Origin of the sequence: Pseudomonas fluvialis, from assembly GCF_002234375.1 — a bacterium.
Classification (GTDB): domain Bacteria; phylum Pseudomonadota; class Gammaproteobacteria; order Pseudomonadales; family Pseudomonadaceae; genus Aquipseudomonas; species Aquipseudomonas fluvialis.
The window spans coordinates 171,173-228,008 of record NZ_NMQV01000014.1 but is presented as its reverse complement, the minus strand read 5'-3'; the positions used below and the strand labels follow the sequence as shown (position 1 = coordinate 228,008).

At 62.8% G+C, this 56,836-nt stretch carries 48 protein-coding genes, 1 tRNA gene, 3 pseudogenes and 1 riboswitch (1 of these 53 only partly in view); of the genes and pseudogenes, 27 read left to right on the top strand and 25 right to left on the bottom strand.

From position 1 onward, the window contains the following. Positions 1 to 128: 128 nt before the first annotated feature. The 5 genes and pseudogenes from CFY91_RS09185 to CFY91_RS16210 form a co-directional block, all read left to right on the top strand. A complete protein-coding gene (locus CFY91_RS09185) occupies positions 129 to 1,013 on the top strand; it encodes a sigma 54-interacting transcriptional regulator (RefSeq protein ID WP_229727125.1) in 885 nt (294 codons plus the stop codon). 187 nt (positions 1,014 to 1,200) lie between these two features. Then, entirely contained in the window at positions 1,201 to 1,497 is a 297-nt protein-coding gene (locus CFY91_RS09180) for a hypothetical protein (protein ID WP_188390248.1), read from the top strand. Between the two features lie 431 nt (positions 1,498 to 1,928). Continuing rightward, on the top strand, positions 1,929 to 3,278 hold the full coding sequence (locus CFY91_RS09175) for an OprD family porin (protein ID WP_093986046.1): 1,350 nt from the start codon (positions 1,929 to 1,931) through the stop codon (positions 3,276 to 3,278). Between the two features lie 51 nt (positions 3,279 to 3,329). Beyond that, a complete protein-coding gene (locus tag CFY91_RS09170; protein WP_093986045.1) occupies positions 3,330 to 3,968 on the top strand; it encodes a peroxiredoxin in 639 nt (212 codons plus the stop codon). Positions 3,969 to 3,971: 3 nt separating this feature from the next. After that, a pseudogene (locus tag CFY91_RS16210) lies at positions 3,972 to 4,118 on the top strand (NAD(P)H-dependent oxidoreductase); the annotation flags it as partial. A gap of 28 nt (positions 4,119 to 4,146) precedes the next feature. Here CFY91_RS16210 and CFY91_RS09160 read toward each other — a convergent pair. From CFY91_RS09160 to CFY91_RS09140, 5 genes are all read right to left on the bottom strand, one after another. After that, the gene (locus tag CFY91_RS09160; protein WP_093986044.1) at positions 4,147 to 4,956 is read right to left on the bottom strand and encodes a TlpA family protein disulfide reductase; all 810 of its coding nucleotides are present in this window, start codon (positions 4,954 to 4,956) and stop codon (positions 4,147 to 4,149) included. A gap of 245 nt (positions 4,957 to 5,201) precedes the next feature. Further along, positions 5,202 to 6,893: a group II intron reverse transcriptase/maturase gene (gene ltrA, locus CFY91_RS09155; RefSeq protein ID WP_093986043.1), complete on the bottom strand. Its 1,692-nt coding sequence runs from the start codon at positions 6,891 to 6,893 to the stop codon at positions 5,202 to 5,204. A 1,033-nt stretch (positions 6,894 to 7,926) separates the two neighbouring features. Next, positions 7,927 to 9,567, bottom strand: coding sequence for a chaperonin GroEL (gene groL / locus CFY91_RS09150; RefSeq protein WP_093986042.1), 1,641 nt, complete (start codon positions 9,565 to 9,567; stop codon positions 7,927 to 7,929). A gap of 53 nt (positions 9,568 to 9,620) precedes the next feature. Further along, a complete protein-coding gene (locus CFY91_RS09145) occupies positions 9,621 to 9,914 on the bottom strand; it encodes a co-chaperone GroES (RefSeq protein ID WP_093986041.1) in 294 nt (97 codons plus the stop codon). Positions 9,915 to 10,102: 188 nt separating this feature from the next. Further along, positions 10,103 to 10,561, bottom strand: coding sequence for an FxsA family protein (locus CFY91_RS09140; RefSeq protein WP_093986040.1), 459 nt, complete (start codon positions 10,559 to 10,561; stop codon positions 10,103 to 10,105). Positions 10,562 to 10,802: 241 nt separating this feature from the next. Here CFY91_RS09140 and CFY91_RS09135 point away from each other — a divergent pair, with 241 nt between their 5' ends. Continuing rightward, the gene (locus tag CFY91_RS09135; RefSeq protein ID WP_093986055.1) at positions 10,803 to 11,561 is read left to right on the top strand and encodes an SDR family oxidoreductase; all 759 of its coding nucleotides are present in this window, start codon (positions 10,803 to 10,805) and stop codon (positions 11,559 to 11,561) included. A 63-nt stretch (positions 11,562 to 11,624) separates the two neighbouring features. Here the strand turns inward: CFY91_RS09135 and CFY91_RS09130 are convergent, their stop codons facing one another. Then, on the bottom strand, positions 11,625 to 12,245 hold the full coding sequence (locus CFY91_RS09130; RefSeq protein ID WP_093986039.1) for a LysE family transporter: 621 nt from the start codon (positions 12,243 to 12,245) through the stop codon (positions 11,625 to 11,627). Positions 12,246 to 12,320: 75 nt separating this feature from the next. On the opposite strand from CFY91_RS09130, the gene CFY91_RS09125 reads away from it, so the two are divergent. The 4 genes from CFY91_RS09125 (at position 12,321) to CFY91_RS09110 (ending at position 15,669) form a co-directional block, all read left to right on the top strand. Next, positions 12,321 to 13,286, top strand: coding sequence for a 2-hydroxyacid dehydrogenase (locus tag CFY91_RS09125; RefSeq protein ID WP_093986038.1), 966 nt, complete (start codon positions 12,321 to 12,323; stop codon positions 13,284 to 13,286). A 28-nt stretch (positions 13,287 to 13,314) separates the two neighbouring features. Further along, positions 13,315 to 14,316 (top strand): class I SAM-dependent methyltransferase, encoded by a 1,002-nt coding sequence (locus CFY91_RS09120; RefSeq protein WP_093986037.1) that lies wholly within the window; start codon positions 13,315 to 13,317, stop codon positions 14,314 to 14,316. 32 nt (positions 14,317 to 14,348) lie between these two features. Further along, a riboswitch (yybP-ykoY riboswitch) is annotated at positions 14,349 to 14,475 on the top strand. Positions 14,476 to 14,561: 86 nt separating this feature from the next. Continuing rightward, positions 14,562 to 15,137, top strand: a complete 576-nt coding sequence (locus tag CFY91_RS09115; RefSeq protein WP_093986036.1) for a TMEM165/GDT1 family protein — start codon at positions 14,562 to 14,564, stop codon at positions 15,135 to 15,137. 88 nt (positions 15,138 to 15,225) lie between these two features. After that, positions 15,226 to 15,669, top strand: coding sequence for an ester cyclase (locus CFY91_RS09110; RefSeq protein ID WP_093986035.1), 444 nt, complete (start codon positions 15,226 to 15,228; stop codon positions 15,667 to 15,669). A 35-nt stretch (positions 15,670 to 15,704) separates the two neighbouring features. Here CFY91_RS09110 and CFY91_RS09105 read toward each other — a convergent pair whose 3' ends face one another. Further along, positions 15,705 to 16,523, bottom strand: coding sequence for a M48 family metallopeptidase (locus CFY91_RS09105; RefSeq protein ID WP_093986034.1), 819 nt, complete (start codon positions 16,521 to 16,523; stop codon positions 15,705 to 15,707). Between the two features lie 166 nt (positions 16,524 to 16,689). On the opposite strand from CFY91_RS09105, the pseudogene CFY91_RS16430 reads away from it, so the two are divergent. Beyond that, a pseudogene (locus CFY91_RS16430) lies at positions 16,690 to 17,982 on the top strand (methyl-accepting chemotaxis protein); the annotation flags it as partial. Between the two features lie 15 nt (positions 17,983 to 17,997). After that, the gene (locus CFY91_RS16425) at positions 17,998 to 18,840 is read left to right on the top strand and encodes a methyl-accepting chemotaxis protein (RefSeq protein ID WP_371870499.1); all 843 of its coding nucleotides are present in this window, start codon (positions 17,998 to 18,000) and stop codon (positions 18,838 to 18,840) included. Here CFY91_RS16425 and CFY91_RS09095 read toward each other — a convergent pair whose 3' ends face one another. After that, positions 18,841 to 19,455 carry an SOS response-associated peptidase gene (locus tag CFY91_RS09095; protein ID WP_093986032.1) on the bottom strand — a complete coding sequence of 205 codons (615 nt, stop codon included), beginning with the start codon at positions 19,453 to 19,455 and terminating at the stop codon, positions 18,841 to 18,843. Between the two features lie 105 nt (positions 19,456 to 19,560). On the opposite strand from CFY91_RS09095, the gene CFY91_RS09090 reads away from it, so the two are divergent. Continuing rightward, a complete protein-coding gene (locus tag CFY91_RS09090; RefSeq protein ID WP_093986031.1) occupies positions 19,561 to 20,724 on the top strand; it encodes a 1-acyl-sn-glycerol-3-phosphate acyltransferase in 1,164 nt (387 codons plus the stop codon). A gap of 68 nt (positions 20,725 to 20,792) precedes the next feature. On the opposite strand, the gene CFY91_RS09085 is transcribed toward CFY91_RS09090, so the two are convergent. From CFY91_RS09085 to CFY91_RS09065, 4 genes are all read right to left on the bottom strand, one after another. Then, positions 20,793 to 21,380 (bottom strand): YajG family lipoprotein, encoded by a 588-nt coding sequence (locus CFY91_RS09085; RefSeq protein WP_093986030.1) that lies wholly within the window; start codon positions 21,378 to 21,380, stop codon positions 20,793 to 20,795. A gap of 366 nt (positions 21,381 to 21,746) precedes the next feature. Beyond that, positions 21,747 to 23,231, bottom strand: a complete 1,485-nt coding sequence (gene mqo, locus CFY91_RS09075) for a malate dehydrogenase (quinone) (RefSeq protein WP_093986028.1) — start codon at positions 23,229 to 23,231, stop codon at positions 21,747 to 21,749. 237 nt (positions 23,232 to 23,468) lie between these two features. Continuing rightward, a complete protein-coding gene (locus tag CFY91_RS09070) occupies positions 23,469 to 23,756 on the bottom strand; it encodes a PA4642 family protein (RefSeq protein WP_093986027.1) in 288 nt (95 codons plus the stop codon). Between the two features lie 64 nt (positions 23,757 to 23,820). After that, entirely contained in the window at positions 23,821 to 24,300 is a 480-nt protein-coding gene (locus CFY91_RS09065) for a hypothetical protein (protein WP_093986026.1), read from the bottom strand. 127 nt (positions 24,301 to 24,427) lie between these two features. Here CFY91_RS09065 and dauA point away from each other — a divergent pair, with 127 nt between their 5' ends. Then, on the top strand, positions 24,428 to 26,161 hold the full coding sequence (gene dauA / locus CFY91_RS09060; RefSeq protein ID WP_093986025.1) for a C4-dicarboxylic acid transporter DauA: 1,734 nt from the start codon (positions 24,428 to 24,430) through the stop codon (positions 26,159 to 26,161). Here dauA and CFY91_RS09055 read toward each other — a convergent pair. Beyond that, a complete protein-coding gene (locus tag CFY91_RS09055) occupies positions 26,148 to 26,705 on the bottom strand; it encodes a hypoxanthine-guanine phosphoribosyltransferase (protein WP_093986024.1) in 558 nt (185 codons plus the stop codon). The genes dauA and CFY91_RS09055 overlap by 14 nt on opposite strands. Positions 26,706 to 26,968: 263 nt before the next feature. On the opposite strand from CFY91_RS09055, the gene upp reads away from it, so the two are divergent. Further along, entirely contained in the window at positions 26,969 to 27,607 is a 639-nt protein-coding gene (gene upp / locus CFY91_RS09050) for a uracil phosphoribosyltransferase (protein WP_093986023.1), read from the top strand. A 3-nt stretch (positions 27,608 to 27,610) separates the two neighbouring features. Next, positions 27,611 to 28,870, top strand: a complete 1,260-nt coding sequence (locus CFY91_RS09045) for a uracil-xanthine permease family protein (RefSeq protein ID WP_093986022.1) — start codon at positions 27,611 to 27,613, stop codon at positions 28,868 to 28,870. A 41-nt stretch (positions 28,871 to 28,911) separates the two neighbouring features. Here the strand turns inward: CFY91_RS09045 and CFY91_RS09040 are convergent, their stop codons facing one another. Both CFY91_RS09040 and CFY91_RS09035 read right to left on the bottom strand, forming a co-directional pair. Beyond that, complete coding sequence (locus tag CFY91_RS09040; protein ID WP_093986021.1) at positions 28,912 to 29,472, bottom strand: response regulator transcription factor; 561 nt, start codon at positions 29,470 to 29,472, stop codon at positions 28,912 to 28,914. Between the two features lie 18 nt (positions 29,473 to 29,490). Then, positions 29,491 to 30,759, bottom strand: coding sequence for an ATP-binding protein (locus CFY91_RS09035; RefSeq protein ID WP_093986020.1), 1,269 nt, complete (start codon positions 30,757 to 30,759; stop codon positions 29,491 to 29,493). 137 nt (positions 30,760 to 30,896) lie between these two features. Here CFY91_RS09035 and CFY91_RS09030 point away from each other — a divergent pair, with 137 nt between their 5' ends. The 6 genes from CFY91_RS09030 to CFY91_RS09005 all read left to right on the top strand — a co-directional run bounded on the left by CFY91_RS09030 (position 30,897) and on the right by CFY91_RS09005 (position 37,644). Continuing rightward, positions 30,897 to 31,601 carry an SIMPL domain-containing protein gene (locus CFY91_RS09030; RefSeq protein ID WP_093986019.1) on the top strand — a complete coding sequence of 235 codons (705 nt, stop codon included), beginning with the start codon at positions 30,897 to 30,899 and terminating at the stop codon, positions 31,599 to 31,601. A gap of 135 nt (positions 31,602 to 31,736) precedes the next feature. Continuing rightward, positions 31,737 to 33,878 carry a TonB-dependent receptor domain-containing protein gene (locus CFY91_RS09025; RefSeq protein WP_093986018.1) on the top strand — a complete coding sequence of 714 codons (2,142 nt, stop codon included), beginning with the start codon at positions 31,737 to 31,739 and terminating at the stop codon, positions 33,876 to 33,878. 132 nt (positions 33,879 to 34,010) lie between these two features. Next, positions 34,011 to 34,610, top strand: a complete 600-nt coding sequence (locus CFY91_RS09020; RefSeq protein ID WP_165765316.1) for a PepSY-associated TM helix domain-containing protein — start codon at positions 34,011 to 34,013, stop codon at positions 34,608 to 34,610. A gap of 12 nt (positions 34,611 to 34,622) precedes the next feature. Beyond that, a complete protein-coding gene (locus CFY91_RS09015; protein ID WP_093986017.1) occupies positions 34,623 to 35,132 on the top strand; it encodes a DUF2271 domain-containing protein in 510 nt (169 codons plus the stop codon). 11 nt (positions 35,133 to 35,143) lie between these two features. Further along, complete coding sequence (locus CFY91_RS09010) at positions 35,144 to 36,052, top strand: DUF4198 domain-containing protein (protein ID WP_093986016.1); 909 nt, start codon at positions 35,144 to 35,146, stop codon at positions 36,050 to 36,052. 44 nt (positions 36,053 to 36,096) lie between these two features. Next, positions 36,097 to 37,644, top strand: coding sequence for a flavodoxin domain-containing protein (locus CFY91_RS09005; protein WP_093986015.1), 1,548 nt, complete (start codon positions 36,097 to 36,099; stop codon positions 37,642 to 37,644). 121 nt (positions 37,645 to 37,765) lie between these two features. Here CFY91_RS09005 and CFY91_RS09000 read toward each other — a convergent pair whose 3' ends face one another. Then, entirely contained in the window at positions 37,766 to 40,015 is a 2,250-nt protein-coding gene (locus CFY91_RS09000; protein ID WP_093986014.1) for a TonB-dependent receptor family protein, read from the bottom strand. 229 nt (positions 40,016 to 40,244) lie between these two features. Next, positions 40,245 to 41,408, bottom strand: coding sequence for a type III PLP-dependent enzyme (locus tag CFY91_RS08995; protein ID WP_093986013.1), 1,164 nt, complete (start codon positions 41,406 to 41,408; stop codon positions 40,245 to 40,247). A 434-nt stretch (positions 41,409 to 41,842) separates the two neighbouring features. On the opposite strand from CFY91_RS08995, the gene CFY91_RS08990 reads away from it, so the two are divergent. The 3 genes and pseudogenes from CFY91_RS08990 (at position 41,843) to CFY91_RS08985 (ending at position 45,266) form a co-directional block, all read left to right on the top strand. Then, positions 41,843 to 43,426, top strand: coding sequence for a peptide chain release factor 3 (locus CFY91_RS08990; RefSeq protein WP_093986012.1), 1,584 nt, complete (start codon positions 41,843 to 41,845; stop codon positions 43,424 to 43,426). 214 nt (positions 43,427 to 43,640) lie between these two features. Beyond that, a pseudogene (locus CFY91_RS16420) lies at positions 43,641 to 44,183 on the top strand (MCP four helix bundle domain-containing protein); the annotation flags it as partial. A gap of 6 nt (positions 44,184 to 44,189) precedes the next feature. Then, on the top strand, positions 44,190 to 45,266 hold the full coding sequence (locus tag CFY91_RS08985) for a methyl-accepting chemotaxis protein (RefSeq protein WP_371870500.1): 1,077 nt from the start codon (positions 44,190 to 44,192) through the stop codon (positions 45,264 to 45,266). Positions 45,267 to 45,317: 51 nt separating this feature from the next. On the opposite strand, the gene CFY91_RS08980 is transcribed toward CFY91_RS08985, so the two are convergent. Together CFY91_RS08980 and CFY91_RS08975 are read right to left on the bottom strand one after the other, a co-directional pair. Continuing rightward, a tRNA-Thr gene (locus tag CFY91_RS08980) sits at positions 45,318 to 45,393 on the bottom strand. A gap of 48 nt (positions 45,394 to 45,441) precedes the next feature. Next, positions 45,442 to 46,362, bottom strand: a complete 921-nt coding sequence (locus CFY91_RS08975; RefSeq protein ID WP_093986010.1) for a LysR family transcriptional regulator — start codon at positions 46,360 to 46,362, stop codon at positions 45,442 to 45,444. 103 nt (positions 46,363 to 46,465) lie between these two features. On the opposite strand from CFY91_RS08975, the gene aptA reads away from it, so the two are divergent. Continuing rightward, positions 46,466 to 47,812 (top strand): omega-aminotransferase AptA, encoded by a 1,347-nt coding sequence (gene aptA / locus CFY91_RS08970; protein ID WP_093986009.1) that lies wholly within the window; start codon positions 46,466 to 46,468, stop codon positions 47,810 to 47,812. A 65-nt stretch (positions 47,813 to 47,877) separates the two neighbouring features. Then, positions 47,878 to 49,374, top strand: a complete 1,497-nt coding sequence (locus CFY91_RS08965) for a CoA-acylating methylmalonate-semialdehyde dehydrogenase (RefSeq protein ID WP_093986008.1) — start codon at positions 47,878 to 47,880, stop codon at positions 49,372 to 49,374. Positions 49,375 to 49,482: 108 nt separating this feature from the next. Here the strand turns inward: CFY91_RS08965 and CFY91_RS08960 are convergent, their stop codons facing one another. The 6 genes from CFY91_RS08960 to CFY91_RS08935 form a co-directional block, all read right to left on the bottom strand. Continuing rightward, positions 49,483 to 50,598 carry an HD domain-containing phosphohydrolase gene (locus CFY91_RS08960; protein ID WP_207759386.1) on the bottom strand — a complete coding sequence of 372 codons (1,116 nt, stop codon included), beginning with the start codon at positions 50,596 to 50,598 and terminating at the stop codon, positions 49,483 to 49,485. A gap of 123 nt (positions 50,599 to 50,721) precedes the next feature. Further along, a complete protein-coding gene (locus CFY91_RS08955; RefSeq protein WP_093986006.1) occupies positions 50,722 to 50,967 on the bottom strand; it encodes a DUF2790 domain-containing protein in 246 nt (81 codons plus the stop codon). A gap of 137 nt (positions 50,968 to 51,104) precedes the next feature. Continuing rightward, positions 51,105 to 51,476, bottom strand: coding sequence for a hypothetical protein (locus CFY91_RS08950; protein ID WP_093986005.1), 372 nt, complete (start codon positions 51,474 to 51,476; stop codon positions 51,105 to 51,107). A 111-nt stretch (positions 51,477 to 51,587) separates the two neighbouring features. Further along, the gene (locus CFY91_RS08945; protein WP_093986004.1) at positions 51,588 to 54,308 is read right to left on the bottom strand and encodes a winged helix-turn-helix domain-containing protein; all 2,721 of its coding nucleotides are present in this window, start codon (positions 54,306 to 54,308) and stop codon (positions 51,588 to 51,590) included. Between the two features lie 125 nt (positions 54,309 to 54,433). Continuing rightward, entirely contained in the window at positions 54,434 to 55,801 is a 1,368-nt protein-coding gene (locus tag CFY91_RS08940) for a DUF1329 domain-containing protein (protein WP_093986003.1), read from the bottom strand. 36 nt (positions 55,802 to 55,837) lie between these two features. Next, positions 55,838 to 56,836, bottom strand: partial view of a DUF1302 domain-containing protein gene (locus tag CFY91_RS08935; protein WP_093986002.1) — the 3' portion only. The gene runs 900 nt beyond the window's last position; only the last 999 of its 1,899 coding nucleotides appear in the window; the start codon falls outside the window, past its right edge; the stop codon is at positions 55,838 to 55,840.

Below are 56,836 nucleotides of genomic sequence, written 5' to 3'. Positions count from 1 at the left end.
CCCCTGCCCCTGCCCCTGCCCTGCTGAGTTTTCCCGAGGCGGAAAAAAATGATCAGGAATCATTTTTAACGTCGCACAGCGACGGCCCGCAGGGGGGGCGCCATGGATGGCAGCCCCTAAAAAGCCCATTGAGCATTCGTGCCAAGGCACTGGTGTTCATTGATCCGCGCTCACGGCAACTGCGCGAGCAGGTCGAACAACTGGCCGGCGACTGCGGGCCGATCCTCATCGAAGGGGAAACCGGCACCGGCAAGGAGCTGCTGGCCCGGCATATCCACCGGCTCAGCGAGCGCAACGGGCTGTTTGTTACCCTCAACTGCAGCGGCCTGAGCTCGCAACATGCCCGCGCCGAACTGTTCGGCTATGCCGCCGGAGCCTATCCTGGCAGCCTCGGTAGCCGTGCCGGCTGGTTTGGTTCGGCCAACGGCGGCACGCTCTATCTGGATGAAATCGGCGATTTGCCTCTGCCCTTGCAGGCCGATCTGCTGGCCGCCCTGCAGAGCGGGGAAATCACCCGGGTGGGCGCCCATCAGCCAACCCGCGTGCAGCTGCGTTTACTGGCCGCCACCAGCATTGATCTGACTCAGGCGGTAGCCGCCGGCAAGTTCAACGAGTCCCTCTACCACTACCTGAGCAAGGCGCGCCTGCCCCTGCCGCCACTGCGCGAGCGGGTTGGCGATATCCTGCCAATGGCCGAGTACTTCCTCGGCCTCTACGCGCAGCGCCTCAAACTGCCGCTGCCACTGATCAGCGAAAGTGCCCAGCAGCACCTGGAGGCCTACTACTGGCCCGGCAATACCCGCGAGCTGGAAAATATCATTCACTTTGCCCTGCTGGTCAGCCAGGGCGAGTACATCCTGCCGGCGCACCTCAAGCTGAGCGCGCCCATCAGCCATCTGCCCAGCCTGCTCTACCACCTGGAGCAGTCCAGTCAGGCGCACCTGCTGGCGCTGCAGGACTGGCTGCAGCAGCGCCTCCAGCCACCGCACACGGCATCCTGCCCTGCGGGCTAGCGCCGCTGCGCCGACCACAGCGCGGCACGGCCGTGCTGCAACAGCTTGCAAACTCTCCGCCATTGAGTCGGCATGCACCCGCGCCTAGATTGGCGCCTGCAGCGCAGGGCTGAACCGAACAGCGCAGCGGCAAGCATTCAGGCGGCATCCCACACAGGGGCCGCTCACTTCGACAGTGGAGAACCTTATGCGCAAGTCTGTGCACATGGCGCTACTCGGCCTGCTCCTGGCCGGTCTGGCGGGTTGCGATGTCGCCGAGCAATCGGCGCAAAAACTGGCTGAACAGGCCGAGCAAGCCGTGCGCGAGGTAGCCCGCGAAACCGTCGATGAAACCCTCAAGGAACTCAACAAGCAGGTCGACGAGGTTCAACAATCGACCCAGGAGTGGCTGGGCAAGCCCGCTGAGCAGCAGGATGCGCAACCAGCCGAAGCTCCGCGGATAGATTCTGCCGAGCATCCCGGCGAACTGCCCATCGAGAGCTGAAGCCCCTGCGGCGCGCAGCCCGCGCTCACAAGCACCCTCGCCGCTCAGCCGGGCTTGCCGGGACAGCCCGCGCGACGACTGTCGCGCAGGCCGTTCACGCACCGCGCCCGGCACCTCCCGTCACGGATAGTCGCCAGCCACGGCCCGCTCAGGCAGCCTGCCAGACACCCCGCCAAAACCGCCATCAGCAAACGCCGCTGAGGCGCTGGGCTGCTCACTCATATGCTAAATAGTTATTTAAAAGTGAAAATAAATTCTTTTTATGCTCTATGAAAACTACTTAGAGTGTCCCTCAAGCCGACAGCGGACCACCGCATCGGGCCCATAACAGGGGCTCCTTGTTACCGCTGAAGCTGGCGCCCCCCGCGCCACCGGCTCGAGCCCCTTTGCAGTGCATATCACCGCACAGACCTGCATTTGGAGCATCGAGCATGAACAAGTCCACCCTGGCTCTGGCCATCAGCCTCACCACCCTGTCCTACCAGGCCAGCGCTGCCGGCTTTATCGAAGACAGCACCGCCACCCTGAGCCTGCGCAACTTCTACTTCAGCAACGACAACCGCGAGAGCCAGGACGAGGTCGGCCGCAATGCCGCGCGTAACGGCCAGCAGGAAGAATGGGGCCAGGCTTTCCAGCTCAACTACAGCTCCGGCTTCACCCAGGGCACCGTGGGCTTTGGCCTGGATGCCATCGCGCTGGTCGGCGTCCAGCTGGACTCCGGCGGCAACGGCAAGGCCGGCAGCGACCGTACACCGGGCGCCCTGTTCCCCCGTGACAGCGATGGCAGCGCGGTAGACAACTACGCCAAGGGCGGGGTGACCGGCAAGGTCCGCCTGTCCAAGACCGAGGCCCGCCTAGGGACCCTGCAGCCCAAACTGCCTGTGGTCACCTTCAACGACGGTCGCCTGTTGCCGCAGACCTTCCAGGGTGGGCAGATCACCTCCAACGAAATTGACGGCCTGACCCTGATCGCCGGCCAGCTGGAAAGCACCAAGACGCGGAGTTCCAGCGACGACATCGGCCTGCGCATCGCCGGCGCGACGCTGGTCAACGGCCAACAGGCGGACAGCAACGCCTTCTACTTTGCCGGCGGCGACTACAAGCTGACCAAGGACCTCACCGCGCAGTATTACTACGGCAATCTGGATGACTTCTACAAACAGCACTTCCTCGGCCTGACCCACAACTGGGCCCTGCCGGTAGGCGCACTGAAAAGCGACCTGCGCTATTTCAGCAGCGCCGCCGACGGCAAGAACGCCAGTGCCGCCGGTCGCGCCGAAGGCTACCGCAGCAGCGGTTTCTGGAAAGCCGGCGACAGCCATACCGGTGAAGTGGATAACCGCACCTGGAGTGCGCTGTTCACCTACAGCCTGAGCGGCCATGCCCTCAGCGCCGGTTATCAGCAAGTATCCGGCGACAGCGCCTTCCCCTTCCTCAACCAGGGTGATGGGGCCACCGCCTACCTGATCACCGACCGGCAGATCAGCAACTTCGCCCGCGCCGGCCAACGTACCTGGCTGGCCGAATACGGCTATGACTTCGCCAGCGCCGGCCTGCCCGGTCTGAAAGCCACAGTCACCTACCTGAACAGCGACAACATCCAGAATGCCGGCGCGGATCAACAGGAATGGGAGCGCGACTTCCGGCTGGACTACACCCTGCAGCAAGGTGCCCTCAAGGGCCTTGGTTTCTCCTGGCGCAACGCCAGCCTGCGCAGCGAAGCCACCAGCGATACCGACCAGAACCGCCTGATCGTCAGCTACAGCCTGCCGCTGCTCTGACAGAACCGCGTTATCCGTCAGCAGAGCACAACTCACTCAAGGAGCACACGCATGACCATCCGCCTCGGCGACATCGCCCCCGACTTTGAACAGGACTCCACTGCCGGTCGCATTCGCTTCCACGAATGGCTGGGCCATAGCTGGGGAGTGCTGTTCTCCCACCCGGCCCACTTCACCCTGGTATGCACCACCGAACTGGGCTTTACCGCCAAGCTGCACGAGCAATTCGCCGAGCGCGGCGTCAAGGCCATTGCCCTGTCGGTTGATCCGGTGGATTCACACCTGCGCTGGATCGACGACATCAACGAAACCCAGCAGACCCAGGTCAACTTCCCGATCCTCGCCGATGCCGACCGCAAGGTTTCCGGCCTGTACGACCTGATCCACCCGAACGCCAGTGACACCCTCACAGTGCGCTCGCTGTTCATCATCGACCCACACAAGAAAGTACGCCTGATCATTACCTACCCGGCCAGCACCGGACGCAATTTCCACGAGATCCTGCGGGTGATCGATTCGCTGCAGCTGACCGACAGCCACAAGGTCGCCACCCCGGCCAACTGGCAGGACGGTGATGAGGTGGTGATCGTGCCGTCGCTCAACGATGAAGAGGAGATCAAGCAGCGCTTCCCCAAAGGCTATCGCGCCGTCAAACCCTACCTGCGCCTGACCCCGCAACCCAACCACTGAGGACTGAAGAGGCTGGTCGTATCCCTGGGCGGCAGCCCGAGCCTGAAGTCACGCAGCCATATCCTGCTGCAGCGCGCCACACACTGGCTGCAGCAGCGCGGCGTCGAAGTTAGCAGTTTCCAGGTGCGTGACTTCAATGCCGAAGACCTGTCTGAGCACAGCCAAGTGTTTCCTGATATCAAGGTGACGCCTCGATCTGCTCCAGCCAGTGCGACAAGCTAGCCGCAGACAGCTCGCCCAGGTGGCTGGCGCGTAGTTGGCCGTGCCTATCGTAGAACAGGGTGGTCGGCAGCATCCGCGAACCGACCTGCCCACCCAGCTGTCCAGCCGGATCCAACAGCACGGGCAGTGACTGCAAGCCGGCCTCCTCGATAAAACGTCTGACCACCTCAGGCAACTCACCCTGGTTGACCAGCACAAAACGCACCTGCGACGCCGTGATATGCGCCTGTTGCAGCACCGGCATCTCGCGCCGGCAGGGCGGGCACCAACTGGCCCACAGGTTGACCACCAGGGGCTGCCCCCGGTAGTCGGCAAGTCTCTGCGGCTTACCATGCAGGTCCTGCAGGGTCAGCGCAGGCAAGGACTGAGCAGCAGCCTGCCTATCCAATAGCCAGTGCCCAGCAGCCCAACTCAGCAGCCCCACGCCCAGTCCGGCCAGCAAGGCCACACGCAGGCGTGGGGTGCGCCAAGCCAGTAGCCCTGCCACAGGCAGGGCCAGGCCGATACCTGCCCAGGCAGTAAACCCACCATCACGCAGGTCGATGATTTTCCAGGGCTGCGCCGCGTACAGGCTCGCGTACTCCAGGACAAAGGCCAGACGGGCGCCCAGCAGCGCCAAGAGAAATAGCAGGAAAAGCTGCGCCTCGGGATTGCCACCCCGTTTGCGCCCCAGCCACGCACCGACCAGACTCGCCAGCAGCAGGCTGGCCAACAGACACAGATGAGCCAGGCCCAACACCAACGGCCCGAGATTGAGGGTCAACATGCGCTCCTCCACGACAGCCCTGAGGTACCTTAACGCCTGCTGCTAGCTGACGCACAGCCATGCGTTGTTGCAACACATGAGCCGCAATGAAAACACCCCGCGCAGGCAACCTGCGCGGGGTGTCGGGTATTGCGTTACCGGGCCTGTACGGCCCGGTACGGGTGGGGCGAATGTCGGGTAAGGAGCGACCATTGCTGGCCGCCCCTCCCCTAAGAACTGTACGTGCGAGTTTCCCCGCATACAGCTCAAGCCTTTGTAAGCCTCTGCACAATCGCAGAAGCCGGTGCCTCACTGTGTATCTGTCGATGACAGTTGGGATGCAGCAACACCAGATTGCTCAGTTCATCGCCGCCGCCCTTGTGCCGCTCGATGATGTGGTGGATGTTCCACCCCGTCTCGAACGTGATCACTTGCTTGCACATCGGGCAACGCTTGTTCTGCGCCAACCAGAGCTTCAGCGTCCTCCGTTTCCCCTCGTCCGATCTTCGCCAGGCGTATTCCAGCCTTTCCTCGAAGTACAGCTCGTCCTGCGGGTCATACGGATTGGCTTGCGCCTTGATCTTCTTGTGCCGCTGTATGGTCGTGTCGTTGGCGTATAACAATGTGGCCAGTTTGCCGCTGGGATACAGCCCGGCGAATACCCAATTGCGCTTACCGATGCGCTTGAAGTATTTCGCCTTGATCCAGCGTTTGCAGCGATTTCCATGTCGCCGCCTGCACCACCGCCACAACAGCTTCCATATCCGGTAATCCACGTAATTGAATGTCTGCTTGGCGACCACCGACCGATGATAGTTGGCCCAGCCCCGTATGACCGGGTTGAGCTTGTCTATCAACAGACTGGCCGGCGCCGTCTTGTTCCCTTCAATCACTGCCTTGACCTTGACCAGGAATGCTTTCAGGTTCTTGTGGGCCGGCTTGATCAGCAGCTTGCCCCCGTACTTGCGAACATTCTGGCCAAGGAAATCGAACCCCTCCGATATGTGCGTGAACAGCGTCTTTTCCGCCGCAAGGGTCAGCCCCCGCTCAGCCATGAAGGCTTCGACGACAGGCCTTACCTCGTTCATCAGCAACTCTTTCGAGATGCCGCTAATGACGAAATCATCCGCATAACGCACATAGTTGACCTTGGTCTTGTAGCTGGCTTTGGTGTCCCGCTGCCCGAACCGGGCTTCGAGTACCTTTTCCAGACCATCAAGCGCCAGGTTGGCCAACACCGGGGAGATGATGCCTCCTTGCGGAGTTCCCGCCTCGGTTGGGTTCAATCGGCCGGATTCCATGTATCCCGCCTTCAGCCATTTGCGCAGGATCGCCTTGTCCATCGGGACGTTGGCGATCAGCCAGTCATGACTGATGTTGTCGAAACAGCCTTTGATGTCTCCTTCCATGACCCACTGCGCGGAGTTCTTGCGGCTGAGGTTGACGAACAACTGCTCAATCGCATCCGCCGTGGAACGGTGGGAACGAAAGCCGTAGGAATTCCGGTCGGCTGTGGTTTCGGACACCGGCTCGAGCGCCAGCAGGTATAACGCCTGCATGGCTCGGTCCAGCATCGTCGGTATCCCCAGCGGTCGGCGCTGGCCGTTGGCTTTGGGTATGTACACCCGCCGCAACGGCTTGGGCTTGTAGCCCGTGCGCTGTAACCGGAAGACTGCCTTCCATTTGCTTTCAGGCGTGCTCCAGGTTTCCCCATCGACGCCCGGAGTCCTGCGACCCCGGTTTTCAGTGACTCGCTTGACGGCCAATGCCTTGGCGGCAAACGAGCGAACCAGCATGCGCTGCAAGGTTTTCACCTGCCGCCACTGCTGGTTCTTGGCTGCCTTCGCAATTCGTACCTGTAGCCCTCTCACCCGTCGATGACTGGTTCCCCAGTCGATCGTGTGCCAGTTGCTGGCCGGGAGGGAGGATGCAGGTACTTCCTTTCCAGACGTACTCATCTTGCTTTCCTCCAAAGAAGATTTCCCTGAAGGAGCAGCGGACGCACGTCGCCCTTGCGGGGGAGTGAGTTCACTACCCCGCAAGGGATTTCTATATGGACGCTCCGGTCTTGCCGGTGGCGTCGGTTCTTGATGGCTTTACAAGCCTTTTTGCGATCAAAGACCAGTCGGAAGTGGGCACCCTTTCGGGTCGGGGCAACGGCCCCTATCCAGCCCCATTACAGGGCGGCATTCGCTTTTTCCGACATCCTTTACCCGCACCTTCAACAGCGTTCCTTGCGGTCGGCCTACCACTGTCATACAGACCAGGGGCGAAGATACGGGCTTACCGAGTTCCATAACTGTCACAAGGATGGGTTAGGCCCTGCCTGTTCACCGGTGACTCAATGTCAGCGTGCCCCCAGATGTAAAAGGGACAACCAGTCACGCACCATTTTGGTCGAAGCCTGTCAGCAACTTAGGCTCCATGCGGTTGACGGTGTTTATCAGCAGTTCACTTACGTTGGCCATACCAACCAGCCTAGCGTCTCACCCGCGTGTTGCTCGCAGGGTCTGCACAGTGCCTCACGGCGACTGCACACCACAAACAGCGTGGGACTACATTGTCAGGGTGCTTCGCACAACGCCGTTACCAGCGATGCACTACCCCTAGGCTACTTTTGGCTGAACAAAAGGTCTCGTTGCCGTCGGCCTTGCGGCTTCCGGTTGAGACAATGACAGTCACGGCTTGCGTCCTACAGGTAGGAGCCGGCCAGCTTCTGGACGCGATTTCCCATACCTCCCCTGCCCCATTACCAGCGAACAGGCTCAGTACGAAATACCGGTTATCGATCCTCACGGAGGAAGACCGCGATATTTAAGCGACTAAGCGCGAATTCTTAGCATCCATTTGGATGCCGGAAATCCGGGCGGTTGTCGCCCGGATTTCGGGTTTTTAAAGCTGTTTCTGCGGGAAAGTAACTACCGGTTCAACCGGTAGTTACCAAGGATGCAGCCCGCTAGGTCGCTTCTACCTATAGCGACTCTCGTCGCACTACATCATGCCGCCCATGCCACCCATGCCGCCCATGTCCGGCATGGCCGGAGCGGCCTTGTCTTCCGGAATGTCGGCAACCATGGCTTCGGTGGTGATCATCAGCGAACCGATGGAAGCCGCCGCCTGCAGCGCAGTACGGGTGACCTTGGCCGGGTCGAGGATGCCCATCTCGATCATGTCGCCATAGGTATCGGTGGCGGCGTTGAAGCCGTAGTTACCCGAACCCTGCTTGACCTTGTCGACCACTACGCTCGGCTCGCCGCCGGCGTTGGAGACGATCTGGCGCAGCGGGGCCTCGACGGCACGACGCAGCAGCGCGATACCGACGTTCTGGTCTTCGTTGTCGCCTTTCAGGCCTTCGATAGCCTGCAGGGCGCGCACCAGGGCCACACCACCGCCAGGCACCACGCCTTCTTCGACGGCTGCGCGGGTAGCGTGCAGGGCGTCTTCAACGCGGGCTTTCTTCTCTTTCATCTCGACTTCTGTGGCAGCGCCGACCTTGATCACCGCAACACCACCGGCCAGCTTGGCCAGACGCTCTTGCAGTTTTTCCTTGTCGTAATCCGAAGTGGTTTCTTCAACCTGCTTACGGATCTGTGCAACGCGGGCTTCGATGTCAGCCTGAGCGCCGGCACCGTCGATGATGGTGGTGTTGTCCTTGTTCAGCACGACGCGCTTGGCGTTACCCAGGTGCTCCAGGGTGGCGCTTTCCAGCGACAGGCCGACTTCTTCGGAGATCACGGTACCGCCGGTGAGGATGGCGATGTCCTGCAGCATGGCCTTGCGACGGTCGCCGAAGCCCGGTGCCTTGACGGCAGCGACCTTGACGATGCCGCGCATGTTGTTGACCACCAGGGTAGCCAGCGCTTCGCCTTCCACGTCTTCAGCGACGATCAGCAGCGGACGGCCAGACTTGGCAACAGCTTCCAGCACCGGCAGCAGTTCGCGGATGTTGGAGATCTTCTTGTCGACCAGCAGCAGCAGCGGGCCTTCCAGCTCGGCCACCATGGTGTCCGGCTTGTTGATGAAGTACGGCGACAGGTAGCCACGGTCGAACTGCATGCCTTCGACGACGGACAGTTCGTTTTCCAGGCCCGAGCCTTCTTCAACGGTGATCACGCCTTCCTTGCCAACCTTCTCCATGGCTTCGGCAATGATGTTGCCGATGGATTCGTCGGAGTTGGCAGAAATGGTACCAACCTGGGCGATGGCCTTGGTGTCGGCGCACGGCTTGGCCAGTTCCTTGATCTGCGCGACGATGGCCGCGGTGGCCTTGTCGATGCCGCGCTTCAGGTCCATCGGGTTCATGCCGGCAGCGACCGACTTCAGGCCTTCGTTGACGATGGCCTGGGCCAGTACGGTGGCGGTGGTGGTGCCGTCACCGGCGGCGTCGTTGGCCTTGGAGGCAACGTCTTTCACCAACTGGGCGCCCATGTTCTCGAACTTGTCTTTCAGTTCGATTTCCTTGGCTACGGACACGCCGTCCTTGGTGATGGTCGGAGCACCGAAGCTCTTGTCCAGTACCACGTTACGGCCTTTCGGGCCGAGGGTGGCTTTCACGGCGTCAGCCAGGATGTTCACGCCAACCAGCATTTTCTTGCGAGCGGAATCGCCGAATTTGACTTCTTTAGCAGCCATGTTCTTGAACCTCTGTGGAATTCGTTAAATCAGCAAACGGAGTGGGAAGGCGCTTAGGCTTCCAGGACAGCGAGGATCTCGCTCTCGCCCATGACCAGCAGGTCTTCGCCATCAACCTTGATGGTGTTGCTGCCGCTGTACGGGCCGAACACCACTTTGTCACCGACCTTCACGGCCAGCGGGCGGACTTCGCCGTTGTCCAGGACTTTGCCGGTACCGACGGCGACGACTTCACCCTGGTTCGGCTTCTCGGCAGCCGAGCCCGGCAGCACGATGCCGCCAGCGGTTTTGGTCTCTTCTTCGCTGCGACGGATTACGACGCGGTCATGCAGAGGACGAAGCTTCATTGTCGATCTCTCCTTGGAGGTTGTTGCTACGGCCGATGCGTGCATCGGCGGGTTAGTAAATACCGGCGCTGCCGGTGGCGACGGGCTACACCCATCGCCGGAATCAACCTTGCCAGGTGATCAGCCACCTGGCGGTGACAGCTAGATGCGGGCGGGGAAATACATTTCAAGGGCCCGGCAGAAAAAAATCACGAATCGCGGCGCTGGTATTCGCCCTCGATGACCTGCGGACGCTGCGCCGAAGCATCCCGCGCGCCGGCCAGGTCATCGGCGAAGGCACGCTGCCGGGCCGCCTGTTCCTGTTGCTGACGCTGCAAGCGGCCCAGTAGCAGATGGCGGCTAAATGGCAGCACGCAGAGCAGCCCGAAGAGGTCACTGATGAAACCCGGCAACAGCAGGAGCAGTCCGCCCAGCGCCAGCAACAGGCCATCGAACATTTCCCGCTCCGGCAACTCACCACGTGCCAGACGCTCACGGGCACGCCAGGCCGTGGCCAGACCGGCTACCCGCAACAACAGGATGCCCAGCACGGCGCTGAGGATAATCAAACCGAGGGTCGGCAATACGCCAATGGCACTGCCCACCTGAATCAACAGCGCCAGTTCCAGCACCGGCAGCAGCAACAACATGAACAGCGCACTTCGCATCGAGAATGTTCCCTTGTGGTCTGCGCATTACATGAGGGCGCGACTGGCCAATATCAAGCAAGCAAGCGACAGCCGGCATCACGCGGCACCAACAACCGCAGGAACACTGCGGGATTCCGTCAGGGGCATTTCTCGGGCATGCTTGCGCACCTGACGCTCACCTAGCCCGTGCCTTGCCCAGAAGCCGCTCCAGCGGACACCGACAAGGCTGAAACCAATGCTGTACTCGGGGGATTACCACATGCAACTGCAAGATAAAGTCATCATCATCACCGGCGGCTGCCAGGGTCTGGGGCGCGCCATGGGGGAATACCTGGCGGCCAAGGGTGCCAAACTGGCGCTGGTCGACCTCAACCAGGAGAAGCTGGACGAAGCCGTGGCTGCCTGCAAGGCCGCCGGTGGTGACGCCCGCGCCTACCTGTGCAACGTGGCCAACGAAGAGCAGGTGACCCACATGGTTGCCCAGGTCGCTGCCGACTTCGGTGCCATCCACGGCCTGGTCAACAACGCCGGTATCCTGCGCGACGGCCTGACCATCAAGGTCAAGGACGGTGAAATCAGCAAGATGAGCCTGGCCCAGTGGCAGTCGGTGATCGACGTCAACCTGACCGGCGTGTTCCTCTGCACCCGCGAAGTGGCGGCGAAGATGATCGAACTGAAGAACACCGGCGCGATCATCAACATTTCCTCGATCTCCCGCGCCGGCAACATGGGCCAGGCCAACTACTCCGCGGCCAAGGCCGGCGTAGCGGCCGACACCGTGGTCTGGGCCAAGGAGCTGGCACGCTACGGTATCCGCGTCGCCGGTGTGGCTCCGGGCTTCATCGAAACCGAGATGACCGGCAGCATGAAGCCGGAAGCCCTGGAAAAAATGACCGCTGGCATCCCGCTGCGCCGCATGGGCAAGCCGGCCGAGATCGCCCACTCGGTGGCCTACATTCTGGAAAACGACTACTACACCGGTCGCGTACTGGAACTGGATGGCGGCCTGCGCCTGTAACAGCGCCCTGCCCCGCCAACACAAGCCCGCCGATCCGGCGGGCTTGTGCATTAAGGCCAGCACTCAGCGCAGTTCACTGACCGCCAGGCGCAGCCCCAGGGCAATCAGCACGCCGCCCATCAGCCGGTCGAACCAGTGCCCCAGCCGGGCAAAACCGGCGCGCACCCGAGCCTGGCCAAACAGGCCCGCCACCAGACAGAACCACAAGGCCGTGGCCAACGCCAGGTACAGCCCATAGCCAGCCTGCACCGACAGCGGCGTCTGCGGGTTGATCACCACCGTGAACAGCGAGAGAAAAAACAACGTGGCCTTGGGGTTCAGACCATTGGTCACCAGCCCGGCGACAAACGCCCCACGCGCGGAACGCCCGGCGGACTGGGGCATCTCCGGCAAGGCCGCCGGACGGGCGCGCAGCGCCTTGTAGCCGATATAGATCAGATAGCCGGCCGCCAGCCACTTGAGCACATTGAACAGCCACACCGACTGGGCGACCAGCAGACCAATCCCCAACAGCGAATAGCCAACATGCACGAAGATGCCGCAACCCACGCCCAGCGCGCACAGGGTTCCGGCGCGCCGCCCGTGAGCCACGCTTTCACGCACCACCACCGCAAAATCCGGCCCGGGACTGGCCACCGCCAGCAGATGCACCAAGGCCACGGTGGCAAATTCTGTCCAATACATGCATCCGACTCCTGACCCGCCACACAATGAGCGGCTACTGTATGCCCTCCTATCCGATGCGCAAAGGTACAGTCCATGCAAAACAGCCTGCAGGCGGTCTTTCTCGACCACGCTTCGCTGGATCGCGGCGATCTCGATATCACGCCGCTGCAGCAGGCCTTTCAGCGTCTCGACCTGTATCCGCAGAGCAGCCCGGCACAGGTCATTACCCGCCTGCAGGGTGCCCAGGTGGCCATCATCAACAAGGTGGTGGTGGATGAGGCCATCATGGCGGCCTGCCCGCAGCTGCGTCTGATCCTCCTGGCGGCCACCGGCAGCAACAATGTCGACCTGGCCGCCGCACGGGCACGCGGCATTGCCGTGTGCAATTGCCAGGGCTACGGCACCGCCTCGGTGGCCCAGCACAGCCTGATGCTGCTGCTTGCCCTGGCGGCACGCCTGCCCGACTACCAGCGTGCGGTGGCCGACGGCGCCTGGCAGCGCGCCGAACAGTTCTGCCTGCTCGATTACCCCATGGTCGAACTGGCCGGCAAGACCCTGGGCATCCTCGGCTACGGCGAACTGGGCCAGGCCATGGCGCGCCTGGCCGAGGCGCTGGGCATGCGCGTACTGCTTGGGCAGTTGCCCGGTCGTCCGGCCAGCCCCCGCCACCTGCCGCTGGAACGGCTGCTGCCGCAGGTCGACGCGCTGAGCCTGCATTGCCCGCTGACCGCCCAGACCCGCCATCTGCTCGGTGCGGCCGAACTGGCCCGCCTCAAGCCGGGGGCTCTGCTGATCAACACCGCCCGCGGCGGACTGATCGACGAACAGGCGCTGGCCGACGCGCTGCGCCGCGGTCATCTCGGCGGCGCCGCTTGCGACGTGCTCAGCGAGGAACCGCCCCGCCAGGGCAACCCACTGCTGGCCGGTGATATCCCGCGGCTGATCATCACCCCGCACAATGCCTGGGGCAGCCGTGAGGCACGCCAGCGCATCGTCACCCAGCTGCAGGAAAATGCCCTGGCCTGGCAGCAGGGTCAGCCTTGCCGGCTGATCAACTGATAAACTGCGCGGCTTTTCAGGAGGCCCCATGGATCCGCGAAGTGAAGTACTGCTGCGCCAGGTTGACTACCTGCAAGGCCCGCTGCTGCTGGCCGGGCTGCCTGCCGACGAACTGCTCGGGCAACTCGCGCAGGCCCACGGCTGGAGCTGGCATGCCGGACAACAGCAGTGGCTGGAGCAGCACTACCCAGGCCGCTGCAGCTTCGCCACCACGCCTCCGGCCATGACCTGGCAGAGCGCAGTCCTGTTCCTGCCCAAGGCGCGCGACCTGGCCGACTACCTGCTCGACTGCCTGGCGGCCAGCCTGCCACATGGCGGGCAACTGCTGGTCGTCGGCGAAAAGCGCGGCGGTATCGAGCGCATCGGCAAGCGTCTGCTTGCCTACGGCCAACCGCGCAAGCTGGACAGTGCCCGGCACTGCCAGTTGTGGCTGGCCGAGATTACCCAAGCACCCGCCATGCCAGTACTCGACGACCTGGCCGAGCCGTTTACCCTGGATATCGACGGCGCACCGCTGCAGGTGATCAGCCTGCCCGGTGTGTTCAGTCACGGGCGTCTGGACCGTGGTACGGCTCTGCTGCTGGAGCACCTGCACCTGCTGCCCGCTGGACATCTGCTGGACTTCGGCTGTGGCGCGGGGATTCTCGGCGCCTTTCTGAAACGGCGCTATCCCGACAGCCGGGTGACGCTGCTCGACGTCGACGCCTTTGCCCTGGCCAGCAGCCGGCTGACCCTGGCGGCCAACAACCTGCAGGCCGAACTGATTGCCGGCGACGGCATTCATGCCGCGCCACGCGAGCTGGCCGCCATCATCAGCAATCCGCCCTTTCACCTCGGCGTGCACACCCATTACCAGGCCAGTGAGACGCTGCTCCGCGAAGCCCGCCAGCACTTGCGGCCTGGCGGCGAGCTACGCCTGGTGGCCAACAGCTTCCTGCGCTATCCGCCGCTGATCGAGAGCCACCTGGGGCCCTGCCAGACGCTCGCCGAGGCCGACGGCTTCCGCATCTACCGCGCCTGTCGGCCTTGAACTTGCCTGACTGCCCGCACTGCGGCACAATCGCCGCCGTCCTAGGGGAGTAGTCTCCCGCAGCACGGCACACGTGCCCGCTGCAGGGCCTGCGTCAACATACTTGGCCAACCGGCCATGGCGCAGGCGACACCGTGCCGCAATGGCCCGCACGGGTTTGACAAGACCTATGACACGCACATCCGGCCCGGGGCGGGCGGATGCGACGTGTCATAGCCGATTGTCACCCGCCCCTGGAAAATCCCATGCTCGAATCCCTGTTGATCCCCACTGCCATCGTTGCCCTCGCGGAAATCGGCGACAAGACCCAGTTGCTGGCCCTGCTGCTCGCCGCGCGCTTTCGCCAGCCCTGGCCGATCATCTGGGGCATCGTGGTCGCCACCCTGGCCAACCACTTTGCCGCCGGCGCCCTGGGCAACTGGGTAGCCAGCCTGTTCAGTGCCGCCACCCTGGCCTGGGTGCTGGCTGCCTGCTTCGCCGCCGTGGCGCTGTGGACACTGATCCCGGACAAACTGGATGACGAGGACAGCCCGGCACTCAACCGCTACGGCCCGTTCCTGACCACGCTGGTGGCGTTCTTCCTCGCCGAAATGGGCGACAAGACCCAGGTCGCCACGGTGATGCTGGCTGCCCAGTACCCGCACTTCGTCCTGGTGGTACTGGGCACGACACTCGGCATGCTGTTGGCCAACGTACCGGTAGTGCTGGCCGGCAACTTTGCGGCCGAACGCCTGCCCCTGGCGCTGATTCGCCGCCTGGCTGCCTGCGCCTTCGCCGGGCTGGCAATGTACGCCGGCTGGCAGGCCTGGCAACTGGGTTGATGCAGATCACAGGCGTAGCGTGACAGGATTGGCGAGAGCGCCGCTGCTGGTAAAGTAGCGGCGGTTTTCCCGCAAAGGATGCAGTGCCATGTCAGTGGATGATCTGAAACGTCGTGTGCGCCAGCACATCGACCTCACCTGGAATCGTGGGCGCCTGGCCCTTGCCGAGCAACTACAGAGTCGCGACTTTCTCTACAAAAGCTCATTCGTCGGCCATCCGCTGGACAGTCGAGGCTATTGCGAGCTGATCGCGCGCATCCGCGAAGGCATGCCCGGCCTGGAGGTCATCGTCGAGGAATGCATCGGCGAAGGCCGCAAGGTGGTGACCTGGAGCACACTGATCGGCAGCATCGACCGCCCGACCCTGGGCTATCCGGTGAGCGACCGCATCATCAGCATCTCAGCCATGGCCTTCTGGTCATTCAACAGCCTCGGCGAGATCGAGGAAATCTGCACCATGTTCGACATGGAAAGCTTCCGCGCCCAGCTCGGCCTGAACAGTCGGCCCTACGCGGAAAAAGCCCTGCCCTGACGACGACCGGCGTGTACCGGCCGTCGTCGGTGAACTCAGCGGCGACCGCTGGCCTGCTGGTAGAACGGCATGACCTTGGGGATCGCCGCTTGCAGCGAAGCAATCCGCGATTGCGACGACGGGTGGGTGCTCATGAACTCCGGCGGTGCGCCCCCTCCGGCCTTGCTCATCTTTTGCCACAGGCTGATGGCCGCCTGCGGGTTGTAGCCCGCCCGTGCCGCCAGCTCCAGACCAATCAGGTCGGCCTCATTCTCATTACCGCGGCTATTGGGCAGCGTCATCAGGTACTCGACACCCATGCTGGCCATCTGCAGGCTGCCGGCATCCACGCCAAATGCCGACCCCAGCTGGGTAGCCATCTGCACGCCATACGCCCGAGACATCGCCTCACGGCCATGCTCACGCAAGGCATGGGCAATTTCATGGCCCATCACCGCGGCAATCTCGTCATCGGTCAGCTGCAACTGGGTAATCAGCCCGCTAAAAAACATGATCTTGCCACCTGGACCACAGTTGGCATTGAGGTCATCACTCTTGATCAGGCTGACCTGCCAGTCCCACTGCGCAGCATCCGCGCGAAACAGCGGAGCCTGGGCAATCAGCCGTTTGGCAATCTGCTGCAAGCGCTTGGCATCTGCACTACTGGTGTCGAGCTTGCCCTGCTGCTGCGCCTTGCCCACCAGATCCTGATAAGACTGCGCATACATCTGGTTGACCTCATCGGTCGACAGCATGCTGAACATGTATTGCTTGCGTTCGACGCCCAGGGCGCCGCCACTGGTGGTATTGACTGCCTGGCATCCCGCCAGGGCCAGCGACAGGCCAAGGGTGGCCAGTTTGAACAGCTGGGTCATGCTGCACTCTCCTTCATGAATCTGCCCTCTATGCTAGTGGTGCGGCCTGGCGATGCAAAGCGCCACATTCCCGCCGCGCTGAACAAGCTGCAAAAAACGACTACGCTTTAGCGAAGGCCGGCCGATAAGCCATGCACAGGCCAACCTTGAGACACGCGGAGCCGCCATGAAATTCAAATCCATTCAGTTTTCCGTGGCCGCCATGGCCGGTGCGAGCATTCTCGCGGTAGTCGCTGCCCTGGTGCTGTATGCCGTACATGCCAGCCAGCGCAGTGAAGAGCTGGTCGCCCAGCGCACCCAGGCGCTGCTTGAGCAGGCGATAGAGCAACGCCTGGCCGCCATGGCCAAGGCTCAGGTCCTGCAAATTCAGCGCGAACTGGAAACCCCGCTGCAGATAACCGCTGATCTGGCGCGGCTCAACGCACAATTAGGCCTGCAGGACGCCAACGGCAGCCCGCTGCTGTCAATCAGCCGCGAGGAGCTGTCCGCGCTGGTTCGCGCCACGACCGAACAGAACCCCAAGCTGCTGGGCACCTACATCGGCTGGGAAGCCAATGCCTTCGATGCCAGCGACGACCTGTATGCCGGAGAGACCGGCAACGGTTATGACGGCAGCGGTCGTTTCCTGCCCTGGTGGTATCGCAATGCCGACGGCAGCCTGGGTGTGGACGCCCTAGGCACCATGGAAAGCGAGACCTTGCTGCCGACCGGCGTGCGCGAAGGTGAATACTACCTGTGCGCGAAAGAGCGCAAGCGCTCCTGCGTGATCGACCCGGCGCCCTACGAGGTAGGCGGCAAGACCACCATGCTGGCCTCCTTCACCACACCGATCCTGGTCAACGGCCAATTCATGGGCATCGCCGGTGCCGATCTGGCAGTGGACTTCATCCAGGATCTGCTACGCCAGGCCGACCAGCAGCTCTACGAGGGTGCCGGCGAGATGATCCTGATCGCCAACAACCAGCGCCTGGTCGCCTCTACCCGGGCTAGCGATAAACTGGGCAATCCGGCCAGCGACCTGCTCGACAGCAACGAACTGGAAAACCTGCGTAACCTGCAGCCCGGCAGCATCAAATACGACATCGACCACCAGGCCAATCCGGCTGACAGCCATATCGAGCTGCTGCTGAGCTTCACCATCGGTGATACCGCCAGCCAATGGACGCTACTCCTGCAAATGCCCTTGGCCACCGTAATGGCCGAACTGGACACCCTGCGCAACGCCCTCGATGAGCAACAGCGCAGCGACGCGCTGAACATGACGCTGGTTGGCCTGCTGATTGCCGCAGGTGGCTTGCTGGCCGTGTGGCTGACCGGCTATGGCATCGCCAAGCCACTGCGCGAAATGGTTGCCATGCTGGACGACATCGCCCAGGGCGAAGGCGACTTGACCCGCCGCCTGGATGTCGACCGAGTCGATGAACTGGGCGCCATCGCCAAGGGCTTCAACACCTTCCTGAGCAAACTGCAAAGCATGATCAGCCAGGTAGTCGGCTCGGTGCAGAAGGTCAGCGATTCCTCGGAACACACCGCCGACATTGCCATCCGCACCAATCAGGGCGTGCAGAAGCAGCTCGCGGAAATCGAACTGGTCGCCACCGCCGTGCATGAAATGACCGCCACTGCCCAGGATGTGGCACGCAATGCCACCCACGCAGCGGAAGCCGCCAACCATGCCGACAGCGCGGCCAACCAGGGGCGCGAAATCGTCCACAGCACATCACGCGCCATCAGCACCCTGGCAGAAGAAATCGGCCGCGCCGTGGGCGTGGTACAGAACCTGGCCAAGGACAGCGAGAACATCAACGCCATTCTGGTAGCCATTCGCGGCATCGCCGAGCAAACCAACCTGCTGGCGCTCAACGCCGCCATTGAGGCGGCACGCGCGGGTGAACAAGGCCGTGGTTTTGCAGTAGTCGCCGATGAAGTGCGCAACCTGGCGCAGAAAACCCAACAGGCCACCGAGGAAATCCAGAGCATGATCCAGCAACTGCAGCACGGCACCCGTGAAGTGGTGCGGGTGATGCAGGACAGCCAGGAAAAAACCGACGACAGCGTTCGCCATGCCAACGAAGCCGCCGAGGCGCTGGTCTCCATTACCCAGGCCGTCTCGGTGATCAATGACATGAACACACAGATCGCCAGTGCCGCAGAACAGCAGAGTGCCGTGGCCGAGGATATCAATCGCAATGTCACCAACATCGGCAATGTTGCCCATGAGGTTGCCGGCGGCGCCGATGAGGCCTCAGCAGCAAGCGCCGAACTGACCAAGCTGGCCGAGCAGCAGCGCCGCCTGATCAACCAGTTCCGCGTCTAATCAGGCCGACGTCAGACATTCCGGCGCATCCAGCGCCGGATTGTTGACCAGATTGCTCAAGGCGCGCTCGCGCAACACGGGACCACGGGCCTGCAGCAAGGTCTGCAGGGTGTCAGGTGTGCTTTGCCCATCCAGCCAGGCCACACAGCCCGCCTCGTCAAGCAATAACGGGCGGCGCTGTCCAGCCTGCTCGCGGGTCACCATGGCCACGCTCAGATAGATCCGTTCCCCCACCGGGTAGGCTTCCCACAGCGCCGCCATGAACAGCAGGCCCTGCTCGCTGCCCAGCCAATAGGGACGCCGCCGCACACCACGCCACTCAAAGAAACCATTGGCCGGCAACAGCCCGCGACGACAACGAAAAGCCTCACGGAACATCGGCTGACTGGCCAGGCTTTCGCTGCGCGCATGGGCGGGGGTTTTCGACAGATCGGTCAGCCAGGCCGGAGTCAGCCCCCAGCGTGCCAGATCAACCCGGCGCTGGCCCTGCTCTTCGCGCAGCAACAGCACCTGCGCGCCAGGCGCCAGGTTCCAGTGCGGCGCCAGGTCGCCAGGAAAACCCGGCAAGCCCGCCAACTGCGCCGACCAGCGAAACAGGGCAAAACGTCCACTCATGCACAGCTCCACCGGCACGTTCCAAGAACCCGCCATTGTACGCAGGCCACGACGCCCGGCGTATAATGGCGCCCGCGCTTTCGCACTACCTGACACGAGACTCCAATGGCCGCTTTCGACGCCATTCGCCCCTATTCCGATGCCGAGGTCGCTGCCGTTCTGCAGCGCCTGCTAGCCGACCCCGCTTTTCAGGACATCCTGGCACGTTACCGCTTCCCCCGCCTGGCCAAGCCGCTGGGTTGGCTGTTACGGCCGATTCTGGCGTTCTACCTGCGCCGCGAACTGGCCGGGGTCGATACCGTGGCCGCCCTGCAAAGCAAGATCGAGCCCTATGTCGATCGCAGCATCGTCCGCGGCACCGATGGCGTGACCTTCAGCGGTACCGAGCATCTACGCCCTGGCGAGCCCCACCTGCTGATTGCCAACCATCGTGACATTGTCATGGACCCGGCCTATGTGAACTACGCCATGTACCATGCCGGCCTGGCCACGCCACGCATTGCGATTGGCGACAACCTGCTGCAAAAGCCCTTCGTCAGTGACCTGATGCGCCTGAACAAGAGCTTCACCGTACACCGCTCGCTGAGCGGGCGACGGGAAAAGCTGGCCGCCTTCCAGTTGCTGTCTGCCTACATCAACCACTCGATCCGCAGCGATGGCGAGTCGGTGTGGATCGCCCAGGCCGAGGGCCGTGCCAAGGACGGCGACGACCGTACCGACTCGGCGATCCTCAAGATGTTCCACATGAGTCGCAAGGACGAGCCCTTCGCCGAGGTGATCCGCTCGCTGCGCCTGACCCCGGTATCGATCAGCTACGAATACGACCCCTGCGACCTGGCCAAGGCGCGTGAGCTGCAAATTCGCGCCAGCACCGGCAGCTATGACAAGGCGCCCGGGGAAGACGACCTGAGCATCGCCCAGGGCATCACCGGCTACAAGGGACGCGTGCATGTGCACTTCGGTGCGGCGATCGAGCAGGGTTTCGAGGATGCCCGCCAACTGGCCGCCCTGCTGGATCAGCAGATCATCGGCGGTTACCGGCTGTTCCCCGTGCACTATCTGGCCTATGCGCAATGGCAGGCGCGCGACACCACGCTGGCCGTACCCGAAGCCGCCAGCCTGTTCAGCGCGAGCGAGCTACGCAACGCCGAACAGTACTGGCAACAGCGCATGGCCGCCTGTCCGGCCGAACAACGCCCCTACCTGATCCTGCAGTACGCACGCCCGATACAGAACCAGTACCGTATCCGCGCCGGCCTGCCGCTGTAACCGCCACCGAGATAAACAAAAAAGCCGCCATTCCCCCACGGGATGGCGGCTTTTTTGCGCCGACAGTCTTACTGCCCGGAAAGAAGCTGGCCGATGGTCGGGTCCTTGAAGGCGCGCGTCAACGCATCACTGAGCACATCACTGACCAGTTGACTGTTGGTTTCCGCATTGGGCGCATAACCAAAACGCTGGTTGAGGGTCGCGCCATAGCGACCGCTGTAGCGACGATTGCTGTTTTGCACATCGACACGGAAACTCGCGGTGATATTCGCCTCGGTTACATAGCTGCCTTCCTTGGGCGACTGGTACTTCAGTTCAGCCAGGGTCAGGGTCAGCTGCGGAACGTTGTAGCCACTGCCGCCCGGTACAAAGCCCAGCAGACGTACGGCGGCATCGGCTTCGGCCTGTAGACGCGGCAACATCCGCTGACCATCAACGCTGATGGTGCTGGTTTCCGGGTAGAGGCCGCCGCGCGTACCCAGTACCGGCGAAGGGCGTCCATCGACCACTCGGACCTGTACAGGCTGCCCCTGACCAACCGCCACCAGGCTGCCCTGTAGGCGAGGTTGCGGATTAAGTTGTTGCGGGCTTAGGGCACAGCCACCCAGCAGCAGGCTGCCGGCGGCCAGCAGGCCAATCAGGACGGACTTGGACATGGCAAGGTTCTCCAACGGGTCTGAAAAGACAGGGCGGCAGTATACCAGCGCGCTACCGGTACGCACGGTTAGCTTGGAGCCTAGCGCGCGCGCTGCAGTTCCCCGGACGTCATACGCCGGTCATGATCCACTGCGATAAAGAAGGCCAGACACTCACAAGGAGTTGGCCCGGATGCGCTCACTGCTCAACTGGCGCCCAGCGCGCGCCACACTGAACCATTACGCCTGGATCGATCAGCAAGGTATTTGTCGGGCACTACGACAAAGCCGTGCGCAGCCATCGGGACAAGGCTGGCAACCTGTCAGCTACAGTTGCCCCAGCTGGCTGGGCCGCCCCCTACCGGAAGCGGCCCGCCAAACGGCACCTCAGGCGAGGCCTAGTACGTCGTTGGAGTGGGCCTGCACGCTCTGATAGAGCGCCGCATCAGCAGCAAGCTGTTGCGCATCGGCCTTGAAGATCTGCCCCAGGCGTGCCTGCCATTCCTGAGAAGCCAGTTCTGCCGGGAAGCAGCGTTTGAGCAGGGTCAGCATGGCCGATACAGCCACCGAAGCACCCGGCGAAGCGCCCAGCAGAGCAGACATGCTGCCATCGGCCGAGGCAACGATCTCGGTACCGAACTCCAGCTTGCCGCCCGTGGCAGGATCTTTCTTGATGATCTGGACACGCTGACCGGCAATTTCCAGACGCCAGTCTTCCGGACGCAAGCTCGGATAGAACTTGCGCAGGGCATCCAGGCGCTGTTCGGCAGACTGCATGACTTCCTTGATCAGGTAGCGAGTCAGGTCCATGTTGTCACGCGCCACGGCCAGCATCGGCCAGAGGTTGCCCGGACGTACCGACAACGGCAGGTCAAGGAACGAGCCATTCTTGAGGAATTTGGTGGTGAAGCCGGCATAGGGTCCGAACAGCAAGGATTTCTTGCCATCCACGACACGGGTATCCAGATGCGGCACCGACATGGGTGGCGAACCCACTTCGGCCAGGCTGTAAACCTTGGCCTGGTGTTGCGCCACCACCTCGGGGTTATCGCAACGCAGCCACTGGCCACTCACCGGGAAACCGCCATAGCCTTTGCCTTCCGGGATACCGGACATCTGCAACAACGGCAAGGCGCCACCACCGGCACCGAGGAAGACCCGTTTGGCCAGCACTTCACGGGTGCCCTGCCCGGCGCTACGTACGCGTACGCGCCAACCTTCAGCCACACGCGTCAGGCCGACCACCTTGCTGCTGTAAGACACCCGGCAGTCGCTCTGGCGGCTCAGGTAATCGAGCAACTGCAGGGTCAGAGCGCCAAAGTTGACGTCGGTACCCAAGGCTACACGGGTGGCCGCCAGCGCTTCCGTGTTGTCACGCTCGCGCATCATCAGCGGCATCCACTGTTGCAGCGTGGCGCGCTCCTCGCTGTAGTCCATCTGCGCAAAGCAGTGGTGATCACGCAACGCGGCATAACGCTTGCGCAGGTAGTTAACGCCGCTTTCGCCGTGCACAAAGCTCAGGTGCGGCACCGAACTGACAAAACTCTGCGCCGAACCGAAGGTGCCATTCTCAACCAGATGGCTCCAGAACTGCTTGGAGACTTCGAACTGGGTGTTGATGGTGATGGCCTTTTGCGTATCAATGCTGCCATCGGCCTTTTCCGGCGTGTAGTTGAGCTCGCACAACCCGGCATGCCCGGTACCGGCATTGTTCCAGGGGTTGGAGCTCTCCGCTGCCCCGCCCTCCATCTGCTCAACCAGCTCGATACGCAGGCCTGCATCGAGCTCTTTGAGCAGCACGCCGAGCGTGGCGCTCATGATGCCTGCCCCTACGAGCAACACATCGACGGTGGGGTTTTCATGTTGCGTCATTTGTTGCACTCCAAGAGTTGCCTAAACCGCAGAAACGCTGGACACACGCAGCTCATGGCTACGCTGTCGATTTTCCAACGGCCGAGCTACGGGGTGGTGAAACCCGGCCTGAAAGCCTGGCACGCCGCTCAGCACCTGCCGTCCTGCAGCAGCACTGGCACAACGTACACACTGATCAGGCCTGTTTTGCCCGACCATTTCCGGCCGACACCCGTGTCGACCTACGTTCATCTGCAATCAGCCGCGTGCGGCCTGCAACGCCTCGATATAAGGCTCGGCCTGACGCTGGTCGGCGATCAGCGCCACCAGATCACGCCCCTGGGCATCCTGGGCATTCAGATCCAACCCGGCAGCCTTGAAAAAGCCGAGAAAACGCTCGAAGTCATCGATACGCAGCCCCCGGTAAGCCTTGATCAGCTTGTGCAGCGCAGGCGGCGTATCATCGGCAGGTTGCAGATCGAGAAACAGCTTGATCGCCTCATCGCTGATTTCTTCACCTATCACCTGCTTCTTGTCTTTGCGCATCAGACTGATTCTCCGGAGGGGGTCATTTTTCGCGCGCGCAGTTTACTCGCGCGTCATTCACGACTCAACGCGTTCTTATCGCCCCGGTATGCAGGTCCGCCCAGACATGCCCGTTGGCATAGCTGAGAAACTGGCAGTAGAGGGTTTGCTCACGCAGTACCTGCAGAATCACCGGCAGTTGGCTGGCCGGGTAATGCAGGGTAAGCACGCGTTGCTGGGTATCGTAGCTGGGCTTCTTGAGTGACTTGCCGTCGCTGTCGAAGTACACCAGCACGTAGCTGACATTGGCGCCCTTGCTCAAGGGTTTGCCCTTGAGGCGCAACAGACTGGGGCTGGTGATGGGAATCGGCTGTTGGTTGGAGTGCCGCTGGCTACCCAGCACCAGGCTGTACTCGGTGATCTGGATCAGTTGCTGCATGTGCAACGCACCTTCGCGCAACCCGGCATCATCGGGCGGCAGGAACTGGCCATGCAGCAGGTCAGCCAAGACCGGGCTGGCCAGCGCGAACAGTAGCAGGGAGACACACAAAGCACGCAAGGACATGAGTCAAAACCCCGAGTCAAAACGCCGCGCACTTTATCACGCTGCACTCGAAGCGCCCATTACACCTTCGCCGCTATCCGCCCAGCGGAGCAGCCACCTATACTGCAACGAGCCTAAGGAGAGCCTTATGCCCAGTGGCATTCCGCTGTTTAGTGCGGTGATTCAAAGCCTGCAGGCAGGCTACAGCCGTAACGCCCTGCGCGGCGACCTACTGGCCGGCATAACGGTGGGCATCATTGCCATTCCGCTGGCCATGGCCCTGGCTATCGCAGTGGGCGTGCCGCCGCAGCATGGTTTGTATACCGTGCTGATTGCCGCGCCGCTGATTGCCCTGTGCGGTGGCTCGCGCTTCAACATTTCCGGTCCGACCGCCGCCTTCATCGTCATCCTCCTGCCCATCACCCAGCAACACGGCCTCGGCGGTCTGCTGCTCTGCACGCTGCTGGCCGGACTGATTCTCCTGGCCATGGGACTCCTGCGCCTGGGGCGGCTGATCAGTTTCGTGCCCTACCCGGTAACCCTGGGCTTCACCGCCGGCATCGGTATCGTCATCGCTCTATTACAAGTCAAGGATCTGCTCGGTCTACAGCTGGCCCACAGCCCACAAAACATCGTTGAGCATGTGCAACTACTCGCCCAGGCGCTGCCGGGCATACAGATCGGTGACAGCCTGGTCGCGCTGGCCTGTCTGCTGGTGCTGATCGGCTGGCCGCGCCTGGTGCCGCAGGTGCCCGGCCACCTGGTGGCGCTGCTACTCGGCACGCTGCTGGCGATCGGCCTGGAACGCCTGGGACTGCCAATCGCCACACTGGGCGAGCGTTTCAGTTACTTCAGCCAGGGCATTGAGCAACCCGGCATCCCGCCTTTCCTGCCGCATTTTGCCTGGCCCTGGCAACAGCCAGGTGCCGATGGCCAACCGCTGCAACTGAGCTTCGAATTGCTGCGCCAGTTATTGGCACCAGCCTTTGCCATCGCCATGCTCGGCGCCATCGAGTCCCTGCTCTGCGCGGTGATTGCCGACGGCATGACCGGCAGCCGCCACGACCCCAACGCCGAACTACTCGGCCAGGGGCTGGGCAACCTGATCGCTCCGCTGTTCGCTGGCATCACCGCAACGGCGGCGATTGCCCGCAGCGCCGCGAGCATCCGTGCCGGAGCTTTTTCCCCGCTGGCGGCGATCATCCATGCCGGGGTCGTGCTATTGGCCATGCTGTTGCTGGCGCCGCTGTTCAGCTACCTGCCCATGGCTGCCCTCGCCGCCCTGCTGCTGATGGTCGCCTGGAACATGAGCGAAGCGCCACATGTGTTGCACACCCTGCGCATCGCGCCACGCCATGACGTGCTGGTGCTGCTCACCTGCCTGCTGCTCACCGTGCTGTTCGATATGGTGCTGGCCGTCACCCTGGGCCTGCTATTGGCCGCCGCACTGTTCATCAAGCGTATGAGCGAACTGACCGCCACCACCCCGCTCGCCAGCGGCTTCGACCAGTTGCTCAAGGAGCTGCCCGACAGCGTGGCAGCCTATGCGATTCGCGGGCCGCTGTTCTTCGCCGCCGCGGAAAAGGCGCTCAACGTGCTGCGCCGCTTCAACCCGCAGGTGCGCGTGGTGATCATCGACCTGAGCGGCGTGCCGCTGCTGGACATGACGGCCCTGGCCGCGCTGGACAACGTACTGCGCGACTATCGCCAGCAGGGCATCGGCCTGATTCTGTGCGGCGCCAGCGCCAACGTGCGCCTCAAGCTGCGCCGCGCCGGCATTCACCGGCGACAGTCACGCCTGGCCTACGTGGCCGACCTGCCTCGCGCACACGCCAAGGCCCTGCACTGGCTGGAGGAAAGTCCGGCGCTTACAACCCCTTGACCGCGAAGATGCCATTGGCATTGCGCCAGTAGCCCTTGTAGTCCATGCCATAACCGAAGATGTAGCGGTCTTCGCAGGGCAATCCGACGAAGCTGGCCTTGAACTCGGGACGGGCCTTGCGCTCATGCTGTTTGTCGATCAGTACCGCCGTGTGCACGGCGCTGGCGCCCGCATGCCGGCAGAAATCGATGATCGCCGCCAGGGTATGCCCTTCATCAAGGATGTCGTCGATGATCAGTACGTCACGGTCGATGAACGACACTTCGGGCTTGGCCTTCCAGAACAGTTCGCCACCACTGGTTTCATTGCGATAGCGGGTGGCGTGCAGGTAGGACTGCTCCAGCGGGAAGTTCAACTGGGTGAGCAACTTGCCGGCGAAGATCAACCCGCCATTCATCACGCAGAACACCACCGGGTTGCGTTCGGCCAACTCGGCATTGATGCGCTGGGCCACCTCACTGATGGCCGCTTCGATCTGTGCCTCGGTGTACAGACAGTCAGCCTCGGCCATCACTTGGCGGATATGGGCAAGATCAGCGGACATCGCGGTTTCTCCGGAAATAAGGGAAAGAAATGCCCGGATTGGCCCGGGCCCTGCCGCTCAAGGCAAAAGCCTGACCCGACGGACAGGAATTAAAGGCCGGCAAAGGTACTCATGTCCCTGACCCGGGGCAAGATCTGCAGCATTTTTCTGACCAACTGCCCAGGTCTGCGGCTAAAATAGGCCGTTTTTTGCTCCCGGCGTCCCAGCCGGTGCTTAACTCAAGCACAGTTTATCCAACCTTCGCCGCCCGCCGGAGACTTTCCATGCCCGTCAAAGAGATCCGCCACCCGCTGATCCGCCACAAAATCGGCCTGATGCGCCGCGCCGACATTTCCACGAAGAACTTCCGCGAACTGGCCCAGGAAGTCGGCGCCCTGCTCACCTACGAGGCCACCAATGACCTGCCGCTGGAACACTACGAGATCCAGGGCTGGGCGGGCAGCGTGCAAGTGGAGAAAATCGCTGGCAAGAAAATTACCGTAGTGCCCATCCTGCGGGCCGGCATTGGCATGCTCGAAGGCGTGCTCAGCCTGATTCCCGGCGCCAAGGTCAGCGCGGTGGGCGTGGCCCGTAACGAGGAAACCCTGCAGGCACATACCTATCTGGAAAAGCTGGCCCCGGAGATCGACGAACGTCTGGCGCTGATCATCGACCCGATGCTCGCCACAGGCGGCTCGCTGGTCGCCACCATCGACTTGCTGAAAAAAGCCGGTTGCAAAGAAATCCGTGCCATGGTGCTGGTCGCCGCCCCCGAGGGCATCCAGGCGGTTCACGAGGCACACCCGGACGTGGTGATCTTTACCGCCTCCATCGACCAGCGGCTTAATGAACACGGCTACATCATCCCCGGACTCGGTGACGCCGGGGACAAGATCTTCGGCACCAAGCAGAAGGACAACTGAGCCATGCACGACCATACTCAAGACCCTGTCTGGCGACAGGCCCTGGCCGGCTCGCAGATGCTTTTCGTAGCCTTCGGCGCCCTGGTGCTGATGCCGCTGATCACCGGCATGGACCCCAACGTGGCACTGTTCACCGCAGGCCTCGGCACGCTGATCTTCCATATCGTCACCGGCGGACAAGTGCCGGTCTTCCTGGCCTCCAGCTTTGCCTTCATCGCACCGATCCTGGCCGCCAAGGGCGAGTTCGGTCTGCCAGCCACCTTGGGCGGCCTGGTAGCCGCCGGCCTGGTCTACGTACTGCTCTCCGGGCTGGTCAAACTGCGTGGCACCCACTTCATCGATCGCCTGCTGCCGCCGGTGGTCATCGGCCCGGTGATCATGGCCATCGGCCTGGGGCTAGCCCCCGTGGCGGCCAACATGGCCATGGGCAAGGCGGGGGACGGCAGCGCGCAACTGGTGCCCTATAGCACCGCACTGATGATTTCCCTGCCCGCACTGGCCACGACCCTGCTGGTCGCCGTACTGGGACGCGGCATCCTGCGCCTGGTGCCCATCCTCTTTGGCGTGGCCGTCGGCTACGCCCTGGCGCTGTTCTTCGGCGTGGTCGATGGTTCCGGTATCGCTGCCGCCCCTTGGCTGGCCATGCCGCAGTTCGTCGCGCCCGAACTGCACTGGGGTGCCATCCTGTTCATGTTGCCGGTGGCCATTGCCCCAGCCATCGAGCACATCGGTGACGTACTGGCGATCAGCAACGTAACCGGCAAGCACTACATCAAGAAGCCTGGGCTACACCGCACCCTGCTCGGCGACGGCCTGGCCACTTCGGCAGCCGGCCTGCTCGGCGGCCCGCCCAACACCACCTACTCCGAAGTGACCGGTGCGGTGATGCTGACCCGCAACTTCAACCCCAAGGTTATGATCTGGGCGGCCATCATCGCCATCGTGCTGGCCTTCATCGGCAAGTTCGGGGCTGCGCTGCAAAGCATCCCGGTGCCGGTGATGGGCGGCATCCTCTGCCTGCTGTTCGGTTCGATCGCCGTGGTCGGCCTGAATACCCTGATCCGTCACCAGGTCGATCTGGGCGAGCCGCGCAACCTGGTCATCGTCGCCGTCACCCTGGTCTTCGGCATTGGCGGCATGGTCATCGGTGACAGCGGCATGGGCCTCAAGGGCATCTCCCTGTGCGGCATTGTCGCCATCGGCCTCAACCTGATCCTGCCCGGTGCCGGCACCTGGCATCGCCACCCGCCGGCGCAACACTGACGACAAACGCCTGGCGCCTTGCGGCGCCAGGCGTTCAACCACTAGCGTCGTACCGGGCGTTTCTGCAACTTGCGTTGCAAAGTACGCCGATGCATACCCAGCGCACGCGCCGTAGCGGAGATATTGCCGTCATGCTCGGTCAGCACGCGCTGGATGTGCTCCCATTGCAGACGATCCACCGACATGGGGTTATCCGGTACCAGCGAATCCAGGTCGGCGTGTTCGGACAGCAGCGCCGCCAGCACATCATCGGCGTCCGCCGGCTTGCACAGGTAATTGCAGGCACCGCGCTTGATAGCCTCGACCGCCGTGGCGATGCTTGAGTAACCGGTAAGGATCAGCACACGCATCTCACTGTCCAGCTCGAGCAGCTTGGGCAGCATGACCAGCCCCGAATCCCCGGCCATTTTCAGGTCAAGCACCGCGTAATCCGGCAGATCCTGGCGCGCAATGGCCAGCCCTTCTTCCGCCGAGTTGGCCACGCTGACGCGCAAGCCACGCCGATCCATGGCACGTGCCATGACCCGGGTGAAGGTGGTGTCATCGTCCACCAGCAACAGGTGAGGTTGCTCCTCGCCTTCGACAGGCAGTACTTCAGTCATCTTCAATCCTCTTGCTCATCAGGGCAGATCCAGAGTGCGCGGCAATTTCAGCTCAGTCAGCGTGCCGCCCTGCTCATGGTTGTACAGTTTTACCGTGCCACCGGCGCGCGCCACACTGGCTTGAGTCAAGAAAAGGCCCAAACCGAATCCCTTGCCCTTGGTGGTAAAAAAGGGCCGGCCCAATTGTTCGGCAATCGCCAGCGGTACACCAGGACCGTGATCACGGATGCTGATCAGCATCCACTGCTCATCCCAATCGAGGCGAATCTCCAGTTGGTCAGGGCAGGCATCGGCCGCATTGTTCAATACATTGAGCAGGGCCTGGGTCAGATCAGCCGGCGGCAGCAGGCATGGCGGTTCACCCTGACCAAGGCAGTGGTAGCGATAGCTGGCCTCCGGACGCATCAGGTGCCAGCGATTGAGCCCACGCTGCAGCCACTCGACCACACTCAGCTCGCTGGTAGCCTGGCGCCGGTCAGCCTCGGCCGCACGCACCAGTTGCTGAAGGGTCTGTTTGCACAGCATGACCTGATCCTGCAGCAGGGCCAGGTCTTCCTGCATGGCCGGGTCATTGCGATGATCATGACGCAAATCCTTGAGCAGTACGCTCATGGTCGATAACGGCGTACCCAGCTCATGCGCCGCTCCCGCCGCCTGGGTCGCCACGGCCAGCAACTGCTGATCACGCAGGCTCGCCTCGCGGCGCTCGGCCTGCAACTGATCCTGGCGACGCAGCGCACCGGCCATCTTGACCACGAAGAAAGTGATGAACGCCGCCGACAGGGCAAAATTCAGCCACATGCCGAACAGATGCAGGCTGATGAGGAACTCTTCGTGCTGCACATGCTGCAGGCGCAACGGGTGATACCAGATCAGCAGTACCGTGTAGCCGGTCAGCGCCAGCGCGCTGAGGAGCATGGAATAAACCCACGGCAAGGTTGCTGCGGCAATGGTCAGCGGCACCAGGTAGTAGGACACGAAGGGGTTGGTCGAACCGCCGGAAAAATACAGCAGCAAGCTGTGGATCATCAGGTCACAGCCCAACTGCACGGCATACTCCTGCTCGGTCACCGGCCACGGCCCGCGCAAGCGCAGGGTAGTCAGCAGGCATAGCAGCAAGGACATGCCCAGGGTGACCAGCAGCGACTGCCAGGGCAACGGCAGAAAATCCAGCAGCCACACGAGTCCTACCGAACCGGCCTGAGCGCTGAGCACCAGCATGCGGATCAGGTTCAGGCGCCAGAGGTTCTGCCGGCTGGCGGACAGCAACTGCACGGGGGTATTCATAGCCTCTCCTTGTAGGCGAGCGAGTATAGCCAGCGCCTGATACAGCACTCCTTGACTTGCAGCAAGATGCGCCGGGGGAACCAACACCCCGTCCCGACAGTCACACAGACCACCACCGGCCCCGCCAAGGAATCACCATGCAACGTATTGCTTCACTCGCCTTCGCGCTGACCCTGCCCGCCACGCTACTCAGCCAGGCTGCCCAGGCCGACGAACCACGCTACAACCAGGTGGCGCTGCGCGCCGAAGTCAGCCAGGAAGTGGCCCACGACCTGATGCAGGTAACCCTGTACAGCGAGGCCCAGCACAGCGATCCCGCACAACTGGCCAGCCAGATCACCCAGACCCTGAACAGCGCCATCCAGCGGGCGCGTCAAGCCAAGGGCGTCAAGGTCGAACTGGGCAGCCGGCACAGCTATCCGGTCTATGACGACAAGGGCCAGCGTATCCGGGCCTGGCGCGAGCGTGCCGAACTGCGCCTGGAGAGCAGCGACTTCGCCAGCCTGTCGGCACTCAGCGGTGAGCTGCTGGGCAGCCTGCAAATGGGCGGTATGCACTTCAGCATGGCCGACAGCACCCACCAGCACAGCGAGGACGCCCAACTCAAGGCCGCCGTGGCAGCGTTCAAGGCGCGCGCCACACTGGTCACTCAGGCGCTGGGCGGCAGCGACTACCGGCTGGTCAGCCTCAACCTGAACAGCGGCTATCAGGCACCCATGCCGCGCATGGGGGCGATGAAAGCCATGGCCATGGCCGAGGCTGCACCGACCCCGGACATCGAGGCGGGCAGCAGCAAGGTCAGTGTCAGCGCAGACGGCATCATCGAAGTTCGCCTGCCCTGAAGCCTTGCGTCGGGGAATCAGACTCCACTGAGAATTTGTTGCAGTTGTAAAAATATCGTAAATAGAATGATTCTTTTGTAAGAATCATTATTATTTGCGCCGTTTTCTTCTGCCACTCATTCAGAGAGTTTCCCCATGCGCGCCACGCTTACCCGCACCGCCCTGGCCAGCGCCATCGCCCTGGCCAGCAGCCAGGCTGCCCTGGCCAACGACAACACCCTGCAACTGGATCAGATGGTGGTCAGTGCCGCCGGCTTCGAACAGAAGATCACCGATGCCCCGGCCAGTATCAGCGTGATCACCGGCGAAGAACTGAAGAAGAAGCGCGTCAGCAACATCGCCGAAGCCCTCAACGATGTCGAAGGCGTCGATGTGTCGGGCAATGCCGGCAAGACCGGCGGCCTCAACGTGAGCATTCGCGGCATGGGCGATGCGTATACCCTGGTGCTGGTCGACGGCAAGCGCCAGAACCCGGCTGGCAATGTCACCCCCAACGGTTTTGGGGAAACCCGCTTCAGCTTCCTGCCGCCGGTTTCGGCTATCGAGCGCATCGAGGTCATTCGCGGCCCGATGTCTACCCTGTATGGCTCCGACGCCATGGGTGGGGTGATCAACATCATCACCAAGAAGGTCGGTAGCGAGTGGGCTGGCTCGGCCAGCGTCGACACGACGCTGCAGGAGCAGCGCGAATACGGCGACACCCGCTCCACCCAGCTGTACCTCAGCGGCCCGCTGGTCGCCGACACCCTGGGCCTGCAACTGCGCGGCAAATACCAGGAGCGTGACAGCTCGGCAATCAGCTACCAGGACGTCACGGGCAGCGACATCAGCTCGCGCATGGGCTGGAACCCGGTGGAGTCGGATCTGTACACCGCCGGCGGGCGCCTGACCTTCACCCCCAATGCCGACCATGACCTGAGCCTGGACCTGGACCAGAGCAAGCAGCGTTACGACAACAGCAAGGGTCAGCTGGGTGAGCTGGGCGCCAGCGGTGGCTACGAGCGCGACCAACGCTACAACCGCGAGCAATACCAGCTGGCCCATACCGGTCGCTTTGCCTTCGGCACCCTGGACAGCAGTTACACGCGCAACGAGACGGAAACCCTTGGCCGCCTGATTCCCGATGGCACCCCCAACCGGGTAGCGGGCGACAAGCGCACGCTGGATGCACAGAACGACATCTTCGACCTCAAGCTGGTCAGCGCACTGGGCAGTCACAACCTGAGCGTGGGCGGCCAGTGGTGGAAGGCGCAGATGACCGAGGGACTGATCGACGACCAGCTCGAACACAAGATGGTCGGCCTGTTCATCGAGGATGAGTGGCGGCTGCGCGACGATCTCGCCCTGACCCTCGGCCTGCGCCGCGATGACCACAGCGAATTTGGCGGACAGACCAGCCCGCGCGCTTACCTGGTGTGGAACACCACCGAGAACTGGACCCTCAAGGGCGGTGTCAGCGAAGGCTTCAAGGCGCCGGACCTGCAGCAACTGGTCGGTGGCATCAATGGCTTTGGCGGCCAGGGCAAAATCCCCCTGCTCGGCAACCCCGATCTGCAGCCAGAAACCAGTACCAGCAGCGAATTTGGCGTGTACTTCGACAACCTCGACGACTTCAACGGCAACGTCACCCTGTTCCACAACAAGTTCAAGGACAAGATCGGCTCGGAAGTCGTCGTCAACTGCGAATACCAGAACGTCGCCGGCTGCATCACCGTACCTGGCGGTCCCTGGCTGAACCGCGGCCGTCCGGGACGCAACCAGACGTTCAGCAAACCCATCAACGTCGACGAAGCCATCACCAACGGCGTGGAAGTCGCCGGCCGCTACCACTTCACCCCGCAGTGGAACCTGGCTGCCAACTACACCTACACCAAGACCGAGCAGGAAGGTGGCCCCAACGATGGCTGGCCGCTCAACGACACCCCAAAGCACCAGCTGAATGCCACGCTCAACTGGCAGACCAGCGATCGCCTGAGCACCTGGCTGAAGGGTGAATACCGCAGCGAACGTTTCCGGCGTACCAGCCCGGCCATCAACTATGCCTATAACGCCTTTGGCGACTACAAGGCCTACACCCTGTTCCACCTGGGCGGCAGCTACCAGGCCAGCGAGAACCTCAGCCTGAGCGCCACCGTCTACAACCTGTTCGACAAGGACTTCGTCAGCTACGAGCGCTATGCCAGCAATGCCGCCGGCACCACGTTCGAATACGGCAACGAGTACAACAACAACCAGGAGCGTCGTCGCCTGTGGCTGTCCGCCACCTACGACTTCTAAGCCTGGCCTGGTTCCTGGCCGCCCTGCGGCGGCCAGGCGCACTTGCGAATGTATAGTGACGGTAAATCTTTCTCATATAAGTGCAGCCGCCCTCTACAATCCGCATCCCCATAAACCCGACTCACACCTCCCATGATGCGACCCCTCTGGCTCGGCACGCTGCGCCAATGGCACTGGATCAGCTCGGCGCTATGCCTGGCCGGTATGCTGCTGTTCGCCATCACTGGCATCACCCTCAACCATGCCGGACAGATCGAGGCGCGCCCACAGGTCAGCCAACAGTTCGCCGAACTGCCCGCCGCATTGCACGCCCAACTGCGCCAGCAACCGCCCAGCCAGGGCCTGCCTCTGGCACTGCGCCAATGGCTGGAGCAAACCCTGGCGATTCGCCTGGATGGCCGTGCGGCCGAATGGTCCGACAACGAGCTGTACATCGCCCTGCCACGCCCTGGCGGCGATGCCTGGCTGAGCCTCGACCTGGACAGCGGCACGCTGGAATACGAGCGTACCGATCGCGGCTGGGTCGCCTATTTCAACGACCTGCACAAGGGCCGGCATACCGGCAGTCTGTGGAGCGCCTTCATCGACCTGTTCGCCGGCCTCTGCGTGGTGTTCAGCCTGAGCGGACTGCTCCTGCTGCAGCGACATGCCGGCAACCGCCCACTGACCTGGCCACTTACCGCCCTGGGGCTGCTGCTACCGCTGCTCCTCGCCTTGCTGTTCATTCACTGAAGGACCTTTTCCATGCGTCACGCCCTGCTGCTTCCCCTGGCTCTGCTGGCCACGCCTTTGCTGGCGGCCGAGTTCAAGCTGGACGTCGAGATTCCCCGCCTCGACGTGGCCGAATACCACCGTCCCTATGTCGCCATCTGGCTGGAGAAACCCGACCAGAGCCATGTGGCCAACCTGGCCGTGTGGTACGACCTGAAGATGCAGAACCGTGAAGGCGAGAAGTGGCTCAAGGACCTGCGCCAATGGTGGCGGCGCAGCGGTCGCAGCCTGCAGATGCCAGTGGATGGGGTGAGTGCGGCAACCCGTGCGGTGGGCACCCACAGCCTGCGCTTCAACAGCCAGGATGCGGCCTTCAAGACCTTGCCAGCCGGCGAATACCGCGTGGTGGTCGAGGCCGCCCGCGAAGTCGGCGGGCGTGAACTACAGCGCCTGGCCTTCACCTGGCCGCCGCAGGCGGCCAGCCATGTCACGGCCCAGGGCAACCTGGAGCTGGGCACCCTGTCTCTCGACATTACCCCCTGAGGAACGCCGTCATGCACCCGATCATCAAATGGACCGCCCTGACCCTGGCCATCAGCCTGCCGCTCTCGGCACACGCCCATCGCGCCTGGCTGCTGCCCTCCGCCACCGTACTGTCCGGTGATGCCCCCTGGATCACCGTGGATGCCGCGGTCTCCAACGACCTGTTCTACTTCGAGCACTTCCCCCTGCAACTGGAAGGCATTGGCCAACCGCTGGCCATGCCGGCCCGCGGCCCCGCAGCCGCCCAGCCAGCCGCCGGACAAGCTGCCCCGGCCCCCATGCGGCGCCCGGCCAACCGCTTGCAGATCACCACCCCGGACGGCAGCCCGCTGCACGCGCAGTTCGGTCATACCGGCCGCCTGCGCAGCACCTTCGACCTGCAACTGTCGGCCAAGGGCACCTACAAACTGGCCGTAGCCAGCCAGGGCCTGTTTGCCAGCTGGGAAGAAAACGGCGAAACCCGCCGCTGGATGGGCAAGGCCGAAGACTTCGCCAAGCAGGTGCCCGCCAAGGCTCAGGCTCTACGCGTGGTGCAGAACAGCAACCGCATGGAAACCTTCATCACCTCCGGCGCGCCCAGCGACGCTGCGCTGGCCCCGAGCAACAGCGGCCTGGAACTCAAGCCGATTACCCACCCCAACGATCTGTTCGCCGGCGAAGCCGCACAACTGATGTTCCTGATCGACGGCAAGCCGGCCGCCGATGTCGAGGTCAGCGTGATTCCCGGCGGCAATCGTTATCGTGACGACCTCGGCGAAATCAAGGCGCGCACCGATGCCCAGGGCCAGCTCAGCATCACCTGGCCGGCCGCCGGCATGTACTGGCTGGAAGCCGAATACAGCAGCACAGAAGGCGTTGCAGCGCCGGCCAGCGAGCGCCGCGCCAGCTACAGCGCAACCCTCGAAGTGCTGGCTCCCTGAGCCTGTTGGGCGGCGTATCCCCGTACGCCGCCCAGATTGCTGCCATGTCCCGTTTCTTTCGCTACTGGCTGCTCGGCAGCGTACTGCTCTGCCTGTTGCTGAGCGCCTGCTCGGCACCCCGCGAGCTGTGCGCAGCACTGGCCTGCGCCGCGTGGCTGGTACTGTGCATACCGGCCTGGCAGCACTACCGGCAGCGCCAGCGCTGCCCGGCACTCCCCAGCGATGCCATATGGCTGGCCTATGCCAGCCAGGGTGGCCAGGCGCGTCAGCTGGCCGAACGCAGCCTGGCTCAGTTACAGGCGGGGGGATGCCGCGCGGTACTGGTCAGTCTTGATCGCCTGCGCCCGCAACAGCTGAGCCAGGCCCGACAGTTATTGCTGCTGGCCAGCACCTATGGCGAAGGCGAAGCACCAGATACCGCCCAGCGCTTTGCCCAGCAGCTGGATCGCCAGTCGCTGTCACTGCCAGGCCTTGAGTACGCCGTACTCGCGCTGGGTGACCGCCGCTACCAGCACTTCTGCGCCTTTGGCCGGCGTCTCGACCAGCGCCTGCAGCAGCTGGGCGCGCAACCCTTGCAGGCCTGCCTCGACCTCGATCGTGGCGATCCCGCCGTACTGCGCCAATGGCAGCAACTGCTCTCGCGCCTGGCCGGCCATGCGCCGTTCAGCGACTGGCAGGCGCCGGACTACCAGCCTGTGCAGCTGCTGCAACGCCACTGTCTGAACCCCGGCAGCAGCGCCAGCCCGGCCTTTCAGCTGCGCCTGCAAATCCCTCCCGGCAGCCATTGGCAGGCCGGCGACATTCTCGAAGTCGGCCCCTGTCATGCCCCGGCGCAGATCGACGCCCTGCTGCGCCAGCTCGGCCTCGATGGCGGGCAAGCGCAGGCCGACGGGCACAGCCTGCACTGGCATCTGTCACGCAGGCAGCTACCCGCGCCGGAGCAACTGGCCGACTGCCGCAGCCCCGCCGACCTCATGGCCCTGCCACGCCTGGCCCACCGCGACTACTCGCTGGCCTCGCTGCCTGCCGATGGCTGCCTGGAACTGCTGGTGCGCCTGCATCGGTACGGCGATGGCAAGCTGGGCTGCGCATCGGGCTGGCTGTGCCGGCATGCCGAGGTGGGTAGCCTGCTCGACGTACGGCTGCGCGCCAATCCGGGCTTTCAGCTGCCACCGGACAGTGGCCCGCTAATCCTGATTGGCAACGGCACCGGCCTGGCCGGCCTACTCGCCCACCTGCGCGAACGCGAACAACGGGGCCAGGCAGGCCACTGGCTGCTGTTTGGCGAGCGCCAGGCGGCCCATGACCTGTTCTATGCCGAGCAGCTGCAAGCCTGGCAGCGCAGCGGCCACCTGGCCCGCCTTGACCTGGCGTTTTCCCGCGACCAGGACAGCCCCGTGTATGTTCAGCACCGGCTGCGCGAAGCCGCCGATGATCTGCGCCTCTGGCTGCAACGCGGTGCCAGCCTGCTGGTCTGCGGCAGCCTGCAGGGCATGGGCGAAGAGATCGAAGCCCTGCTCCACGGTCTGCTCGGTGATCAGCAGGTACAAGCCCTGCGCCTGGCCGGACGCTACCGCCGGGATCTGTATTGAAACCAGCATCTCTGCACACCGTCGCGCAGCGCAGGCCCGCAACAGGTAAGCGTTAACAGAGGCGCCAATAAAAACGCCCCGGCATACCGGGGCGCTTGTTGTTACGCAACGCGAGGCGTGCTTAGAAACTCAGACGCAAGCCCACTGCTGCGGTACGTGGCGCATTACCACGGGCACCGTCAGCACCCCGATGGGTAATAGCCTGCTCATCAAACACGTTATCCAGCCGTGCATACACTTCGGCCTGCTCAGTGACCGGGTAGCTGGCCACCAGATTCAGCGTGGTCAGGCTGTCGGTTTTCAGGAAGCGATCATCCACGCCCGAACGGCCCGCGCTGGGCGAGGTATAGGCTTCGGCCGCATAGTTGACGGCCGCATAGGCACGCCAGCCGCTGTCAGCCTCCAGGCCAATCTGCACCTGACCAATATGCTTGGGCGTGTAGTCGATCACGTCGCCCTTGAGGACCGAGCCATTGTCCGCAGCCTTGGTGTATTCCCCATCGGTGTAGGTGTAGGCCACGCGCAGCGGCACGGTGAAGCCAGCACCCTGATAGAGGTCGGCGAACAGCCCGAACTCCAGGCCATAGACTTCCTTGGCGCCATCCTGCTGGGTTCCCTCGACGATCCCCCCCGGGCAGGGGTTGGCTACCAGGCAGCTACGTGTCGCGTTCTGGTAGTCCGTCAGGAAACCAATCGCATCGACACCAAAGCTACCCTGGCGAAAACGCACCCCACCTTCATAGTTGGTGCTCTCCTCGCCCTCGGTACCACGCGCCGCACCATTGCCGGGCGGGGCGAAGCCTTCATGCACACCGGCCAGCAGGGTCCATTGCTCGGTCAGCGCGTAGTTGACGCCCAGGCCAGCGGTGGTGCTGGTCAGGCTATTGGTATTGCGCGCCGCCCGCTGCGCAGGCGTGGCATCCTTGGCCAGGTTGGCCTTGGACTCGATGTCCTCATAACGCACGATCGGCAGCCAGGTCCACTTGCCGACACGGATACGATCAGCAATCCAGCCAGACCAGGCTTCGCTCTCTCCCTGCTGAGGGGCGCCCAGCACGGTACGGTCATACACCAGGCGACCATTGACCTGGCGGTAGATGCTCGCAGAACGGCCCTTGACCTGGTTTTTCGTGGTGTCTTCGTGCCAACGCACACCGACCATCAACTCGTGCTCCAACGCACCGGTGACGAACCAGTGATCCAGCTGCGTTTGCACGCCCTTGCTGATGTATTCCTGATCACCATGCTGGTAACGCACGCCGTTGGCATGGGTGGTGTCGGCCGTGCCGTCCAGAATGTCCTGGATCAGATCGGCATTGGCGAGACCGTTGTTGACGATGGACGTCACACCGCCCAGATTCACCCCATTGATCTGGTTGATCCGGTCGTAATAGCGATAGGTATCGTTCCAATAGGTCGTAGTAGTCAGCTTGGTGTTGTCGGTAAAGCCAAACACATGGCGCAGGCTTGCCGACTTGCGACCGCGGTCCATCTGCTCCAGCTCACTCAAGCCATAGCGACGATTGGGATCATGTTTGAAGTCGGCATCGGTCAGGCCCAGGTAGCTGACATTGGCCACTTCCACGCCATATAGCAGCTTCAGCTCCACTTCCTGCGCATAGGTGGCGTTGGCATCGCTGGTCCAGCGCAGCTTACCCATGTACTCCTCGATATCGTGCCCGGCAGAACGATCGGAGCGATCGATATCATGGAAACCGTCACCCTGCGCCTGGTACGTCTCGACCAGGAAGCCCCACTGGCCTTCCGTCGCCCCATAGTGCGCATGCAATTTGAGCGCACCAAAAGAGCCATATTCGGCATTCAGCTTACCGCCGGCCTGCTCGGGAATCGGCGTGGAGATCAGGTTGACCGCCCCCGATGTGGTATGCGGCCCGTGCATGAGGATCTCCGGCCCCTTCAGCACTTCGACACTGCTCATCCGCCCCATGTTGGGAAAGTAGTAGGCCGAGGTATTGGCATAGGGTGCCATGGCGGCCGGAATGCCATCCTCAAGTACCGAAATGCGATCGCTACGCCCGGTAGAGGCGGCACGAATGCTGATACGCGGAAACACGCCCAGGCCATTTTCTTCACGGGTATACACCCCCGGCACGCTACGCAGGACATCATTGGCATTGCTGGAGGAAAACTTCTGCAGTTCTCGCTCGGTCAGCACATAGGCCGACCCCGTGGAGCTCTGCGGGTCTTCCGGATTGCCGAGGATGCTGACCGCCGGCAGCTCCTTGACGTTTGCCGCACGCTCCGCAAAAGCCGCGGGCGCCAGCGCCAACAGCAAGGCAGCGGCCAGCGGGGTGTACCTGAACGCGCGCGCAGCGGGCGACAAGAAATAAAGGCTATTGCACTCACTCATGAGAATCACTCCTGCTTAAGATTGCGACGCATCTTAATTAAGATTTGATCTCATTCAATCCTTACGTTCAATTTACAGGAACTATTTTGTAACAACGCTGTCACGTTTGCCCCGCTGACCCCAGCGCCGTTGCCATTCGCGGTGCACTGCCAGGCGCGCGCAAACGCTACCTTGCCCGCTGAACGCAAAACCCCGGCGCATGGCCGGGGTTCTGGGGAGCGTACAGGGCTTAGATATAGAAGGCCTTCAGCGGCGGGAAGCCATTGAATTCCACCGCACTGTAGCTGGTGGTGTAAGCACCGGTGGAGAACCAGTACAGGCGGTCACCGCTGGCCAGGTTAAGCGGCAGGCCGTACTTGTAGTTCTCGTACATGATATCGGCGCTGTCACAGGTCGGCCCGGCGATGATGACTTCTTCCATCTCGCCCTTCTTCTCGGTCCAGATGGGGAACTTGATCGACTCGTCCATGGTTTCGATCAGGCCGCTGAACTTGCCCACGTCGGTGTACACCCAACGCTCCACGGCGGTACGCGACTTGCGTGCCACCAGTACCACTTCGCTGACCAGGATACCGGCGTTGGCAATCAGCGAGCGGCCCGGCTCAAGGATGATCTCCGGCAGTTCGTCGCCGAAGTCTTCCTTGAGGAAGCGGATGATTTCCTCGGCGTAAGTCTCCAGGCTGTTGGTGCGGGCAATGTAGTTGGCCGGGAAACCGCCACCCATGTTGATCATCTGCAGGGTGATACCGTCCTCTTCCTTGAGGCGCTCGAAGATCACCTTGACCTTGGCGATGGCCGCGTCCCACACGTCGATGTCGCGTTGCTGGCTGCCAACGTGGAAAGAGATGCCGTACGGCACCAGGCCCAGCTGCTTGGCGAGGATCAGCAGGTCCAGGGCCATGTCCGGGTTGCAGCCGAACTTGCGCGACAGCGGCCAGTCGGCGCTGTTGGAACCTTCGGTGAGGATACGCACATAAATCTTTGCCCCCGGCGCCGCCTTGGCAATGTTGCGCAGGTCGGCTTCCGAGTCGGTGGCGAACAGGCGCACGCCCTTCTCATAGAAGTAGCGAATATCGCGGGCCTTCTTGATGGTATTGCCATAGCTGATGCGCTCGGCAGCTACGCCAGCGCTCATCACCTTGTCCAGCTCGTAGATGGAGGCGATGTCGAAGTTGCTGCCCTTGTCGCGCAGCAGCTCGGTGATCTCGATGGCCGGATTGGCCTTGACCGCGTAATAGATCTTGGCAAACGGGAAGCAGCTGACCAGCTGATCATAGGAATCGGCGATGGTCTGCTTGTCGATGACCACGAAAGGGGTTTCCTGCTGGTCGGCAAACGCCTTCATTTTCTGGAAGGTGTCGCGGGCGTAGTAGTCTTCGATCTTGATCGGCATGGAAGGCTCCAGGTAGACAAACAAAAGGTGTATAGGGGTGACACTGAACGCCTAATCCGTTTCCCCACTTTGGTTCGCCTACTTCCCAAGGCATGTCGCCGAAAGCAAAAAGGCCAACCTGGGGGCAGTCCCACCTGCAGGTTGACCTTGCTGTCTCGTCGTCAGTACTTGAGCCGGATGGATCGTTTCCAGCATGGACGTTCGGCGCGGACTTTAAGACCATGCCCCGGTGAGATCAATCAAAAAATGCCGCTAATTTGCAGCCTGTTGTCGCCCTGCTGGTTGACTGTTCCAGATTCCAAACAAAACGCTCTGGAATGCTTTACAAGCCAGACTCCACGCGGCTTGCATCGACTGCGCGGCGTGCCGCCATTTGCCGCTATAATCGCCGCCTTTTTTGACAATACGACGACTGCGTCGACAGGTTTCCCAGCATGAGCATCCAGGCCGCCGAAGTGGCGAAGCGCCGTACCTTCGCCATCATTTCCCACCCCGACGCCGGTAAGACCACCATTACCGAGAAGCTGCTGCTGATGGGCAAGGCCATCGAGGTTGCCGGTACGGTGAAGTCGCGCAAGTCCGACCGCCATGCCACCTCCGACTGGATGGAGATGGAAAAGCAGCGCGGCATCTCCATCACCACCTCGGTGATGCAGTTCCCCTACCGCGAGCACATGGTCAACCTGCTCGACACCCCCGGCCACGAAGACTTCTCGGAAGACACCTACCGCACCCTGACGGCGGTAGACAGCGCGCTGATGGTGCTCGACGGCGGTAAGGGCGTGGAACCGCGCACCATCGCCCTGATGGAAGTCTGCCGCCTGCGCGACACGCCGATTGTCAGCTTTATCAACAAGCTCGACCGCGATATCCGCGACCCGATTGAGCTGCTCGACGAGATCGAGGCGGTGTTGAAGATCAAGGCCGCGCCGATCACCTGGCCGATTGGCTGCTACCGCGACTTCAAGGGCGTGTATCACCTGCACGAGGACAAGATCATCGTCTACGTGCCGGGCCACGGCCATGAGCGCACCGAGCAAAAGGTGATCAACAAGCTGGACTCCGACGAAGCCCGCGCCCACCTGGGCGACATGTACGATGATTTCGTCGAACAACTGGAACTGGTCCAGGGCGCCTGCCACGCGTTCGACCAGGACGCCTTCCTCAAGGGCGAGATGACCCCGGTGTTCTTCGGCACCGCGCTGGGCAACTTCGGCGTCGATCAGGTGCTCGACTGCATCGTCGACTGGGCGCCGCAGCCGCTGTCGCGCGCCGCCCACGAGCGCGTGGTCGAGCCGGTGGAAGAGAAGTTCAGCGGCTTCGTGTTCAAGATCCAGGCGAACATGGACCCCAAGCACCGCGACCGCATCGCCTTTATGCGCATCTGCTCCGGCAAGTACGAGAAGGGCATGAAGATGCGCCATGTGCGCATCAAGAAGGACCTGAAGATCGCCGACGCCCTGACCTTCTTCTCCAGCGAACGCGAGCAGCTGGAAGAAGCCTATGCCGGCGACATCATCGGCCTGCACAACCACGGCACCATCCAGATCGGCGACACCTTCACCGAGGGTGAAGTACTGGGCTTCACCGGCATCCCGCACTTCGCCCCGGAACTGTTCCGCCGTGTGCGCCTGAAGGACCCGCTGAAATCCAAGCAGCTACGCCAGGGCCTGCAGGAGCTGGCCGAGGAAGGCGCGACCCAGGTGTTCTTCCCCGAGCGCAACAACGACATCATCCTCGGCGCCGTCGGCGTGCTGCAGTTCGATGTGGTCGCCAGCCGCCTCAAGGAGGAATACAAGGTCGAGTGCGCCTACGAGGCGATCAACGTCTGGTCGGCACGCTGGATCGAATGCAGTGACGAGAAGAAGCTCAAGGAGTTCAAGGACAAGGCCTTCGAGAACCTGGCGGTGGATGGCGGTGGCCACCTCACCTACCTGGCGCCGACCCGGGTCAACCTGAGCCTGATGGAAGAGCGCTGGCCGGACGTGAAATTCCGCGCCACCCGCGAACACCACTAACCCCCTGCCTGCCTAGTCGGCTTGGCCGTGCAACGCGGCCAAGCCGAGCATTCCGCTCAATCAAGCAACGCATCATCACCTATACTGGGTATAGGTTCTTTAGGCATTTTTCCGAACAATACAGTGCCCCTAAAGCAACCACTTGTGCGTACTCAAGTTCCACCCGATAACGACGATACAAACTCACACTGCCTTTCCTTGCTCCGAGGTGAATATGTCCATTCGCGATGTCCGCGTGGCTACGCGTGCCGGTGTTGGTTTTGCCCTGCTTGCCCTGCTGGTTCTGCTGGTTGGCAGTTTTTCTCTCATGCAGATGGGCAAGCTGCATAGCCAAGGGGAATACATTAACCAGACCGTGATGCCCAGCCTGGCATCTATCAATACCATCAGCACGGATATTTTGAGGGTTCGCGCGCTCACCTTGCGATTGATGATCCAGCGCGATCCTAGCCAACAACAACAAGCAATCCGCACTCTGGATGAATTGAAAGGTCATTTGCACGACAGCGAGCGCAAATATGAAAGCTTGCTGGAAGCCGACAACGAGCGCGCCATGTTTCAACGACTGATGAACGCCCAGCGCGCGTACATGAGTGAGCAACAGCGCATCGTCGAACTGGTACCGCAGGGGCGTCATGATGAAGCACTGGCCGTAGCCAACGGCCCGCTCAACCAGCATGCTGATGATCTATTCCGCGCACTGAATGAGCTGACCCAGTTCAACAATGACAACGCGGCGGCGGCGCAAAAACAAAGCGAGGCGATTTATCAGAGCGCCTTCAACCTGGTAGTGGCGATCATCGTCGCCGCCATCGCCCTGACCATCCTGCTCGCCGTACTGCTCACCAACAGTATCGTGCAACCGCTGCGCAAGGCCGTCGGCGTCGCGCAAGTCGTGGCCAAGGGCGACCTCTCGCAAAGCATCCAGCTGGAAGGCAACGACGAACTGACCAGCCTGATGCGCGCCCTGCAGGACATGCAGCAAAGCCTGCGCAGCACCATCCAGCAGATTGCCGATTCCTCGACCCAACTGGCCTCGGCCTCCGAGGAGCTGCACGCGGTCACCGAAGACTCCACGCGGGGCATGCACCAGCAGAACAACGAACTGGAGCAGGCAGCCACCGCGGTCAATGAAATGACCGCAGCGGTCGATGAAGTCGCGCGTAACGCCGTCAGCACCTCGCAAGCCTCGCAAGCCTCGAGCAAGACCGCCGAGCAGGGCCGCGACCAGGTGCTGCGTACCGTCGACTCCATCGACAGCCTGGCCGAAGACGTCACCCAGACTGCCGGCCAGGTGGAGCAACTGGCCGACAAGGTGCGCGACATCAGCAAGGTGCTCGACGTGATCCGTGCGATTGCCGAACAGACCAACCTGCTGGCACTCAACGCCGCCATCGAAGCCGCACGCGCCGGCGAGCAGGGCCGCGGCTTTGCCGTGGTGGCTGACGAAGTGCGCCTGCTGGCACAACGCACCCAGCAGTCCACCCAGGAAATCGAGCAGATGATCGGCGGTATCCAGCAAGGTACCGACCAGGCCGTGAATGCCATGCGCCATAGCAATGAACGCGCCCGCACCACCCTCGACGTCGCCCGCGCCGCCGGCGAGGCACTCGACCTGATCGCCCGCTCGATCACCGAGATCAACGAGCGCAACCTGCTGATCGCCAGCGCCTCCGAAGAGCAGGCCTCGGTGGCCCGCGAAGTGGACCGCAACCTGGTGAATATCCGCGACCTGTCCCTGCAAACCTCGGCCGGCGCCAACCAGACCAGCGCCTCCAGCCAGGAGCTGTCACGCCTGGCCGTGGAGCTGAACAGCATGGTCAGCCGCTTCCGCCTGTAACCCGGCCAGCAACGAAAAAGCCCGCATCACTGCGGGGCTTTTTTGTGTCCATGGTGCCGGAGACAGGAATCGAACCTGCGACCTTCTCATTACGAATGAGCTGCTCTACCGACTGAGCTACACCGGCCAGGGGCTGCTTTGTAGCAAAACTGCCGGCCAGCGGCAAGGCGCTTGCTCAGGCCGTTTCCTCCAGGGCCCGTAAAAACGCCTCCAGCACGCGATGCGGGCGACGCTCGCGGCGCGTCACTGCGGCCAGGGTGATGGCGTAGCTGCGCGTCTCGGCTTTCAGTGCGCGCAGGCGACCCTGCTGCACCCAGGCCGCCGCGTAGTGGTCCGGCAGGTAGCCGATATAACGCCCGGTGAGGATCAGGAAGGCCATGCCTTCGCGGTCCGAGGCGCTGGCCGTACAGTTCAGCCGCTGGTAATGGCCCTGCACTTCGGCAGGCAGGCGGAAGGTCGGGGCGATGGCATCCTGGCTGTCCAGTCGCGCATCCTCCAGCTGGGCGTCCTCGATAAGGAACAGCGGGTGGCCCACCGCGCAGTACAGCAAGGCACGCTCGTCATACAACGGGCGATAGTCCAGCCCGGACAACGCGCCCACCTGCGGCACCACGCCCACTTGCAGGCTGCCATCAAGCACGCCCTGCTCCACCTCGCCCGGAGTGGTCATGCGGATGTTGATCGGCACTTGCGGGCCCAGCTCTTTAAGCCGCGCCAACGCATGGGTGATACGCATGTGCGGCACCGTCACCAGATTGTCGGTCAGGCCAATGTTCAGTTCGCCACGCAGCTGCTGATGCAGGCCGTTGACCTCGGTGCGGAAACTCTCCAGCGCCGCGAGCAGTTGCAAAGTGGCCTGGTATACCTCGCGGCCCTCCTCGGTGAGCGCAAAGCCGGCGCGCCCGCGCTGGCAGAGACGCAAGCCCAGGCGCTGTTCAAGATCGGCCATCTGCTGGCTGATCGCCGAGCGGCCAATGCCCAACGCACCTTCCGCCGCCGCGAAGCCACCGCACTCCACCACGCTGCGGAACAGCTTGAGCAGGCGTACATCGAAATCGCTGACCTGGGCCAGGGTATGCGGGCGTGCTGCAGGCATTGTTTAGCAGAACCTTAACTGAACATCATAAAAGCCATGTTTTACTGACTTTATGCCCATGGCACGCTGCCGGCAACCCTTCCCGCCGCCTGCGAGACCTGCCATGAACCTGCCGCACCGCGCCGACCCCGTCGTCGCCAGCCAGCTCAAGCTGGACGCCCACTGGATGCCCTTTACCGCCAACCGCGCCTTCCAGCGCGATCCGCGCATCATTGTCGGCGCCCACGGCAACACCCTGATCGATGACCAGGGTCGCCAGGTGTTCGACAGCCTGTCCGGCCTGTGGACCTGCGGCGCCGGCCACTGCCGCAGCGAAATCCAGCAGGCGGTGGCCCAGCAACTGGGCAGCCTGGACTACTCGCCGGGCTTCCAGTACGGCCACCCGCTGTCGTTTCGCCTGGCCGAACAGATTGCCGCGCTGATGCCCGGCGACCTCGACCATGTGTTCTTCACCGGCTCCGGCTCCGAGTGCGCCGACACGGCGGTGAAGATGGCCCGAGCTTACTGGCGCTTGAAAGGCCAGCCGAGCAAGAGCAAGTTCATCGGCCGCGCCCGCGGTTACCACGGCGTGAACATCGCCGGCACCAGCCTCGGCGGCATCGGCGGCAACCGCAAGATGTTCGGCCAGATGATGGACGCCGACCACCTGCCGCACACCCTGCAACCGCATCTGGCGTACACCCGCGGCATGGCCGAAACCGGCGGCGTGGAGCTGGCCAATGAGCTGCTCAAGTTGATCGAACTGCACGACGCCTCGAACATCGCCGCGGTGATCGTCGAGCCGATGTCCGGTTCGGCCGGGGTGATCGTGCCGCCCAAGGGCTACCTGCAGCGCCTGCGCGAGATCTGCACGCAGCACAATATCCTGCTGATCTTCGACGAAGTGATCACCGCCTTCGGCCGCCTGGGCACCTGGAGCGGCGCGGAGTACTTCGGCGTTACCCCGGACATCATGAACACCGCCAAGCAGATCACCAACGGCGCAGTGCCGCTCGGCGCGGTGATCGCCTCACGGGAGATCTACCAGACCTTCATGCAGCAGCCGGCCGCGCCGCACATGATCGAGTTCAGCCACGGTTATACCTACTCCGCCCACCCGGTCGCCTGCGCCGCCGGCCTGGCCACCCTGCAACTGATGCAGCAGGAACAGCTGGTACAGCAGGCCGCCGAACTGGCCCCGCAGTTCGCCGACAAGCTGCATGGCCTCAAGGGCAGCCGACACCTGCTGGACATCCGCAATTGCGGCCTGGCCGGCGCCCTGCAACTGGCGCCACGCGATGGCGACGCCGTGATCCGCCCCTACGAAGCCGGCCTCAAGCTGTGGCAAGCCGGCTTCTACGTGCGCTTTGGCGGCGATTGCCTGCAGTTCGGCCCGACCTTCAACACCCGTCCGGAGCAACTGGACAGCCTGTTCAATGCCGTCGGCGATGTCCTGAACAGCCTCGACTGATACGCCCTGCCCCTCGCCCGCCACGGGCGAGGGGTGTTCCGCATACCCCCTACGAGAGCCATGCCATGAGCACCATCGCCCACCTGATCAACGGCGAAATCGTCTTCCGCAGCGGCCGCACGACTGCGGTCTACAACCCGGCGCTGGGCGCCGCCATCCGTCAGGTCGAACTGGCCGACGCGAGCACCGTCCAACAGGCCATCGAGGCCGCCCAGGCGGCTTTTCCCGCCTGGCGCAATACACCGCCGGCCAAACGCGCGCAGGTGATGTTCCGCTTCAAGCAGTTGCTGGAGGCCAACAAGGACAAGATCGCCGCGCTGATCAGCGAAGAGCACGGCAAGACCCTGGAAGATGCGCTGGGCGAACTGCAGCGCGGCATCGAGAACGTCGAGTACGCCTGTGGCGCACCGGAGCTGCTGAAGGGCGAATACAACCGCAACGTTGGCCCGGCCATCGACAGCTGGAGCGACTTCCAGCCGCTCGGTGTAGTCGCCGGCATCACCCCGTTCAACTTCCCGGCCATGGTGCCGCTGTGGATGTACCCGCTGGCCATCGTCTGCGGCAACTGCTTCATCCTCAAGCCGTCCGAGCGCGATCCCAGCTCGACCCTGCTGATTGCCGAACTGCTGCATGAAGCCGGCCTGCCCAAGGGCGTGCTCAACGTGGTGAATGGCGACAAGGCCGCCGTGGACGCCCTGATCGAAGCCCCCGAGGTCAAGGCCATCAGCTTCGTCGGCTCCACGCCGATCGCCGAGTACATCTACCGCGAAGCCAACAAACACGGCAAGCGCGTGCAGGCCCTCGGTGGCGCGAAGAACCACGCCGTGGTGCTGCCGGATGCCGACCTGGACAACGCCGTGAATGCGCTGATGGGTGCGGCCTACGGCTCCTGTGGCGAACGCTGCATGGCCATCTCGGTGGTGGTAGCGGTCGGTGATCAGGTCGCCGACGCACTGATCGAGCGCCTGGTGCCGAAGATTCAGGCGCTGAAGATCGGCGCCGGCACCGCTTGCGGCCTGGACATGGGCCCGCTGGTCAGCGCCGCGGCGCGTGACAAGGTCAAGGGCTATATCGATGCCGGCGTGGCACAAGGCGCCAAGCTGGTGGTCGACGGCCGGCAACTGGTGGTGCCGGGCTGCGAGGACGGCTACTTCGTCGGCGGTACGCTGTTCGACCAGGTGACCCCGCAGATGAGCATCTACCAGGAGGAAATCTTCGGCCCGGTGCTCTGCGTGGTGCGCGCCGCCAGCCTTGAGCAGGCCATGCAACTGATCAACGACCACGAGTACGGCAATGGCACCTGCCTGTTCACCCGCGACGGCGAAGCCGCCCGGCTGTTCTGCGACGAGATCGAGGTGGGCATGGTCGGCGTCAACGTGCCGCTGCCGGTGCCGGTGAGCTACCACAGCTTCGGCGGCTGGAAGCGCTCGCTGTTTGGCGACCTGCATGCCTACGGCCCGGACGGCGTGCGCTTCTACACCAAGCGCAAGACCATCACCCAGCGCTGGCCGCAGCGCGCCAGCCACGAAGCGGCGCAGTTCGCTTTCCCGAGTAACGGTTAAGCGGCACACAGGGCTGGTCGCAGGACTGGCCCTTTCTCATGCCGTGCGAATTTTCGTAGGTATCGTAATGCTGAGAAGTACAGCGCTATTCACCCCACAGGCGCGCCTTCAGCCGAACACGTTCTCACGGAAACACTGCTGGATATGCGCCACTTCCTCGGCGCGCGCCTGCAATGCCTGCAGGCAGGCCGGGTCGAACATCTGCCCGGCACGCGCGGCCATCCAGGCAAACGCCTCGGTATTGCTCCAGGCCTGCTTGTAGGGGCGCTCGCTGGTCAACGCATCGAACACATCAGCCACCGTGACGATCCGCGCCTCCAGGGGAATCCCCTCGCCTACCAGGCCACAGGGATAGCCCGTGCCGTCATAGAGCTCATGGTGGTGCATGACGATATTGCGCAACATCGGCACCTGGCTGACGCTGGCCAGGCCGAAGTTGTCCAGCAACTGGTCGATCAGCTGCAGGCCGGCGCGGGCATGCTCACGCATGATGCGCTGTTCTTCGTCGTCCAAGCGGCCGGGCTTGAGCAGTACGCGGTCGGGGACGGTGATCTTGCCCAGGTCATGCAGCGGCGCGAACAGGTAGATGTGCTCGACAAAGCTGTCATCCAGCCCCTTGGCCGGGGCGATACCCTGGGCGATCAGCCGCGCATAGCGCGACATGCGCTCCAGGTGGTTGCCGGTTTCCGGGTCACGCGCGTGGGTCAGGTTCATCGCCGACTTGAGTGTGGCGAGCAGCGTACGCACGCTGGAGCGTTCGTTGTAGACCATCAGGCTGGCCAGGTGGCCAAGCACATCCAGCTCGCTGAGCAGCGCCCCCTGAAAGGTTCCGGCTTGCCGGGCATTGAAGAACACAAAGCCGAAGAAATAGCCGTTCACGCACATCGGCAGGGTGTAACTGGCCCGGTAGCCGGCTTCCAGCAGGGCTTGAACATGCTGTTTGTGGCTGTCTTCCAGCACGCTGAAGTCGTTGATCACCCGCGGCGTCTGGCTCGCCGCCACCGTCTGCAGCCAGGTCGTGTCATGCAGGCGCGCATGATAGAAGGGCAAGGCATTGGCGCCGTTTTCTACGGCGACGAAGGTTTTTACCCAATCGCTGCCATGGTCATACAGCGCCACAGCCAGGCGCTGCACTTCGGGATACTTCTGTTGCAGGGTGTGCAGGAGCTGTTGCAGCTTGTGCTGTAGCGGCCCCTGCTCCTGCCATTGGTGAAGCTGCGACATACCTTGCCCCCACATGCTGTCCGTACAGGGAAGCTTAGCCAAGTCACGCGGGCAGGCACAGTATCTCGCCAGTAGTCCGTTCGGCATCCGACGCCTCCTGGCGCCGGTGCCACAAGCGTCCGATCAGTTCTGCGTGCTGCAGGCATCGGCCAGGGTGCGGTAGCGCAATACGCGCTCGGCACCCTTGGAGTCGCGGTAGGTCATACGCGCCTCCACGGGACCACAGTGCTTGCTGGTGTCGGTTTCCACACGCAGTACCTGGGCAATGTCCAGAGCCTGGCCGTAGTGGTAATCCTCGATAGGCGTATCCGAAGCGTGAGCGGTGCCGAGCAGGCCAAGGGCCAGCAGGACGGTAAAGGCATAGTGCATCTGTCGTAACCTCGTGCTGATAACAGAATCCCGCCAGGGCCGGGCTGGTCGCTGGCGGTGAGTACGGGGCAGATGCTAGGGAGCCGCATGCACGACTTGAAATCACTTTTGCCAATAGTGGCTATCGCTTGACAGGCCTACCAACGCGGTGGTGCGTAGTAATAGCTGTGCCGGCCAGCATCACGCAGGCCCTGCTGATAACCCTGCTGGTAACCCTGCCGATAGGCCTGCCGCGGCTTGTGCGGACGATGGTAGTGGGACGGCTGCTCGCGCCGCTGCTCCCAGCGGGCAAACCCCTGGGGCTGGCCATGCGCTCGTCCGTAGTAGCCGGACTGCGGCGCGTAACCCTGCTGGCGCGGTGCCTCATGGCGCTGCCCGGCGAGCACCGAGCCAAGTGCCACGCCCGCCACGGTTCCGATGATCCAGGCTTCCCGTTCGCCGGCCTGGGTATGACCCGCCAGCAGCAAACCGACTGACAACACAGCGACAGGGGGCAGATGACGCAACATGGCGAATCTCCTCAGGGGACAGGAAATACCGCGCGCCGACTGGCGCTGCGGTTGCCTGATATGACCTGCACCGCCCTGAGCAAGTTGCACCGCTGCCAGGTAATTTCTTCTTTACAGCAGGCCCAGTTCCTTGGCCCGCGCCACGGCCTGGGTACGCCGCTCCACGCCGAGCTTGCTGTTGATATGCCGGGCGTGGGTTTTCACCGTATGCAACGAGATGAACAGCCGCTCGCTGATCTGCTGATTCGAGTAGCCCTGGGCGATCAGACGCAATACATCGCTCTCTCGACCAGACAGCGGTTCGGCCAGGTTGCCTGAGGTGACCGGCAGTGGACTGGAAAGCACTGGCAGGTAACCGAGCAACTGGTCGCGTAGCGGGCCAGGCGCGCAGGCTTGCAAGGCGCCACGCCAGGTTTCCGGTTGTCGCTGCAACAACTCCAGCAGTGGCATCAGTGCCCCACCCTCGGCCACCTGCAAGGCGTCGCCCAGCACCTGCTGCGCCTCGACCGAGCGCCCGGCGCCCTGCAGCAGGCTGAACAGCCGGGTCTGCGCAATCAGTGCCAGCAGCTGGCCGCCCTGACTCTGTGCCTGCCCGATCAGCCCGCGCAGACGCCGCTCAGCCTGCGCATCATCCCCTTGCAGGTGAGCCAGGCGAGCCTGATAGAGCTGGATATGCAGGGGCAGTTGCGGGTGGAATTCCGGCGCTGCCGCCGCTTCTTCGCCACTGTAGGTCAGAGCCAGACGAGCCAGCCAGGCAGCAGCCATCTCCAGCTGCCCCTGGGCCAGCCACAGCTCACATTTGACCAGGGTAATCATCGCCAGGTAGTACACCGGCGGAACATCCCAGCTGTGCATGAGCCGTTCCGCCTCAGCCAGCTGGGCGAAAGCCGCATTGAAATCCTGACGCCAGCCAGCACTCCGCGCCAGCACACAATAGCCCAGCAGCAGACTGATATCACGACACTGCCGCGCCTCGTGGATACCGGCGGCAAAGCAGGCTTCGCCGGTTTGCCAGTCACCTTGCAGGGTCAGCAGGTAACCCTGGTACAGGGCCAGGCGTGCACGAATCGCGTAATGCCGCTGGGCCGGCAGGTCGGCGAGCAGTGCCTGCCCGGCATGGATCTCAGCCAAGGCGCGGCGCACTTCGCCACGCGCCTGCAACACGCGCGCGCGGTCATAGTAGGCCAGCGCCTCGAACAACGGATTGCCCATGCGCTGGGCCAGCTCCAGGGCATCGCGATTGAGGCCGCGCGCCCGCCACAGGTCGCCACGCGCCACGGCCAGGTTGGCCAGGGTCGACAAACAGAGCAGGCGCTGCCCGGCTTGTTCATGCCCGCCACTGGCCAGCGCCTCGCTGCAATAGGCTTCGGCACGTCGGGTATCACCGCGCCCGCGGGCAATGAAGCCGCTGAGTGCCAGCCACTGTTGCAGCAAGCCCTGCTGGCTCGCGCCGTCACGTGCCGGCAGAAAGCGCGCCAGACAGTCGCTGAGCTCTTCAGCCGCATCCAGCTGGCAGGCCAGCGCCAGCGCCCAGCCGTAGAGGATGATCAGGCGCGGCGTGCTGGCCAGCAGGCTGTCGGGGAGGTCCATCTTCCAGCGCAAGAGTTGCCCGACATTCTGTTCCGCCAACAGTTGCTCTTCGGAAAGATTCTGCACCAGGCTGGCCGCCACCTCTGGGTGACCGGCACGCAATGCCTGGTCAATCGCTTCATCCAGCAGCCCCTGGCCACTGAACCAGCGACAGGCGCGCAGATGCAGGCCGACCAGCGGCTCGCCAGCCTGCTCAAGACGGTTGCGCAACAGGTCGGAGAACAGGTGGTGATAACGAAACCAGCGGCCCTGCTCGTCGAGCGGCACGAGAAATACCTGGTTGGCCTGCAACTGGGCAATGATCGGCTGGCTGTCATGCGCATCGCGCAGTGCATCGCAGAGCTCTGCGCAGAAGCGCTCAAGAAAAGCGGTGCGCAATAAAAACCCCTGCACCTCCGCGCTCTGCCGCTCGATCACCTCTTCCAGCAGGTAGTCACGGATCAGTCCCTGGTCACCCTGCAGGCCACGCTCCAGCAGCGCCGGTTCGGCGGACTCCTGCGCCGCCAGCAGCCACAGGCGCAAGCCCGCCACCCAGCCTTCACTGCGAGCCAGCAGCGCACTCAGCAGCTCAGCGGGCAGGCCAGCCCCCTGCGCACGCGCCAGCTCGAGCATCTCGGCATCACTCAGCCGCAGGTCCTGTTCCTGCAGCTCCAGCAGTTGCCGGGCCAGGCGCAGGCGCGCCAGGTGCCAGTCAGGGCGCTGACGACTGGTCACCAGCAGCACCAACCCCTGGGGCAGGTGGTTGAGCAGAAACTGCAGGCAACGATCCAGCACCTCACCCTGCGCCAGATGGTAGTCGTCCAGCACCAACAACAACGGAGCCGACGCCTGCGGGAGTGCTTGCCACTCATCGAGTAGCTCGCCCAGCCACTGTTCGAAGGCGAAGGGCTGGTGACGCTGGCGCAAGCGCAACTGAACCAGTGCTTCCTCGCCAAAGCCCGCGCGCTGTTCACGCAAGCCAAGCAACAGTCGCTCAAGGAAACGCCCGGGATCGGCATCGCGCGCACTGAGCCCAAGCCACAGGGAATGCCAGGGGGCTGGCAAGGTTTCACAGCACTCGATGGCCAGCGAGCTCTTGCCGAAGCCCGCCGGAGCGCTGATCAGCAGCAGCCGTCCAGTCAGCCCCGCGTGCAGACGCTGGCACAACTGCGGACGCGACAGGTAGCCCGGTGGCAAGGGGGGGCGATAGAAAGAGCTGGCCGCCTCAATCATCACCGAACTGCCTGCCAAGCCGTCATTCATTGCGCAAATCCCTGCTATCCCACGTGCCGCACACCTTACCTTGAGCCCTCGCGTGGGCAAAGCGGGGTTTTCCATAGGCATAAAAAAACCGGCCCACCAGGGGCCGGTTCTTCATACAGCGAGGCTTAGCGCACGCCCGCCTGGCGCAGGGCCGCCGGGGTGTAGTCGCTTTCCTTGGCCGGGAAGCCAAACTCGTAGGCCTGCTTCTCTTCGTTCTTCATGCCCAGGGCAAGGTAACGACCGGACAGCAGGTCATACAGGGTTTCCACGGTGTACCACGGTACCTGATGGTTGTAGTAGTACTGGTTGTGCGCTTCGGCAACACGCCACAGGGTGCCACGGCCGTCGTAGTGGTCGATGGCACTGGCTTGCCAGGTATCTTCGTCGATGAAGAAGTCACGCTTGGCATAGATGTGACGCTCACCCTGCTTCAGGGTAGCGGTCACGTGCCATACGCGGTGCAACTCGTAACGGCTCAGGTCCTGGTTGATGTGGCCAGCCTTGATCACGTCGGCGTACTTCAGGTCCGGCGAGTCCAGCTTGTAGGTGTTGTAGGGAATGTAGATTTCCTTCTTGCCGTTGAGCTTCCACTCGTAGCGATCCGGAGCACCGTTGTACATGTCGAAGTTGTCGGAAGTACGCAGGCCGTCGGCGGCGGTACCCGGACCGTCATAGGACACCTGCGGAGCACGGCGTACACGACGCTGACCGGCGTTGTACAGCCAGGCCAGACGCGGTTCCTTGACCTGGTCGAGGGTCTCGTGAACCAGCAGTACGTTACCGGCCAGACGCGACGGAGCAGTTACGCGCTGTTTGAAGTAGAACAGCACGTTGCTTTCCTTGCTCTTGTCCACGTCGGCCAGCGCACCACGGAAGGTGAACTCGTCAACGAAGTAGACCAGCGAGTAGGAACCGTTGGCCTGCGGGGTGGCCTGGGTCACGAAACGCTTGACGCTACCACCCCGGTAACGGGTGATGTGGTTCCAGATAACTTCCAGACCGTTCTGCGGGATCGGGAACGGGTTGGCGGTATCGAAGTTGGCCAGGCCGTTGCCGTTCTGCACCATCACGGTATTGGTGGCGTTGCGCTTGGTCGCTTCGATCACGCTATCCGGTACGCTGGCGCTACGGTGAGTCGGGTAAACCGGCATGCGGTAGCTTTGCGGATAACGCTTGAACATGGCCAGCTGACCGGGGGTCAGCTTGTCCTTGTACTGCTCGACGTTCTCGGCAGTGATGACGAACAGCGGCTTCTCGCTGGCAAACGGATCCTGCAGGAAACCACGTGCATCTACAGTGCCGGCGTTCTTCGGCAGACCACCGGTCCAGGCCGGGATGGTGCCGTCGGCATTGCCAGCCATTTCCGCACCCAGCGGAGTCAGGGTAGTGCCCAGCTTGGCGGCTTCATCGGCAGAAACCGCTGCCATCACGCTGCTCGCCAGCAGGGACAGGCCCAGCACACCGGTTTGCAGCAGGAGTTTCTTGGCTTTCATCGTATCTTTCGTCCTTATTCTGATGATATGCACAAATTAGAAGTTCATACCAAAGCTGAGCGAGACGAAGTCACGGTCAACCGAGGTGTTGTACTTGCCACCGAAGAACTCGGTAACTGCCAGGTTGGCGGTGTAGGCGTTCTGGTATTCCGCTTCCAGCCCCAGGCTGACTGCCTTGGCACCTTCAGTGAACAGGCCGTTGGGGCCATAGCCATCAACGTCATGCGACCAGGACACGCTCGGCTTCAGGTTCACACCGGCAAAGACGTCGTTGTAGTCCCAGATGGCACGTGCACGGTAGCCCCAAGAGGTGCTGGTGACGAAACCATCGTCTTCGCAGTACTTGCTGACATTCTCCGGAGAAGTACCAGCACCTGCACCATTCAAGGTGCCTTTGTTAAGAGCTACGCAAGTCGAACTCAACCCAGCACCAAATACTGGACCCGCAGTGTTGCCCAAATTCCCTGGGAGCGGGCCAGGACCGAAGACGGGATCACGGCCATAGCGCAGCTCACTGCTATTCTCAAGGCCACCAACATGAGTAACACCCAGCTCACCCACCAGCGTCATACGAGATGCGCCCATTACCTGATCAAAGAAATGGGTGAAGGTGGTCTGGAACTGGGTGATCTCCTTGCGGCGATAACCATGCTGATCTTGGCCGGGAGTTCCCTGGAGCAAGGATACGTTTTGCCGACCCGGCAGCGGAGTCAGACCGGAATACAGAATATCGGTGGTATTTAGCTGCACAGGAGCATTCGGACGGTAGCTGACCTCACCGCTCCAAGCGGTACCGGTAGGCAGCGTGGTGGAAAAACTCAGGCCATAAAGCTGAATATCCTCTGGGTACTCCATGAAGTACTGGGATTGCCCCGCTACACGGAGAGGCGTCAGAGCGCCACCTGGACCAAGGGCACCATATGCTGAAAGAGGGGCGCCTGTCGCGCTGTAAATCGGCGCACGGCTATGATAATTCATGAAGTACGCACCGAACTCGGTGTCCAGCGGTTCTGCAAAATAACGGAAAGCCGTACC

What these genes read in the sequence shown, in the direction of transcription:
- CFY91_RS09180 (WP_188390248.1), top strand. Translation starts at nt 1,201, where the DNA reads ATGCGCAAGTCTGTGCACATGGCGCTACTCGGCCTGCTCCTGGCCGGT.
- CFY91_RS09175 (WP_093986046.1), top strand. Translation starts at nt 1,929, where the DNA reads ATGAACAAGTCCACCCTGGCTCTGGCCATCAGCCTCACCACCCTGTCC.
- CFY91_RS09170 (WP_093986045.1), top strand. Translation starts at nt 3,330, where the DNA reads ATGACCATCCGCCTCGGCGACATCGCCCCCGACTTTGAACAGGACTCC.
- CFY91_RS09160 (WP_093986044.1), bottom strand. Translation starts at nt 4,956, where the DNA reads ATGTTGACCCTCAATCTCGGGCCGTTGGTGTTGGGCCTGGCTCATCTG.
- ltrA (WP_093986043.1), bottom strand. Translation starts at nt 6,893, where the DNA reads ATGAGTACGTCTGGAAAGGAAGTACCTGCATCCTCCCTCCCGGCCAGC.
- groL (WP_093986042.1), bottom strand. Translation starts at nt 9,567, where the DNA reads ATGGCTGCTAAAGAAGTCAAATTCGGCGATTCCGCTCGCAAGAAAATG.
- CFY91_RS09145 (WP_093986041.1), bottom strand. Translation starts at nt 9,914, where the DNA reads ATGAAGCTTCGTCCTCTGCATGACCGCGTCGTAATCCGTCGCAGCGAA.
- CFY91_RS09140 (WP_093986040.1), bottom strand. Translation starts at nt 10,561, where the DNA reads ATGCGAAGTGCGCTGTTCATGTTGTTGCTGCTGCCGGTGCTGGAACTG.
- CFY91_RS09135 (WP_093986055.1), top strand. Translation starts at nt 10,803, where the DNA reads ATGCAACTGCAAGATAAAGTCATCATCATCACCGGCGGCTGCCAGGGT.
- CFY91_RS09130 (WP_093986039.1), bottom strand. Translation starts at nt 12,245, where the DNA reads ATGTATTGGACAGAATTTGCCACCGTGGCCTTGGTGCATCTGCTGGCG.
- CFY91_RS09125 (WP_093986038.1), top strand. Translation starts at nt 12,321, where the DNA reads ATGCAAAACAGCCTGCAGGCGGTCTTTCTCGACCACGCTTCGCTGGAT.
- CFY91_RS09120 (WP_093986037.1), top strand. Translation starts at nt 13,315, where the DNA reads ATGGATCCGCGAAGTGAAGTACTGCTGCGCCAGGTTGACTACCTGCAA.
- CFY91_RS09115 (WP_093986036.1), top strand. Translation starts at nt 14,562, where the DNA reads ATGCTCGAATCCCTGTTGATCCCCACTGCCATCGTTGCCCTCGCGGAA.
- CFY91_RS09110 (WP_093986035.1), top strand. Translation starts at nt 15,226, where the DNA reads ATGTCAGTGGATGATCTGAAACGTCGTGTGCGCCAGCACATCGACCTC.
- CFY91_RS09105 (WP_093986034.1), bottom strand. Translation starts at nt 16,523, where the DNA reads ATGACCCAGCTGTTCAAACTGGCCACCCTTGGCCTGTCGCTGGCCCTG.
- CFY91_RS16425 (WP_371870499.1), top strand. Translation starts at nt 17,998, where the DNA reads ATGATCAGCCAGGTAGTCGGCTCGGTGCAGAAGGTCAGCGATTCCTCG.
- CFY91_RS09095 (WP_093986032.1), bottom strand. Translation starts at nt 19,455, where the DNA reads ATGAGTGGACGTTTTGCCCTGTTTCGCTGGTCGGCGCAGTTGGCGGGC.
- CFY91_RS09090 (WP_093986031.1), top strand. Translation starts at nt 19,561, where the DNA reads ATGGCCGCTTTCGACGCCATTCGCCCCTATTCCGATGCCGAGGTCGCT.
- CFY91_RS09085 (WP_093986030.1), bottom strand. Translation starts at nt 21,380, where the DNA reads ATGTCCAAGTCCGTCCTGATTGGCCTGCTGGCCGCCGGCAGCCTGCTG.
- mqo (WP_093986028.1), bottom strand. Translation starts at nt 23,231, where the DNA reads ATGACGCAACATGAAAACCCCACCGTCGATGTGTTGCTCGTAGGGGCA.
- CFY91_RS09070 (WP_093986027.1), bottom strand. Translation starts at nt 23,756, where the DNA reads ATGCGCAAAGACAAGAAGCAGGTGATAGGTGAAGAAATCAGCGATGAG.
- CFY91_RS09065 (WP_093986026.1), bottom strand. Translation starts at nt 24,300, where the DNA reads ATGTCCTTGCGTGCTTTGTGTGTCTCCCTGCTACTGTTCGCGCTGGCC.
- dauA (WP_093986025.1), top strand. Translation starts at nt 24,428, where the DNA reads ATGCCCAGTGGCATTCCGCTGTTTAGTGCGGTGATTCAAAGCCTGCAG.
- CFY91_RS09055 (WP_093986024.1), bottom strand. Translation starts at nt 26,705, where the DNA reads ATGTCCGCTGATCTTGCCCATATCCGCCAAGTGATGGCCGAGGCTGAC.
- upp (WP_093986023.1), top strand. Translation starts at nt 26,969, where the DNA reads ATGCCCGTCAAAGAGATCCGCCACCCGCTGATCCGCCACAAAATCGGC.
- CFY91_RS09045 (WP_093986022.1), top strand. Translation starts at nt 27,611, where the DNA reads ATGCACGACCATACTCAAGACCCTGTCTGGCGACAGGCCCTGGCCGGC.
- CFY91_RS09040 (WP_093986021.1), bottom strand. Translation starts at nt 29,472, where the DNA reads ATGACTGAAGTACTGCCTGTCGAAGGCGAGGAGCAACCTCACCTGTTG.
- CFY91_RS09035 (WP_093986020.1), bottom strand. Translation starts at nt 30,759, where the DNA reads ATGAATACCCCCGTGCAGTTGCTGTCCGCCAGCCGGCAGAACCTCTGG.
- CFY91_RS09030 (WP_093986019.1), top strand. Translation starts at nt 30,897, where the DNA reads ATGCAACGTATTGCTTCACTCGCCTTCGCGCTGACCCTGCCCGCCACG.
- CFY91_RS09025 (WP_093986018.1), top strand. Translation starts at nt 31,737, where the DNA reads ATGCGCGCCACGCTTACCCGCACCGCCCTGGCCAGCGCCATCGCCCTG.
- CFY91_RS09020 (WP_165765316.1), top strand. Translation starts at nt 34,011, where the DNA reads ATGATGCGACCCCTCTGGCTCGGCACGCTGCGCCAATGGCACTGGATC.
- CFY91_RS09015 (WP_093986017.1), top strand. Translation starts at nt 34,623, where the DNA reads ATGCGTCACGCCCTGCTGCTTCCCCTGGCTCTGCTGGCCACGCCTTTG.
- CFY91_RS09010 (WP_093986016.1), top strand. Translation starts at nt 35,144, where the DNA reads ATGCACCCGATCATCAAATGGACCGCCCTGACCCTGGCCATCAGCCTG.
- CFY91_RS09005 (WP_093986015.1), top strand. Translation starts at nt 36,097, where the DNA reads ATGTCCCGTTTCTTTCGCTACTGGCTGCTCGGCAGCGTACTGCTCTGC.
- CFY91_RS09000 (WP_093986014.1), bottom strand. Translation starts at nt 40,015, where the DNA reads ATGAGTGAGTGCAATAGCCTTTATTTCTTGTCGCCCGCTGCGCGCGCG.
- CFY91_RS08995 (WP_093986013.1), bottom strand. Translation starts at nt 41,408, where the DNA reads ATGCCGATCAAGATCGAAGACTACTACGCCCGCGACACCTTCCAGAAA.
- CFY91_RS08990 (WP_093986012.1), top strand. Translation starts at nt 41,843, where the DNA reads ATGAGCATCCAGGCCGCCGAAGTGGCGAAGCGCCGTACCTTCGCCATC.
- CFY91_RS08975 (WP_093986010.1), bottom strand. Translation starts at nt 46,362, where the DNA reads ATGCCTGCAGCACGCCCGCATACCCTGGCCCAGGTCAGCGATTTCGAT.
- aptA (WP_093986009.1), top strand. Translation starts at nt 46,466, where the DNA reads ATGAACCTGCCGCACCGCGCCGACCCCGTCGTCGCCAGCCAGCTCAAG.
- CFY91_RS08965 (WP_093986008.1), top strand. Translation starts at nt 47,878, where the DNA reads ATGAGCACCATCGCCCACCTGATCAACGGCGAAATCGTCTTCCGCAGC.
- CFY91_RS08960 (WP_207759386.1), bottom strand. Translation starts at nt 50,598, where the DNA reads ATGTCGCAGCTTCACCAATGGCAGGAGCAGGGGCCGCTACAGCACAAG.
- CFY91_RS08955 (WP_093986006.1), bottom strand. Translation starts at nt 50,967, where the DNA reads ATGCACTATGCCTTTACCGTCCTGCTGGCCCTTGGCCTGCTCGGCACC.
- CFY91_RS08950 (WP_093986005.1), bottom strand. Translation starts at nt 51,476, where the DNA reads ATGTTGCGTCATCTGCCCCCTGTCGCTGTGTTGTCAGTCGGTTTGCTG.
- CFY91_RS08945 (WP_093986004.1), bottom strand. Translation starts at nt 54,308, where the DNA reads ATGAATGACGGCTTGGCAGGCAGTTCGGTGATGATTGAGGCGGCCAGC.
- CFY91_RS08940 (WP_093986003.1), bottom strand. Translation starts at nt 55,801, where the DNA reads ATGAAAGCCAAGAAACTCCTGCTGCAAACCGGTGTGCTGGGCCTGTCC.